Raw genomic sequence first — 55936 nt, 5'->3', positions numbered from 1 at the left:
GGCTTGCCGAGGGTGTTCTGCGGATAACGATGCCCAAAGGCAATGAAACCGGCGCTTGGCGCATGAAGTCTTGCTTCCTCCCAGACCTGCGCAGAATATTTTTTTGCAGGTGAGACCATGTTCTGCCCTTTGACCCGCCTTGCCAAAGGAAAACGCAAAACCGTTCCGAAACGCGCTGAAATCTGGACATTTTGATCCAGCCAAAGAGTCGCTTAATTTCCGTAAGGACAGAATGTCCACAAGCCGCAAAGACCCATAGAATCACTAGGATTTTTGCGCAGCATGCAACGCGCCCAAACAGCAGGCCTCGGGACTTTACGCCGCTGAGAATTCGTGCATTTCTGAAACACCTAAGCGTCAGAAACACAGCCACCCTCGGGAGCCAAATATGTCCAAGACACTGATTTTGTGTAATTGTTCCAATAGCATGAACTTGGACACAGCCCACCTAACCGCACATCCAACCGCACAGGGCGAGATCACCTGCTCCAAAATACACAGCGGGCTCTGCACCACGCAGACACAAGCGGCTGCGGATTTGATCACCGCCGCAGGTGGTGGGGAGAATGCCCTCATTGCCTGCCAGCAAGAACAGGACTTCTTTGTCGAACTCGCCGCAGAGCTTGAGACACAAACGCCCCAATTTGTCGATCTGAGAGACCGGGCTGGATGGTCAGATGAAGCCGCACAGGCTGGCCCTAAAATGGCGGCCCTGCTGGCAGATGCGTTACGCCCGCAAGCCCAGACCAAGACATTTGATATCACCTCTGAAGGCCAGTGCCTGATCCTGGGTGCGCCGGATGTCGCCTTGGCCGCCGCCGATCAATTGCAGGATTTTCTCAGTGTCACCGTGCTGTTGCCCTCCGGAACAACCGCCCCAGAAGAACGCCGTTATGATGTTGTCGCAGGCCACGTGAAACGCGTGACCGGCGCGCTTGGCAACTTCGCGGTCGAGATTGATGCGCTGCAACAGCTTGATCCAAGCGGGCGCGGCGCATTGCGCTTTGGAGAGGCGCGCGATGGCGCAAACACGATCTGTGACATCATTCTCGATCTGCGCGGCGCACCAGCTCTGGTTCCAGCACCGGAAAAGCGCGAAGGCTATCTGAAGGCAGATCCCAAGAGCCTGCCAGCGGTCGCTGCAGCCATCCTTGAAGCCTCCCATCTTGTTGGCACCTTTGAAAAACCGCTCTATCTCTCTCTGGAGCCAAGCATCTGTGCACATGCGCGCGCCGAACAAACCGGCTGCACCAAATGTCTCGATGTCTGCCCAACCTCCGCGATCCGACCTGCGGGCAACCACGTCGATATAGATCCCAATATCTGTGCCGGATGTGGCTCCTGCGCGGCGCTTTGCCCCTCAGGCGCGATCACCTATGACGACCCGCCCACCAGCGCGATCTTTGCGCGCCTGCACGCCCTTGCAGACGCCTACCGTGCCGCAGGGGGCATCGCCCCGCGCCTGCTCGTGCATGACCGTAACTTCGGGGCAGAAATGATCGCTTTGGCCGCACGGCATGAGAGGGGCCTGCCCGCTGCGGTGATCCCACTGGATCTCGAACGGATCAGCGGCTTTGGTCATGCAGAAACCTTGGCGGCATTGGCCAGCGGTTTTGCCAGCGTGGATATTCTGGTCGCCCCCACAACAGACCGAGGTGCCTTGGACAGCGAAATGCAGCTCGCACAGGCACTTTCGGGCGCGCCAGACAGGCTGCGCCTGATTGAACCGCAGGATCCCACGGCCCTGTGTGATCTGCTTTACACGGCACATCCCGTTGCCCTGCGCACCAACCCCGTCCTGCCGCTGGGCAATCGGCGTCAGGTCACACGTCTCGCCGTCAAAGCGTTGCGGGACGATAGCACTGCCTTTGCTCTACCTGAGAACGCACCATACGGCAGCGTACAGGTCAACAAAGACACCTGCACACTCTGCCTGTCCTGTGCCTCCCTCTGCCCCGCTGGCGCGTTGGGAGACAATCCTGACAAACCCCAACTACGGTTTCAGGAAGATGCCTGTCTGCAATGTGGTCTCTGCACACAGGTCTGTCCAGAAAACGCCATTTCATTGGTGCCGCAGTTTAATCCGTCTGACAGCGCGCTGTCACAGCAGATCGTGCATGAAGAAGAGCCTTTTGACTGTATCGAATGTGGCACTCCCTTTGGCGTGAAATCCACCATCGAGCGCATCATTGAAAAGCTGGAAGGCAAACACCCGATGTTTGCCACATCCGATGCCGCCAAGATGATACGCATGTGTGACGATTGCCGTGTGAACGCACAGTTCCATCAGGACAACAATCCCTTCGCTGCGGGACAACGCCCCGCCACCCGCACCAGCGACGATTACTTCAGCAAACGCCGGGATCACTGATGCGCAATGGGGGCGCCCAAATCCGCCGGAACAATCGTGGCGGTATAGGCCACGATGTTCTCCAACTCTTCCAAGGTCAGCCGCACCGGGCTGATCGGGGAGGGGCGTGTCTCGTCAAAGGGCAAGGTCACATCCGGAATAACCGTGAAAGCCGGATGTGGGTTCAAGGCATAAAAAGCGGTGAAACGTTCCATCCAATCTTCCAGACTGCGCAGCACAGCAAAGCTGGGCGTGGAACCGATGCCCGCCATCTGATTGATCTCGCCAACCACATGACACCGCCCACAGGCCTGCAATGCCAGCTGCGCACCACGATTGGCATCCCCCTCAATGACCACATCCTCAGAAGTGGACTGTGGCGCAACGGGCGGGGCAAAAAGCGCCTCACCGTCCGGTTTGAAGCTCACAACCGTGCGCAGCCCGACCTCACCAGTCAGCCATTGCGCAAAACGCGCCATATGCGGATCCGCCACATCCGTCACCGTCAAACCATAGGTGACATCCGCTTGGGAGAACACAGGTGTGCTCCCCTCGACATGCAACATCCCTGCGGCCTCAGCTGTGTCATCAACAATCGTGACCCGAACCCCATGTTTCAACGTAAACCGGGGCAAGATGTATGCAATCAACCCCGTGTCCCGCAGATCCTCTGCCACAAACAGCTCCGTGGCCTTGCCTTCGGCCCAGCCGGCCGAAGCAAGGGCACAGCTGATCCCGTAGGCAGACAGACTTTGGTACAGAATTCTCAAAAAACCCATCCCCCAAGCCTAGGCGCGGCGCTTGCCTTACGTCAACATGGGGCGATCGGCGCCCACTCCAGGAAAGGACTCCCCCCAGATGAGCGATGACTTCAACATGAGCATGCGCAAATTTCTCAAGCAGGTTGGCGTGACAAGCCAGCAGGCCATTGAGGACGCCATGCGCGCGGCCGGAAGCGACACCACTGCGGGACAGACATTTGAAGCCAAGATGACCCTGACGATTGATGGAATCGACATGGAACATGTGGTCACTGGCCAGATCAAAGGACGTGATTAAATGACGAACCGCGACGAAGTTCTCAGCATCCTCAAAGGCTTCACCGATCCCGCCACAGGCAGCGATCTGGTGGCCAGCGGCATGGTACGCGCTCTGTCCGTTGAGGCTGGCGAAGTGCGTTTCGTGATGGAAATCGATCCGGCCCGCGCCCAGGCCATGCAGCCGATCAAAGTGGAGATCGAAGACAGGCTCTCCGCCCTGGAGGGTGTCTCCAAAGTCTCCATCGTGATGACCGCACATGCCGCTACCAAACCGCCACCGGATCTTAAAGCTGCACGTCCAGCAGAGCCCAAGGGGCCACAGAAGATCCCCGGAATCGATCGCATTCTCGCCGTGGCCTCCGGCAAGGGCGGCGTTGGCAAATCTACGGTCTCCGCTAACCTTGCTGTTGCGCTGGCCGCCGAAGGGCGGCGCGTGGGCTTGCTGGATGCGGATGTTTACGGCCCGTCCCAGCCCCGCATGCTGGGCGTCTCCGGCCGTCCAGCCAGCCCGGATGGCAAAACCATCCTGCCACTGCGCAACCATGGCGTGACTATGATGTCCATGGGGTTGATGACCCGTGAAGAAGAGGCAGTGGTCTGGCGTGGCCCCATGCTGATGGGGGCGCTGCAACAGATGCTCACACAGGTGCAATGGGGCGCATTGGATGTGCTGATCGTGGATCTGCCTCCGGGCACAGGGGACGTGCAGATGACCCTCGCCCAAAAGGCAGAGCTAACCGGCGCGGTGGTGGTCTCCACCCCTCAGGACATTGCCCTGCTGGATGCGCGCAAAGGCATCAACATGTTCGAGAAACTCGGCACCCCCATCGTGGGCATGATCGAGAACATGAGCACACATGTCTGCTCCAACTGCGGGCACGAAGAACATGTGTTTGGCCATGGCGGCGTTGCGGCAGAGGCCGACAAGCTCGGCGTGCCTCTGCTGGCCGAAATTCCTTTGTCGCTCAACATTCGGGTCGCCGCAGACGGGGGCGCACCAATTGTGGTCTCTGAACCAGACTCTGCACAGGCACAGGCCTTCCGCACACTGGCGCGCCAATTGATCACCGACGGCAACGCATGAGCAACACAGTACACTTCCCGCCGCTGTTTCATGGCATGGCCCTCACGGGCACGGCGGATCCCTTTGCCAAAGCACAGGCACAGGCCATCATGGGCTGTGACGCGGGGCTTGTGGTGTACAACCTTGCGGCGGATCAGATCCGGGCGGCGATGGTGTTTGCCCCCGAGGTGCCCTTGCGCGCGGCCATGCCCGTTCTGATCAGCTGTGCCATCGGCTTTCAGAACGCGCTTGGCGCACTGGCGCCCCCGGAGGTCGGTGTCCATCTGGAATGGCCGGGCACCATCCGGGTCAATGGCGCGCGCTGCGGCCGCCTGCGCATCGCCGCCTCCCATCAAGATCCGGCGGCGGAACCGGATTGGATTGTGGTGGGACTGGAATTGCCCCTCGTTCCCGCCAATGCCGACACGCCGGGCATCACCCCGGATGATACAGCTCTCTATGAGGAGGGCTGTGTGGACATCCGCACCGATGATCTGCTCAGCGCATGGGTGCGCCACAGCCTCGTCTGGATCAATCGCATGGAGGAAGAGGGGCTCAAACCATTGGCCACAGAATGGCGCGGCCTTGCCCATGACCTAGGGGAAGAGGTGAACTGGCCGCTCTCTGACCCCCCTGAAACCGGCACTTTTCTAGGCACCGATGAACATTTCGGCGCACTCCTGCGCAGCGGCGAAACAACCCGCCTGCTGCCGCTCACCCATCTCTTGGAAGGAACGACATGATGCTGCTGGCGCGTGCCATTCACTTTGACGAAAGCGATCAACGCATCTTTTTCAATCCCGCGCGCACCGGCGAATGGGCTATCAGCGGCGGCTTTGAGTTCTCCAACTGGTCCGAGGCCGATCTGACCGGCAAAGCCCGCCAGGCGTTTTCAAATGGCTGGCTTGGGGTCGAGACCTTTGGCCGTGTGACATTTGTGGCCGTCACCAGCATTGAGCCTGCGGAACTGGAGGCGCTCACCACACAACTGGCGCAGCATTTCGTAGAGGTCTACGGCGCCCCCTCTGTTGAGGCCGCTCTCCCGGTCGCCGCAGAAGAACTGGCACATATGTCAGAGCTCTGCGCGGATCATGACCCAAACACGCTACTCACCGTCGCGCGCGAACTGACCGAAGCCGGGGTGAAAGAACAGTTCCGCTCCATCGCACCGGCGGACGCAGATCTGGAGCAATTCGCCATCCACGCCACACCAGACAGTTGACAAAAACGGCGCGCTCATTTGGCGCGCCGTTGTCATTTTACTCGGCGTTGAATGTGAAAAGCCGCCCGCCTTCCAGCGTGTAGCCATCAATCAGGGCCTGCGCGCGCGGGCTCACCAGCCAGGTTTCCAGCTTCTGTGCCAGATCCGACTTCACATGCGGGTGTTTGTCAGGGTTGACCGGCAAATAGGCATATTGATTGAACAGCGCCGGATCCCCGGCATAAAGCAGGGCCAAGGCCCCCTTATTGCCAAATTTAAGCCAGCTCGCACGGTCACTCATGATGTAAGCGTTCAGCCCCGATGCGGTATTGAGCGACGCGCCCATACCCGCGCCTGCTTCCTTGTACCACGCCACATCGCGCTGTTCCGCATCCACCCCCGCCGCGGCCCACAAAGAAAGCTCCTTCTTGTGCGTGCCACTGTCATCGCCCCGGCTGACAAAGGGGGCCTGCACCTCAGCAATCAGGCCCAAAGCCTGCGTTGCGGATTGCGCGTCTTTGATCTGTGCCGGATCCTCAGACGGTCCGATAAAGACAAAATCATTATACATGATTTCGCGACGATGCGTGCCATAGCCTGCGGCGACAAACTTTTCTTCGGAGGCTTTGGAATGCACCAGAATGGCATCCACATCTCCAGCCTCACCCAGTCGCAGAGCCTGACCGGTACCCACCACCAAAAGCTGAACCTCCAGCCCCAGATCTGCCTCGATCTCTGGCAAGAGCACATCAGCCAGCCCCGAGTTATGGAAAGACGTGGTCACGGCCATCTTCATGCTCTCTGCCTGCGCCGTCAAAGCACTACAGCACAAAAGCGTCGCCGCAATAATCGTTCCAAGTTTCATTCGACAATATCTCCCTTCAGGAATGCGCGCGCTTCCTTGGATGTTGGATTTTCAAAAAACTGATCGGCCGGCGTGGTTTCCAGAATGTGGCCGTGATGGATGAACCAGATGTCTTCTGCGAGGCGGCGGGCCTGTCCGACATCATGTGTGGACATGACAATGCGTGTCCCACCCGCGTGCGCGCCGCGCAGAATCTCTTCAAACTCGCGTGTGGCCTGCCCATCCAGATTGGCACAGGGTTCATCCAGAAACAGGATCTGCGGATCGCGGATCAACGCCCGTGCCAGCGCCATTTTCTGGCGCTCCCCCCCAGAGAGCACCGTGGCGCGTTTGTCGGCACTGTCGCTTAACCCAACCCGCGCCAGCCACTCTGCGGCCCGTGCCCGCGCCTGCGCGCGTGCCACGCCATGCACGATCAAGGGATAGACCACATTGTCCAGGGCACTGCGCCGCATCATGATCGGTGCCTGAAACACAAAAGCCTGCGCGGCGCGCGCCTGCGGCTCGGGCACCTGCCACGTCAACCGCCCGCCACGCGCCAGACGCTCCATGCCATGCAACATGCGCAGCAAGGTGGTTTTGCCCGCCCCGTTAGGCCCCATCACAATCGACAAGCCTTCTGTGGCAACCTGCGTGCTCACCGGCCCCAGCAAGACTTTGCCCCGACGGCGCACAACCGCGTTTTCCACCTTTAGGGGGAGAATAGACCCTACCATCGCCCACTCACCTCCGTGCGCGACAGCATGTGGATCACCAGATTGACAGCCACCGCCAGCCCAATCAGCACAAAGCCCAGCGCAAGAGCGAGGGCAAAGTTGCCCTTCCCTGTCTCCAGCGAAATCGCCGTGGTCAGCACCCGTGTGGCGTGGTCAATATTGCCCCCCACGATCATGATCGCCCCAACCTCACCAATGCCACGGCCAAACCCGGCCAGTGATGCGGTCAGCAGGGCCCGCCGCCCATCCCAAAGCAGCGTGAGAATGCGCTGGCGTCGTGTGGTATTCAGCGAAATCAACAGATCATGATACTCCGCCCAGAGATCCCGGATGGCCTGATGGCTGATCGAGGCAATCAACGGTGTGAGGATCACCACCTGCGCAATGATCATCGCCGTGGGCGTAAACAGCAGCCCAAAGACGCCAAATGGCCCGGACCGCGATAGCAGAATATAAACGATCAGCCCCACAACCACCGGCGGCAACCCCATAAGGGCATTGAGCATGGCAATCACAATCCGGCGGAATCGAAACCGGCGCACAGCCAACCAGCAGCCCAGAGGCAGGCCAATCAAAGAGGCCACAAACACCGCGCTCAACGTCACCTGCAATGACCGCAGGGAGATCTCGATGAGATCGGGATCCAATGTGAGTATCATTTGGCCTGCCTGCAGCAGACCGGACAGGATCTCATTCATAGATAGGTACTGTGGTGCCTCCCTCGCCGCCTCTTGTCACCCAACAGGCGTCTTCCCGTGATTGTTTTATTTCTAGGGCTTGGCAAGCCGTCACGGAAGAAAAATGCACCAGCCCAATCGCGCCCTCACAAAATGGCACAAATTGTCCTGCGTCTCAGCTTCATCCGCGTCATTCTGTCCGTCAGGACCGGCATGGGTGCAAGAACAGCAATCTCATGATCGCGCGCGGTGCCGCTGAAATGTTCCAATCCGACGCCGTGCACAGGACTGGATTGACCAAAATCTCCACGGCTCCAATCGCTGTTCTTAATTGCAGCCCCCTGTGCCCAACACCTACCCCCACCACGTCAGGGGTCTTAGGTTAAGATCAACCAACGCATTGATCGAGGAAACAAAAATGACCCGACAGACCGAAGGGCGCGGACGCCGTTACGACAGCATTCTGGACACAGTGGGCAACACACCCGTGGTGCGTCTCAACCGGATCGCCCCATCCCATGTGAACCTCTTTGTAAAATTCGAAGCCGCCAATCCCGCAGGTTCCGTCAAGGACCGTCTGGCGCTCAACATCATCGAAGCCGCCGAAAAAGACGGCCGCCTGAAACCGGGGCAAACCGTGGTTGAAGCCACCTCTGGCAACACCGGCATTGGTCTGGCCATGGTCTGCGCCGCCAAAGGCTATCCGCTTGTCATCACCATGTCTGAAGCCTTTTCTGTTGAGCGCCGCCGCCTGATGCGCTTTCTCGGCGCGCAGGTCGTGCTGACACCAAAGGCGCAGAAAGGCTTTGGCATGTACACCAAGGCCAAAGAGCTGGCAGAGGCCAACGGCTGGTTCCTCGCAAGCCAGTTTGAAACCGCAGACAATGCCGACATGCACGAAACCACCACCGCGCGCGAAATCCTCGCTGATTTTGCCGATACTTCGCTGGATTACTGGGTCACCGGCTACGGCACTGGGGGCACACTTTCCGGCGTGTCGCGCCTCTTGCGCCGCGAAAGCCCAGACACCAAGATCATCCTGTCAGAACCCGCCAATGCGGCGCTTGTGGATTCAGGCTACATCAACAGCCGCAACGAAGCGCATCAGGCCACCGAAAGCCATCCGAATTTTGAACCGCACCCCATTCAGGGTTGGACCCCGGATTTCATCCCATGGGTACTTCAGGAAGCGCTGGATAAAAAGGGCTATGACCGCCTGATCAAAACACCCGGACCAGACGGCATCGTATGGTCTCGTCGTCTTGCCGCAGAAGAAGGCATCTTCGTAGGCATTTCGGCCGGTGCTACATTGGCAGCCGCAATTGAAGTGGCACAGGATGCACCCGAAGGCAGCAACATTCTGGTCATGCTGCCCGACACCGGCGAGCGCTACCTGTCCACCCCGCTGTTTGAGGGTGTGGCCGAAGACATGAGCGACAAAGAACGCGCGCTCTCACATTCCACGCCCAGCGCCCAGCTGTAGCCCGCCCCCCTCTGCTGGGCCGGTCCCCTCACCGGTCCAGCACGCGCCACTCTCCCACGCGCCAAACCGGCAAGACTGGCACGGTGGCCACAAACCCGCTACAGAGTGAAGCCAATCCTGCGAAAAGAGGGCCGCACAGTGATCAGCTTAAAAGATCTCGAATTCCTGTCCTCTCTGGCGCGCCATGGCCATTTCGCACGCGCCGCCGAAGAATGCGGCGTATCCCAACCAGCCTTCAGCATGCGCATTCGCAAACTCGAAGAGCGGCTCGATGCGGCCATCGTCAAACGTGGCAACCGGTTTCAGGGCTTCACACCAGAAGGCGAAGCGCTGGTGCGGCACGCCCGCAAAATCATGGACAGTGTCAAACTGCTCGAAGAGGAATTCCGCTCTGCTGGCGGTGAGGTCACCGGGCAACTCTCGCTGGCGGTGATTCCCACCGCTGTGGGCTTTGCCGCACAGGCTATTGGCAAATTGCGTGCCGGCAATCCCGCCATCACCGTGCGTCTGCAAACCGCCTCGTCACTGACCATTCAGCAAGGGCTGGAAAAACGCGTTTTTGATGCAGGCATCACCTATGGCGAAGGCGTCTCCCCCGAAATGATGCGCGTCGAGCATCTTTATGAAGAACGCTACGTGCTGGTGGCCCCCAAAACACTCGCCCCCCGTCTCGCTGGCACCGCCAGTTGGGCAGAAGCCGCAGAACTGCCGCTCAGCCTGCTCGACCCAAGCATGCAGAACCGGCGCATTCTGGATCTGGTCTTTCGCGAGGCTGGCCTCCTGCCTTCCGTGATTGCCGAAACCAGCGAGTTTACCTCGTCGCTCCTGATGGCGGCCAACGGGGTGGCAGCGACGGTGATTCCCGAAAGCCTGCTCGAGGGGCTTGGGGACAGAAAAGGCATTGCGGCCCTCCCCCTTGGTGATCCGACGGTTGAAAAAGACGTCAGTCTGGTGACGCCACACCGGCTGCCAGGCCTCTCCACGGTTGAAGCTTTACGTCGCGTCCTCAATCTTGGAGGGTGATAACTTTTGCTTATCTAAAGATAAAATCTGCCTGATTGATCATCACCAATAGTGATGTCACCCTATGCCGATCTGGTAGGGAGAGCACTATGGTACCGCTGGACGACTCAAAAGGCGTTTGGAAAAAGAAGGGCACCGGCAAATCACGCCGTACGCCCAAAGGGCGGCAGGTTGATGATGCCGCCTTAAATGAGGTTCAGGCGCTGATCGGGGGCATGCCCCTGCGTCGCGATTTGCTGATCGAATATCTTCATCTGATTCAAGATGCTTATGGGCATCTCTCTGCGGCGCATATCCGCGCGCTGGCAGAAGAAATGCGCATTGCGCAGGCCGAAATCTATGAGGTCGCAACCTTCTACGCGCATTTTGATGTGGTGGCCGAAGATGACACGCCCCCACCCGCGCTCACGATCCGCGTCTGTGATTCGCTGTCCTGTGAACTGGCAGGTGCCGAACAGCTGCGCAAAGCGCTGGAAATCGGCATGGACCCCTCCGAAGTCCGCGTGTTGCGCGCGCCCTGCATGGGCCGCTGTGACACCGCTCCTGTGGTCGAAGTGGGCCACAACCACATCCAGCACGCCACCCATGAAAAGGTGAACGCCGCTATTCACGCGGGTGAGTTGCACCCGCAAATCGGCGACTATCAGCAATTTGTGGAATATATGGCCGATGGCGGCTACCAAACCCTGCATGCTCTGCGCGACAATGGCGATTGGGAAGCGGTGCAGGAGCAGATCAAAGAAGCTGGCCTGCGTGGTCTTGGTGGTGCGGGCTTCCCGTCTGGCACTAAATGGGGCTTTGTGCGCGCCAATCCCGGCCCCCGCTATCTGGCGGTGAACGGGGATGAGGGCGAGCCTGGCACCTTCAAGGACCGTCACCATCTGGAGCGCAACCCGCATATGTTCCTTGAGGGCATGCTGATTGCGGCCTGGGCTGTGGAAGCGGCGACCTGCTTTATCTACATGCGCGACGAGAACCCCGGTGTGATCAAGATCCTGAAAAAGGAGATCGCCAAGCTCGTCGATGCGGGCATTGTCGCCGAAGATTACATCGAAGTCCGCCGTGGTGCAGGTGCCTATATCTGCGGCGAAGAAAGCGCGATGATCGAATCGATCGAAGGCAAGCGCGGCCTACCCCGCCACCGTCCACCTTTTGTGGCCCAAGTCGGTATCTTCAACCAACCAACCCTCGTCCACAATGTGGAGACCCTTTACTGGGTGGCGCGAATTGCCCGTTTTGGCCCACAGGTGCTGAATGCGGTCGAAAAGAACGGTCGCAAGGGTCTGCGCAACTATTCGGTGTCCGGCCGTGTGGCGGAACCGGGCGTCTATCTGCTGCCCGCAGGTTCCACCATTGAGGACATCATCACAGCAGCAGGCGGCATGGCAGAGGGCCATGTTTTCAAAGCCTATCAGCCCGGTGGCCCCTCCTCCGGTCTGCTGCCCGCATCGCTGAATGACGTGCCGCTGGATTTTGACACGCTGCAACCGCATGGCACCTTTATCGGCTCCGCCGCTGTGGTCGTGCTGTCAGATCAGGACAGCGCCCGTGATGCGGCGCTCAACATGCTCAAGTTCTTTGAGGATGAGAGCTGTGGCCAATGCACCCCCTGCCGCACCGGCTGTGAAAAAGCGGTGAAGCTGATGCAGGCGGACAGCTGGGATCAGCCTCTTCTCGAAGATCTGTGTCAGGTGATGGGCGATGCCTCCATCTGTGGTCTTGGACAGGCGGCCCCCAACCCGATCCGCCTTGTGATGAAACACTTTGGGGAGGAGATCTGAGATGGCTGACGGCGCACAACTGAACATGGTGACCTTTTCCCTGAACGGCAAAGATGTGACCGTGCCGGAAGGCACAACAATCTGGGACGCGGCCAATGGCGACGGCTTTGTGATCCCTCACCTGTGCCACAAACCGGCCAAGGGCTATCGCCCCGATGGCAACTGCCGCGCCTGTGTGGTGGAAGTGGAAGGGGAGCGCACGCTTGTGGCCTCCTGTATCCGCCCCGCCAGCGACGGCATGGTGGTGCACACCGAGAGCATCCGCGCCAAGAAGGCCCGCGAGATGGTGATCGAGCTGCTGGCAGCGGATCAGCCGGAAGTGAAACACGATGCCTCCAGCCATTTCTCCAAAATGGCCGAGCAGGTGGGCGTGGAGGAGTCCCGTTTCCCCGCCAAAGCGCCAGAGGCGATCCCGCTTCTGGATGCCAGCCACGTGGCGATGAACGTCAATCTGGACGCCTGCATCAACTGTAACCTCTGTGTGCGCGCCTGCCGTGAGGTTCAGGTAAACGATGTGATTGGCGTCGGCGGACGCGGTGCGGCCTCCCAGATCATTTTTGACCAGAACGATCCGATGGGGAGCTCTTCCTGTGTGGCCTGTGGCGAATGTGTTCAGGCCTGCCCGACCGGCGCGCTGATGCCGGCGACGGTGCTGGATGAGAATCAGGCGGGCGACAGCGCGGATTATGACCGCGAAGTCGAAAGCGTCTGCCCCTATTGCGGCGTGGGCTGTCAGATCAAGTTCAAGGTCAAAGACAACAAAATCAAATATGTCGAAGGCATTGACGGTCCGGCCAATGAAAACCGGCTTTGCGTCAAAGGGCGCTTCGGGTTTGACTATATCCACCACCCGCACCGGCTAACCAAGCCGCTGATCCGGCGCGAGGATGCGCCGCCCAAGGGGCTTAATGTGGATCCGGGCAATCTGATGACCCATTTCCGTGAAGCAAGCTGGGAAGAGGCGCTGGATGCGGCAGCCGGTGGTCTGGCCAAACTGCGCGCCGAGAAAGGCACCAATGTGGCCGGGTTCGGCTCTGCCAAATGCTCCAACGAGGAAGCCTATCTGTTCCAGAAGCTGATCCGTCAGGGCTTTGGCCACAACAACGTCGACCACTGCACCCGCCTGTGCCACGCCTCCTCGGTGTCTGCGTTGCTGGAAAATGTCGGTTCCGGTGCGGTGACCGCCACTTTTAATGAGATCGAAAACGCGGATGTGGCGATCACCATCGGCTGTAACCCGATCGAGAACCACCCGGTTGCGGCGACCTACTTCAAGCAGTTCACCAAACGCGGCGGCAAGCTGATTGTCTGTGACCCGCGCGGCGTGGGGCTGGGGCGCTATGCCTCCCACAAGCTGCAGTTCAAGCCGGGCGCGGATGTTTCCATGCTGAACGCGATCATGCATGTGATCGTGGAAGAAGAGCTTTATGATGAGGCCTATATCTCGCAGTTCACCGAGAACTGGGAAGAGATGAAAGCCCATCTGAAGGACTTCAGCCCGGAAGCGATGGAGCCGATCTGCGGCATCGATCCCGAGCTGCTGCGCGATGCGGCACGCACCTTTGCCAACGGCAAGGCCGGCATGATCTTCTGGGGTATGGGTGTCAGCCAGCACATCCACGGCACCGACAATGCCCGCTGCCTGATCAGCCTTGCGCTGATGACCGGCAATGTGGGCAAGCCGGGCGCCGGTCTGCACCCGCTGCGCGGTCAGAACAACGTGCAGGGGGCCTCTGATGCGGGGCTGATCCCGATGTTCCTGCCGGACTATCAGTCGGTGATGGATGACGGTGTGCGGTCGGCCTTCACCAAGGTCTGGGACAGCGAGGATTTCTCTGCGCAGAAAGGCCTGACCGTGGTGGAGATCATGCATGCGATCCATGATGGCGACATCAAGGGCATGTATATCCTCGGGGAAAACCCGGCGATGTCCGACCCCGATGTGGATCACGCCCGCCAGGCGCTGGCGATGCTGGATCATCTGGTGGTGCAGGATATCTTCCTGACCGAGACTGCCAACTACGCCGATGTGATCCTGCCAAGCTCTGCCTGGTATGAGAAATCCGGCACGGTGACCAACACCAACCGTCAGGTCCAGATGGGCCGCCCTGTCACCCCGCCTCCGGGCGAGGCCAAGGAAGACTGGTGGATCGAGGTCGAGCTGGCCAAACGTCTGGGGCTGAACTGGTCTTACACGCACCCCAAAGAGGTGTTTGCGGAGATGAAGCTCAACATGGGCTCGCTCAACAACATCACCTGGGAGCGTCTGGAAGGCGAGGCGGTGACCTATCCGTCGCTGAGCCCGGAAGATCCCGGTCAGGCCATCGTGTTTGGCGACGGCTTCCCGCGCGAAAACAAGCGGGCCCGGTTCACCCCGGCCTCGGTGATTGCGCCGGATGATGTGCAGAATGACGAGTATCCGATGGTGCTGATCACCGGCCGTCAGCTGGAGCACTGGCACACCGGATCGATGACCCGCCGCGCCACCACGCTGGATGCGCTGGAGCCGGAGGCAAACTGTTCGCTGCACCCCTCGACCCTGCGCAAGCTGGGTGTGGAGCCAGGCGACTATGTGCGCCTGACCACGCGGCGGGGCTCTGTGACGGTGATGGCCCGTATGGACCGCGCCGTGGCACCGGACAATGTGTTCCTGCCCTTTGCCTATGTGGAAGCGGCGGCGAACATCCTGACCAATGCCGCGCTGGATCCTTACGGCAAGATCCCGGAGTTCAAATTCTCCGCACTCAAGGTGGAAAAGGCCGAAACGCCGACCATCGCCGCAGAGTGATAGATCCCTAAAAACAAAGGCCGCGTCCCAATCTGAGACGCGGCCTTTTCGGTGGTGTAATATCTTTGGTGCTCAATCGCTTGGCACTGTGGCCAGCATGCTGTCGCGTTTGGCAAACTCCGCATACCACCCCGCAAGCCCGTCACGGCCCTGTCTCCAGTTGCGATCTCCATGTCGGAAATCCAGATAGCCCAACGCACAGCCCACAGCGATCTGCCCCATATCCAGCGGCCCAAACAGATGGCTCATCCAGCGTTCATTCAGCGCATCAAGCGCGCCCGCAACCTTGCCCCATTGCGCCTCAATCCAGTCCTCAAACACCATATTCTCAGGGCGCAGCCGTTTTTCATAGACCATGAGCACCGCCGCCTCGAGCATGCCGTCCGCTGTCGCCTCCAAGGTCAAGACATCCCAAAGGCGCTCTTCAGGGTAGAGATCGGACTTGGCCCGGGCCACCAGATAGCGACAGATCACCCGGCTGTCATAAAGAGCCGGACCATCCGGGCGCACCAGCGCCGGAATTTTACCCAAAGGATTGGCTGCCGCCGCCGCATCCGCGGTCGAAAGCGCCGTGGTTTTCACCCCCTCAAGCGTAACGTCTGCGCTCTGCCCTGTTTCAGCAAGAGTCACGGAAACTTTGCGCACAAATGGCGAGGATGGAGAATGGATCAGTTTCAATTGGGACATATCATTCACTCTGTTTCTAATGTGTTTCAGGTAAAACCCGAAATGCTATACGTCAGCAAAAGGCGATTGCATCAGCGCTGCCAGTTCACGCGCCTCACTGCCAAAGCCATAGGCTGCCATATGCTGTGCAGCTGCCAGCCGAACCTCTGCAGGCTTATTCTGGCCCAGTTTCCAGGTGCTTTGCACATCTTCTATGATCAGCCGGAACGGCACAATCATACGCAGCATGCGCTCAAAACTGTCCCCCTGCATCTTCTCGCGAGTCCAAGGCGTCTTCGGCGTCAAAGCCGCTTCAAAATGGGCCGAGAGCCGATCCAGCAGCGCGGGCAGATCTTCCTGCGGCAATGCTTGCAAACGCCCCGTCAGATGCACCGCAACATAATTCCACGTCGGCACCTGGTCCGCGACCTCATACCAATCCGGAGACACATAACTGTCCGGCCCGCTGACCGCGAGCCGTGCCACCCCGCCTGTATGCAACGCACGCACCATCGGATTGGAGCGCACAAGGTGCAAATCCGCACTCTTGCCATCTTCCGCCAACAAAAAAGGCACATGGCTGATCAAAGGCGCCTGATCTGCAACGGAGGCCGCCAACATGCCAAAGCCACGCGCGCGCGCAAAGGTCAGACTCTCTTCTGTCTCGGTGCCTCGAAAGGCTGGATTGGGATGCATGATCTGCGCCTCGTCTCTGGGTAACCGCGATGTTGCAAAGCTCTGCGAAGATTGGCAAGGTGCCATCGTTCTCAGGGCGGGGTGAAATTCCCCACCGGCGGTATGCGGGCACGCCCCGTAAGCCCGCGAGCGGCGTCTTAGTGCAGATGCATCCACATCCCCAAAAGTGGGAACCGGTTTTGGGATCAGATGTGGAGCCAACAAAGACGTGTCAGCAGATCTGGTGAGAGGCCAGAGCCGACGGTGAAAGTCCGGATGGAAGAGAACGTGCGATGGGTGTGGCTGCGAGGCTGCGCCTTATGCGCGCGTAATCGCCTTGGGTGACGTGTCTGAACCAAAGGAGATTACGATGACACACACCCGATTTGCCTTCATCAAGGCACAATGGCATGCCGATATCGTCGATCAGGCGCTCAAAGGGTTTTGCGAGCTGATCCCAGAGGCGCAGGTGGATGTTTTTGATGTGCCCGGCGCGTTTGAAATGCCCCTGCTGGCGCGAGATCTGGCCGAAAGCGGCCGATATGGCGCGGTGGCCGCCGCCGCGCTGGTGGTGGATGGCGGGATCTACCGCCATGATTTTGTGGCGCAGGCCGTGGTGGATGGCCTGATGCGCGCCGGATTGGACAGCGGCGTGCCCGTACTGTCCGTCTCGCTCACGCCGCACCACTTTCAGGAAACCGAACACCACATGGCGATCTACAAAGCGCATTTTGTGGAAAAAGGCCGCGAAGCCGCCCGCGCCGCGCTTGGTATCTTGAAAACCCGCGAGTCGCTTCAGAAAGCCGCCTAAGGTTTTTCGATGTGCCCGCAGAACACTGTGGGCGCATCCCCCGCCTGCCAGACCGGCAGCTTGGGCATGATACTTGCAAAAGCATCAGACTCCAGAAACCGCGCCAGCCAAATGGCAAGGTTGGGCCCTGCCTCCGCATCAAAACGGGTTTTGTCGATAAAGGCGAACTGGCGCACAAAGGGCAGGATTGCCATATCCGCCAAGCGCGGTTTGTCTCCAAAGAGCCAGCCGTCGCCCAACTGATCTTCCAAACTGTTCAGAAACTGCATGGCTTCTGCGCGGCTCTCCTCGGGATCCGCATCTGCATATCGCGTGTGATACTTCGTGCGATCCAGCGCGCGTTTGAACGGGCCATCCGCCGTCTCAATCAGGGCAAAACCCGCCTCCGGCATCTCCAGCCAACTCTGCGGATCCTTCTGGCGCAGCGCCCAGAGCATCACATCAAGGCTTTCATCAATCACCTCTGCGCCGTCTTTCAGACAGGGCACAGTGCCGCTAGGCGAGGTTTCAAGAAAGGCCGGCGCCTTGTCGCGTAACAGGATTTCTCGCAGCTCCACAGAGACGCCAGAGACCGCCACCGCCAGCCGCGCGCGCATGGCGTAAGGACAGCGTCGGAAAGAATAGAGAATCGGGGCCTCTGTCATGGTCTCACGTTTCCTCTTGCCCAAAATATCCCGGGGGAATCGCGTCTGCGCAATGGGGGCTGGCCCCCTATCTTACGACGCCCGCAGCTGTGTCCCCTCGATGGCGGTGATCGCTGCAGTCACAATACTGCCTTCCTGCTGGGGCACATCAAACTTCACCTCGGTGAATTGTTCCGTGCGGCCCATATGGGCGTTTTCCATCAGGATGTGATGGGTTTTGCCCAGCTGCGCGGCCAAATGCCGGGCCACCTGCGCCTCCCCTGCGGCGCGCAGCTCTGCGGCGCGGGCTTTGATCACCTTACCATTCACCTGACTGGGGATCTTGGCCGCTGGCGTGCCTTCGCGCTTGGAATAAGGGAAGACATGCAACCATGTGAGATCACAGTCCTCCACCAGCTTCAGCGAATTGGCAAAATGCGCGTCGGTTTCGGTGGGGAAGCCTGCGATGATGTCCGCGCCAAAGGTCATGGCGGGGCGCAGCTTTTTGGCCTCTTCACAGAAACGGATCGCATCATCGCGCAGATGACGCCGCGCCATGCGTTTCAGAATCAGATCATCGCCATGTTGCAGGCTGAGATGCAGATGCGGCATCAGGCGCGGCTCGGTGGCGATCGCCATCATCAGGTTTTCATCCACCTCGATGCTGTCAATCGAGCTGATGCGCAGGCGCGGCAGATCCGGCACCAGTTTCAGAATGCGCATCACCAGATCGCCAAGCTTTGGCTGCATCGGCTGATCCGCGCCCCAACTGGTGAGATCCACACCGGTCAGCACCACCTCATTAAAGCCTTTGTCCACCAGCCGTTTGATCTGGTCCACCACCACACCGGCGGGGACAGAGCGCGAATTACCCCGGCCATAGGGAATGATGCAGAAGGTGCAGCGGTGGTCACAGCCGTTTTGCACCTGCACATAGGCGCGCGAGCGGGTGCCAAAACCATCAATCAGATGGCCAGCGGTTTCGGTGACCGACATGATGTCGTCCACCTGTACCTTTTCGGTCTCACCAATAAAATCCGGACCACGAGGGCGCGCCATATCCTGCCAGGTGCCGGGCTGCATCTTCTCGGTGTTGCCGACCACCTTATCGACCTCGCCCATGGCGGCAAAAGTCTCCGGCTCGGTCTGGGCAGCACAGCCCGTGACAATGATCTTGGCATCCGGATTTTCACGGCGCAGGCGGCGAATCTCCTGACGGCTTTTGCGCACAGCCTCAGCCGTCACAGCACAGGTGTTCACGATCACGGCGTTTTCCAGCCCGGCAGACTGCGCCATGTCTTTCATCGCCTCAGATTCGTAAGAATTCAGGCGACACCCAAGCGTGGTGAACTTTGGCGGGGCGACGCTCATTTTGCGCGCTCCAGAAAAGCGGTGGTGAACTCTCCACTAAACACATGTTCAGTGCCACCCGTCATCCAGACGCCATCTTCGGCCCACTCAATCCAGAGCGTGCCGCCATCCAGATCAATCTGTACCTTGCGGCCCGTGAGGCCCCGGCGCGCCGCCGCCACAGCAGTGGCACAGCTGGAAGAGCCAGAGGCCAGCGTGATGCCAACGCCGCGCTCCCACACCCGCATACGAATGTGGTTCTTCCCAACAATCTGCGCGACCTGTACATTGGTGCGCTCGGGATAAAGCGGATGGTGCTCATGGGCCGCACCAAAAGCGGCCAAATCCACCGCCGCCACATCCTCCACAAAGAAGGTGCAATGCGGGTTGCCCATGCCTGTGGCCGTTGGGCCCCCGTCAATGGGCAGTTCAAGCGTGTCCATCTCATGGGAGAGGGGAATCTCATCCCACGCCAACTGCGGATGGCCCATATTTACAGACACAAGCCCCGCACCGGCCTCACGGGCCAACAATGTGCCACGATCCGTGGTGAGCGTCAGCGACGCAGCCCCGCTTTCATCCATCAAATGCCGTGCAATACAGCGAGTCGCATTGCCACAGGCCGCTGAGGTCGACCCATCCGCATTGTAAAAAATCAAATGCGCATCGGCATTGCTGCCCGCCGCACCCGGCGCAATCACCGCAAGTTGGTCGAATCCAACACCTTTTTGGCGATCTGCGATGGCTGTGATTTGCGACTCGGTCAGCTCAAAAGCCCGCGCACGAGCGTCAACAACGACAAAATCGTTGCCAAGCCCATGCATTTTCATAAAGGGCAAAGGGGTGTTTGCGCGTGTATCCATTGGGCGGATATACGCCCGATCCAAATTAGTTTCCAGTGGCGCGATTTTTTTCTCAGAATCCGCTTGACCCCCCCGGCGCACAACACTAGAACCCGCCCTCACAGAGTGGGCCGTTAGCTCAGTTGGTAGAGCAACTGACTTTTAATCAGTGGGTCATAGGTTCGAATCCTATACGGCTCACCACTGAAATCAAATACAAGCTGATGCTTATAATGTGCCATGCAGGTACAGAGTAAGGATCGCTGTATTCGGTTTTTCTTCTCCTTGCTTACCGCTGACTTTCCGACCCTCTGGCGCGCCCTCCGCGCATTTGGCCGGCACATTCCCAGCCGCATAGATTGCAGCCCCGAAAGCAAAGGAGAGGCCGCAAACAAAAAGGGCCGCTCAAAAGAGCGACCCTTTCCGTAACTGCGATCAACGCGATCAGCCGTTCACGCTGTCTTTCAGCGCTTTGGCGATGGTCATTTTCACAACCTTGTCCGCTTCTTTCTTGATCTGCTCACCGGTGGCCGGGTTGCGAACCATACGCTCAGGACGCTCACGGCAGTAGATCTTGCCAACGCCTGGCAGAGTCACTGCACCACCAGCAGACACTTCGCGAGTGATCAGCGCGCATACGGCTTCCAGAGCTGCGCCTGCGGATTTCTTGTCAGAACCCATGTCCTCGGCCAGAGCGGCAACGAGTTGGGTCTTGGTCATCGGTTTCGCCATTTCAGGTCTCCATTAGTCTGCCCGAATATTGGGCCTCGTGGGCGGCATTTAACGGGATGTGGTGGGTGAACACAATAAATTGTGTTGCTAAAAACCAAGTTTTTATGGGTTTTCCACAAGTTTCCGTAGGGTCAGAGGAAAGCGGTCTCATCAAAAGAGCGCAATTTCCGCGAGTGCAAACGCTCCAGTGGCATTTCGCGCAACCGTTCCATGGCACGAATACCAATCAGCAGGTGTCGTGCGACCTGTGTCTTATAGAAGTCACTCGCCATGCCGGGAAGTTTCAATTCCCCATGCAGCGGTTTATCGCTCACACAAAGCAGCGTCCCATAGGGCACCCGAAAGCGATACCCATTGGCCGCGATTGTGGCACTCTCCATGTCCAGCGCCACGGCGCGCGACTGGCTCAACCGCTGCACAGGTCCGCTGTGCTCCCGAAGCTCCCAGTTGCGGTTGTCGATGGTCGCCACCGTCCCGGTGCGCATCACGCGTTTCAGCTCATAGCCGGACAGCTCCGTCACCTCGGCAACGGCCTCTTCCAAAGAGGTCTGCACCTCCGCAAGCGCCGGGATCGGCACCCAGACCGGAAGATCATCATCCAACACGTGATCCTCACGCAGATAGGCATGCGCCAGCACAAAATCCCCAAGGCTCTGAGAATTGCGCAGCCCCGCGCAATGCCCCACCATGATCCAGGCATGCGGCCGCAAGACGGCGATATGATCCGTCGCCGTTTTGGCATTCGATGGACCAACACCGATATTCACCAGCGTGATCCCTGATCCATCCGCACGTTTGAGGTGATAGGTCGGCATCTGTGGCTGTTTGTCCACCGGATCCAGCGGCGCATCCGCCTCGGTGATTTCCACATTTCCGGTGCTGACAAAGCTGGTGTAGCCACTCTTTTTGTCCGCCAGCATCTGACGGGCATAGGCCTCGAACTCTGTCACATAGAACTGATAGTTGGTGAACAGCACATGGTTCTGGAAATGCTCCGGATCCGTGGCCGTATAGTGGCTCAACCGCGCCAGCGAGTAATCCACCCGTTGCGCGGTGAAAGGCGCCAGCGGGCCAACACCATCCATCCCCACACTGGCGGTGCCATTCACAATGTCATCATTGGTGGTCGACAGATCGGGCACATCAAAGATGTCGCGCAGCGTGAAATCCGCCGCCCCCTCCTGCGGCACGCTCATATCGCTATGGGCGGCGACCGCAAAATGCACCGGAATCGGCGTGGTCGATGCGCGCACTGTCACCGGCACCTTATGATTCTCCAGCAGCAACCCAATCTGTTGCTCCAGATAATGCCGGAACAGATCTGGCCGCGTGATGGTTGCCGCATGCACACCGGGTTCTGCCACATGGCCAAAGCTCAACCGGCTGTCCACCTGGGCAAAACTCGTCGTAGCCACCCGAACCTCAGGGTAAAACGCACGAATGCGATGTCCGTCCGGCCCCTTGCGCAGTGCACGGCCAAACTGCTCACATAGGTAAGAAGTCGCAATGCGGTACAGCTCTTCCAGACGCGCCACCGCCGCCTTGGGATCGGTGAAAGTTTCAGGGGCAGGCACCGCTGGGGAATGCACGGGAATATTCTGTGGAGTCATTTCACCGCCTTAATCACGTCAGTCATTTCAAATTTTGTCACATCTACCAACCCCAGATCGCTGATCCGCAACTCCGGGATCACCACCAGCGCCAGAAGCGAATGCTGCATATAGGCGTTGTTGAGCGTGCAGCCGCAGGCCTCCATCGCCTCAACCATTTTCTGCGCCTTGGCCGCAACCTCCGTGGCAGGCGCATCTGACATCAGACCGGCAATCGGCAACTCCACCAGCGCAATCTCTTCGCCATCCTTGAAGACAGTCACGCCGCCGCCCACAGCGCCAAGCCGGTTGGCGGCCTGCGCCATGCTCGCACGATCCGTGCCCACCACAATCATATGGTGGCTGTCATGCGCCACTGTGGAGGCCATCGCCATTTTACCGGTGTAACCAAACCCGGACACAAAGCCATTGGTCACACCTCCGGTGCCCAAATGCCGCTCCACCAGCGCGATCTGGCACACATCCTGCGCGCCATCACCTTCCACCACGCCATCGACAACCGCCAGATCCGCCGTCAGAGCCTTGGTCGGGGCTTGGTTTTCAATCACGCCAATCACATTGGCCGTGACCGCCTGCGCCCCCTCTGGTGCGGCCACCTCAAAATCCGCCGCCGTGCGGTTGCGCCCAAGATTGACCGTCTGACGCGCATGCTCTGGCCAGTCATAATGCGGGCAATCCACCAGAACCGCGCCATCCTTGGCCACGGTTTTCCCACGCGCAATCACCTGCTCAATCGGCAGAGCTCTCAGATCACTGGTCAGAATCACATCCGCCCGCCGTCCCGGCGCAATGGAGCCCAGATCCCGCTCCAATCCAAAATGTGTTGCGGTGTTGATCGTCGCCATCTGCAAGGCCACTACCGGGTCACAGCCACAATCGATGGCATGGCGCACCACGCGGTTCATGTGACCATCGTTGACCAAAGTGCCGGAATGGCAATCATCCGTGCACAGGATAAACCCACGCGGATCCAGCCCCTTTTCCGTCACTGCCGTGATCTGGGTTTCCACATCATACCACGCAGATCCAAGCCGCATCATCATGCGCATGCCCTGACGCACCCGTGCAATCGCATCCGCCTCACAAGTGCCCTCATGATCATCCGCCGGTCCCCCTGCGGCATAGGCATGGAAGTCCTTGCCAAGATCCGGCGAGGCATAATGCCCGCCCACGGTCTTGCCAGCCTTCTGTGTGGCCGCGATTTCCGCCAGCATCTGCTGGCTGCCGTTGATCACACCCGGGAAATTCATCATCTCACCAAGGCCAATGATGCCGGGCCATTGCATCGCCGCCGCCACATCATCCGGCCCGATCTCATAGCCTGTGGTTTCAAGCCCCGGCGCAGAAGGCGCACAGCTGGGCATCTGCGTGAAGATATTGATGGGCTGCATCAGCGCCTCATCATGCATCATCCGCACGCCTTCCAAGCCCAGCACATTGGCAATCTCATGCGGATCGGTGAACATTGTGGTGGTGCCATGACCGATCACCGCTCGGGCAAATTCCGCCGGGGTCAGCATGCCACTTTCAATGTGCATATGCCCATCACACAGACCCGGGATCATAAAGCGCCCTTCGGCCTCGATGATCTCCGTGCTGGTGCCAATGCAATGGCTGGCATCCGGCCCGACATAGGCGATCCGCCCTGCGATCACGGCAATATCATGCCCCGGCAAGATCTCCCGGGTGTGCACATTCACCCATTGTCCGTTTTTGATGACAAGATCGGCCGGGCTGCGCCCCGCAGCCACTGCGACCAGTTGAGGGGCGACATCCGCCCAGCTCTGAAAATACGTCTGTTCCATGGCCCAAGGTGACACGCAGACTTCCGGGGTTCAAGCGCCTGTCGTTTGAAGATTTTGCGAAAGCACAGTTTGCAGGATTTCACACCCTCCACCACCTGACACTGCCCACCGTTTGCGCACCCCGGGGGAGGCCACCGCGCGCGGTGCCGGGGGCCGCGCCCCAGGCTTAGCTCCGCTGAGCCACCGAGATACGCACCAGGGAAACCTGTCTGTTTGCGACCCATTGCAAAGGTCGCAAATCGAACAGACCATCGGTTTTTCTTCGTGCTGAACTGCGCCATAAGACGGAGTTACGCCATGACAGTCAGCAGCCAACGCCCAAACATCGCCCATTGGCAGGATCGCGTGGATCTGGCCGCCGCCTTCCGCTGGACCGCGCGTCTCAACATGCATGAAGGCGTGGCAAACCACTTCAGCCTCGCCGTCGATCCCGATGGCACCCGCTTTCTGATGAACCCCAATCAGCGCCACTTTGCCCGCATCAAAGCCAGCGACCTTCTGGAGATCGACGCAAACGCCCCTGATACTCTCCAAGGCCCTGATGCGCCGGACCCCACGGCCTGGGGGTTGCATGGCGGCATCCACCGCGCCTGCCCCCACGCCCGCTGCGTCATGCATGTGCATTCGATCTTTGCCACCGTTCTGGCCAGCCTCGCAGACTCTCGCCTGCCCCCAATCGATCAGAATTGCGCCACCTTCTACAATCGTTACGTGATTGACGAAGGCTACGGCGGCCTTGCTTTTGAGGAAGAAGGCACAAGATGCGCTGCGCTGCTGACAGACCCAAAGAAAAAAGTCATGATCATGGGCAATCATGGTGTCCTAATCATAGGGCAGAGCGTCGCCGAGACATTCAATCGGCTCTATTACTTCGAACGCGCCGCAGAGACCTACATCCGCGCCCTGCAAACCGGCCAGCCTTTGCGCATCCTGTCCGATGAGATTGCCGAGAAAACCGCGCAGGAGCTTGAAGATTATCCCGAACAGGACGTCCGCCATCTGGCGGAATTGAAAGCCATCCTCGATGAGGAAGGGTCCAACTACGCCACTTGATGGCGGGACACGCGCATTTGGGAGGATTGCGTCATGCCGCACGACTTTGCAACTGACGCCGAAGCCGAGCGTTGGCACTATCGACCGCCAGAGCCGGTCCGCCTCAATCCGCTATTTGACTGGCCCCCACGTCCAGCTGCCATCCTGCATTGGTATCACGGGGCCTGGCTCATGCTCACAGCCCTCACGGTCCCGCTTCTGATCGCCCTTGCCATCTGGGCTTTTGTGCTGCCACCTCTGGAGCAGATGCAAAACTTCCATATCAGCTGGATCGCCACGGTCTGGTTGATGAACGTGATCCCTCAGACGCTTGTTGCAGGGGGGCTGCACTGGTGGCTCTATATGCGCAAAGGTCAGGGCATGCGTAAGAAGTTCGACAAACGGGACCTCACGCGCAAAAACGGAACCTTCACGTTCAACAATCAGGTCCTCGACAACATATGGTGGACATTGGGCAGCGCCATGACCGTCGCCACCCTATACCAATGCGTGATCTACTGGGTCATGGCCAATGGCTGGGTGCCCATGCTCAGCTTTGCACAGTCTCCGCTGGCCTGTCTGCTCTGGATGGCGCTCATCCCGATGTGGTCCGGCTTGCATTTTTACTGGGTTCACCGGCTCGAACATCACCCCAAGCTCTACAGACATGTGCATGCCGTCCATCACCGCAACGTCAATGTGGGCCCTTGGTCAGGCATCTCAAACCACTGGTATGAGAACTTTTTCTACTTCACGACTTACTTCATCCACCTGATCATTCCCTCCGCACCACTGCATCTGTTGTTTCACAGCTATTTTCAACAGATCAGCCCGGTGTTCTCCCATTGCGGCTTTGAGAAGCTGATCGCCAAAGACACAGAAATCGCCAAATCCGGTGATTTTTTCCATCAGCTGCACCACAGGTATTTCGAATGCAACTACGGCACCTCCGAGATCCCGTTTGATAAATGGTTTGGCACCTTTCATGACGGCTCCGCAGAAGGCACAACCCGTACCCGCGCGCACAAAAAACAGATGTATACGCGATAGATCTCAGTTCTGGCGCAGCGCGCGGGGCGTTGTGCCAAAGGCTGCCCTGAAGGCCCGCGTCATCGCCGCCGGGCTGGCGTAGCCCGCGCGCAAGGCAATCTCGGCAACCGACAGATCGGTCTCTTCCACCAGCTTGCGCACCAGGTTGAGCCGCAGCCGCCGATAGACCGTCGCAGGCACCGCGCCCAATTCGCGGCGCATGCGATGCTCCAGCGTTTTTTGCGTGGCGCCCGCCCGCGCCGCGACCTGCGCAATGGTCAGAGGATGCTCCAGATGCTCCTGCATCACGGCCAATGCCCGATTGACCAACCGTCCCGCCGGTGTTGCCCCCCCGCTGTGAGAGCGCGCGCTGTCTCGCATCATGAAAAGCTGCGCCACCTCCACTGCCAGCGCCTGCCCAAAATCCCGCCCAATCAGATGCAGAATCAAATCAAAGGCCGCCATCGCCCCGGAACAGGTGATCCTGTTGTGATCCATCACATAGCGTTCTCGCAAAACCTCCACCTCTGGGAAGCGTTCTGCAAATGCGGTCAACTCCTCCCAGTGAATGGTCGCCTGATAGCCATCAAGCAATCCCGCCTCCGCCAGCAGCCAACTGCCCGTGTCCATGCCGATCACCTGATCAAAGCGCTGCGCGGCCGCACGCAAGGCGCGATGCGTTCCCCCACCCCCATGCGCGCGAAACCCATAAGAGGGCATCACGATCAAACAATCGCCCTGCACCGCGCCAATGGCACTATGCGGTGTCACGGAGAGGCCCGACGAGCTGCTCACAACCGCGCCGTCCAGCGAAACAAACTGCCATTCAAACAACTGTCGACCGGTCAAACGATTGACCGCGCGCATCGGCTCCACCGTGTTGGCCAGACAATGGTTAGAGAAACCGTCAAACAAAAGCACAGCCACATTCTGCACCGCGGCGTGAGAATTTTCCCAATACTGCATGATTTAGTGATAATTCCGCATCTTCTCTTCGGTCAAGCGCCCTGATGCTTTCCCAAACACGCACATGGAGCCCCCGCATGCAGTTTGGTTTGAGCGCAGAACAGGAGATGATCGTCTCCACCGTCCGCAGCTTTGTGGAAAATGAAATCTACCCCCATGAGGCCGAGGTGGAGCGCAGCGGTCAGGTGCCGCTGGAGCTCGGCAATCAGATCAAACAGAAATGCATAGACCTGGGGTTCTATGCCTGTAACTTCCCAGAGAAGGTGGGCGGCGCCGGGCTGTCCCATCTGGACTTCACACTGGTGGAACGCGAACTTGGCCGTGGCTCCATGGCGCTCACCCATTTCTTTGGCCGCCCGCAAAACATCCTGATGGCCTGCAACGCCGATCAGCGCGAACGCTATCTGCTCCCGGCAGTGCGCGGTGAAAAAATGGACGCCCTCGCCATGACGGAACCCGATGCAGGATCGGACGTGCGCGGCATGAAATGCCAAGCCCAGCGCGACGGTGGTGATTGGGTTCTCAACGGCTCCAAACACTTCATCTCCGGCGCAGAGCATGCGGATTTCTTCATCGTCTTCATCGCCACCGGCGTCGATGACACCCCCAAAGGTCCCAAAAAACGCATCACCACCTTCCTCGTGGATCGTGGCACACAGGGGTTTGAGGTGCGCGAAGGCTACAATTCAGTCAGCCACAAAGGCTACAAGAACTATATCCTCACATTTGACGACTGCCGCCTGCCAGATGCACAGGTGCTGGGTGAGGTCGATGGGGGCTTTGCCGTGATGAACGAATGGCTCTACGCCACCCGTCTCACTGTTGCCGCGTTCTCCGTGGGCCGCGCGCGCCGCTGTTTTGACTACGCCTTAAATTATGCTGCCGAGCGCGAGCAATTCGGTCAACCCATCGGCAAATTCCAAGGGGTTGGCTTTCAAATTGCCGATATGATCACCGAAATAGATGCCGCAGACTGGCTCACCCTCGCGGCGGCTTGGCGACTGGACAACGCCCTGCCCGCCAACCGTGAAATTGCCTCCGCCAAACTCTATGCGTCTGAGGCTTTGGCACGGGTGACAGACACCACGCTGCAAATCTTTGGCGGTATGGGGCTGATGGATGATTTCCCCATCGAACGCTTCTGGCGCGACGCACGTGTCGAACGCATCTGGGACGGCACCAGCGAAATCCAACGTCACATCATCAGCCGCGACCTGCTGCGGCCTCTGGGGGCCTGATGGAAAGCATTGTGTTGCGCCCGCCCCTGCGGCACAACCTCCCAGACAGACGGAGGGAGACACCGCATGAAACCCGTTGTGACAATCACCTACTGTGTGGGCTGCAAATGGCTTTTGCGGGCCGGCTGGATGGCGCAGGAGCTCCTGCAAACCTTCGAAGACACATTGGGAGGCGTCACACTCGCCCCAGCAGAGCTGCCCGGTACATTCAAAATCACCGTGGATGGCAGCTTGCTGTGGGATCGCAAACGCGATGGCGGTTTTCCCGAAGCCAAAGAGCTGAAACAACGCCTGCGCGATGTGATCGACCCAGAGCGCAGCCTCGGCCACTCGGATCGCTAGCCGCATATTGCGTCGCGGGGGCCAGCCCCCGCACCCCCGGAGTATTTCTGGTCAGAAGAAGCCAAACGCGGTCCACCCCTCGCCATGGCACAGCACAACGAGGGGCTTCTCCTGACGCGGCCATCGGCGCTCCCGCCTGTACCGCCCCCACAGCCTTCGCAACCTTAGTTAACAAAAGGTTACTTCTTCTGGCCCAAAATACTCCCGCCGGAGGCATCAAATCTGTTGCGGAGCGCCAGACATGACGCGTGACCTCTCCCGTCTGATCCGCCCCAAATCCATCGCCGTAATTGGCGGCGGGGCCTGGTGTGCCGAGGTGATCCGACAGAGTGAAAAAATTGGTTTCACCGGTGACCTCTGGCCCGTGCACCCCAAGGCCGACACCGTTCTGGGTCATCAGACCTACCCCACACTCGCAGATCTGCCTGCCCCCCCCGACGCCAGCTTCATTGGCATCAACCGCCATGCAACCGTGCAGGCTGTTGGTGCGCTTGCACAGCAGGGTGCAGGCGGGGCCGTCTGCTTTGCCTCTGGCTTTTCCGAGGCCGCGTCCGAGGACGCCACGGGAGCCAACCTTCAGGATGCGCTGATCACGGCCGCTGGGGAAATGCCGATCCTTGGGCCCAATTGCTATGGGCTGATCAATGCGCTGGATGGGGCCGCGCTTTGGCCCGATCAGCATGGCTGCTCTTCAGTTGACAGCGGTGTGGCCATCCTCACGCAAAGCTCCAATATCGCCATCAATCTCACCAATCAGCGGCGGGGCCTGCCCATTGCCTATGTGGCGACCTGCGGAAACATGGCACAGCTCAATCAGGCGGAGATCGCGCAGGCCTTTCTGGAGGACCCCCGTGTCACCGCCATAGGCCTGCATATCGAGGGCTTCACCAACCTACGCGCATGGGAGGCTTTTGCCAGACGCGCCGCAGAAAAATCCATCCCGGTGGTGGTGCTCAAAGTCGGCGCAAGCGCAGAGGCACAGGCGGCTACCGTCTCCCACACGGCGTCTCTCGCAGGCAGTGACGCAGGCGCCGAAGCCCTGATCCGTCGGCTGGGCTTTGCCCGTGTGCATGAGCTGCCTGTTCTGCTGGAAACCCTCAAACTTCTGCACATGCAGGGCCCGCTCAAGAGCAACAAGATTGCCTCCATCAGTTGCTCTGGCGGCGAGGCCAGTCTGATGGCCGATACCGCGCTTGGCACCGGGCTCAGCTTTCCGCCGCTCAGCACCACACAGCATGCAGAGCTGCGTCAGGTGCTCGGCCCCATGGTCGCCTTGGCCAATCCGCTGGACTATCACACCTATATTTGGCGCGATGCCACCGCCATGGCGGCAGCGTGGACGGCCATGGCCACAGCAGACATCGCCATGACGTTCACGGTGGTGGATTACCCCCATGAAAATCGCAGCGATTGGGAGTGCGCCACACAAGCGGCCATCACCGCGCATGCCAACACAGAACGCCCCTTCGCCGTGGCCGCCAGCTTGCCAGAACTGATGCCAGAAGATGTCGCCAAAGAGCTGATCGCCGGCGGGGTTGTGCCGTTTTATGGGCTGCGCGAGGCCTTGGTCGCCACAGCCGCCGCCGCGCAGATCGCCCCTCCAGATCCCGCCCCCCTCCTTGTCCCCGGCGATCCGATGGCCCCAGTCGTGTTGGACGAAGCCCGCGCCAAAGCGGAGCTTCAGGCCCATGGGGTCGACGTACCCCATAGCCAAAGCGCCCGCGGCGCGCAGGCGCTTCAAAAGGCGGCCGAGGGATTGCGGCCTCCCTTGGTGCTCAAAGGGCTTGGCATCGCCCATAAAACCGAAGCTGGCGCCGTGCGGCTGAATCTCACCGCCGCAACGCTTGAGAGCGCCGCACAGCCCATGCCAACAAAGCAGTTTCTCATCGAGGAGATGGTCACCGATGCTGTGGCAGAAGTGCTGATTGGGATCACGCGGGATGCGGCGCATGGTTTTGTCATGACCCTTGCAGCCGGCGGCGTGCTCACCGAACTTCTGGAAGACAGCACCTCCTGTCTTGTTCCAGCCCGTCGCAAAGATCTCCACGAGGCGCTTCTGAGCCTGAAGATCGCCAAGCAGCTGACCGGGTATCGCGGCGCGCCACCTGCCAGCATCGAGGCCATTCTGGACGCAGCAGAGGCGCTTCAGGCCTATGTACTTGCCAACCGCACCACCTTGGAAGAGGTTGAAATCAACCCGCTGATCTGCACCCCCACCCGCGCGGTGGCCGCAGATGCGCTGATCCGAAAGGAACTCTCATGACCGACAACCCTGTCAAAACCCGCCGCGACGGCGCCATTCTCGAAGTCACGCTCGACCGCCCCAAAGCCAATGCGATTGATCTCGCCACCAGCCGTATCATGGGCGAGGTCTTTCGCGATTTTCGCGACGATCCGGGCCTGCGTGTGGCCATCGTCACCGGGGGCGGGGACAAGTTTTTCTGTCCGGGCTGGGATCTGAAGGCAGCAGCAGATGGCGATGCGGTGGATGGCGACTACGGCGTCGGCGGCTTTGGCGGTCTGCAAGAGTTGCGCGACATGAACAAACCGGTGATTGCCGCCATCAATGGCATCGCCTGCGGCGGCGGTCTCGAACTGGCGCTCTCTGCCGACATTCTGATCGCTGCCGACCACGCCTCTTTTGCGCTGCCAGAAATCCGCTCGGGCACCGTGGCCGACGCCGCCTCCGTCAAGCTGCCCAAGCGCATTCCCTATCACATTGCCATGGAGCTTCTGCTCACCGGCCGCTGGTTTGATGCAGAAGAGGCCCATCGCTGGGGCTTGATCAATGAAATCGTGCCCGCCGCCTCCTTGATGACGCGCGCATGGGAACAGGCCCGCCTGCTCGCCTCAGGCCCGCCGCTGGTCTATGCCGCGATCAAGGAAATCGTGCGTGACGCCGAAGATGCCAAATTCCAAGACGCCATGAACCGCATCACACAACGTCAGCTCCGCAGCGTCGATGTGCTTTATGACAGCGAGGATCAGCTCGAAGGCGCCCGCGCTTTTGCCGAAAAACGCGATCCTGTGTGGCAAGGCAAATAAGGCCGCCCCCTCGACGCTGAGAATATCAGCATCTGCATGGGCTTGCGAAACGCGCGCGATCACAAATCCACGATCCCCCTTGCCCCCGCTCATGGAGAGGGGCAGGGTGCCGCCATGACAAAGACACTGCTTTCCCTAGGTCACGGCTATTCGGCCCAGGCACTTGCGGCCCGACTGCTGCCTGAGGGCTGGACCATCCTTGGCACCCATCGCGACCCCGCTCAGGCGGAGGTGCTGCGCGCACAGGGCGTCACCCCCCTGCATTGGCCAATCGATTTTGAGGAGGCGTTGCCAAACGTCACCCATGTGCTGAGCTCCATTCGCCCGGATAAAGACGGGGATCCGGTGTTGCGTGCTGGCAAGCAGGCCCTGCAAGCCGCCGCCCCCAATCTCACATGGGTTGGCTATCTCTCCACCACCGGTGTCTATGGCGATATGGATGGCGGTTGGGTCGATGAAACCACGTCTCCAGATCCCGGTGGCATTCGCGGCAAGATGCGCGTCAAAGCCGAAGCCGAGTGGCATGACGTCACCGGCCTGCCGCTGCACATCTTCCGTATTGCAGGCATCTATGGGCCGGGGCGCGGCCCTTTTGCCAAGCTCCGTCGTGGCACCGCCCGCCGGGTCATCAAGAAAAATCAGGTCTTCTCCCGCGCCCATGTCGAAGACATCGCACAGGTGCTTGCGGCCTCCATGCACGCGCCCAATCCGGGACGTGTCTACAATGTCTGCGATGACAGCCCGGCCCCACCACAGGACATCCTGAGCTACGCCGCAGAGCTTCTGGGTATGGAACCACCGCCGGAAGTGCCCTTTGAAGAAGCCGACATGACCCCCATGGCGCGCAGTTTCTATTCAGACAGCAAACGGGTGCGCAATAACCGCATCAAGGAAGAGCTGGGCGTGGTGTTGAAATATCCCAACTACCGCGATGCGCTGAAAGCGATGCTGGAGGCAGAAGCGACTTAACCGCGTTATGCCTCCAGCAGGCCTCCCAAATAGGCAGGGCGATCTCTTCCTAGCGGGGATCGCCGCCCAGCACGTCCAGCACCTTGGCTTCAATCTGTTCCGCATTCATCGCGGCCACATCATACATCGCCTTAGGGCTCGCCTGATCAATAAAGACATCCGGCAGAACCATAGAGCGGTAGGCCAACCCCTGATCAAAGACCCCCTCCTCTGCCAAGAGCTGCGCCACATGGCTGCCAAAGCCGCCCACCGCGCCTTCCTCAAGGGTGATCAACACCTCATGCCGGGCGGCAAGATCCAAAATCATCTCCCGGTCCAGAGGTTTGGCAAACCGCGCATCCGCGATGGTTGGCCGGATTCCCCGCGCCGCAAGACGCTCCGCCGCCCGGCGCACCTCCTCAAGCCGTGCGCCCAATGACAAAAGCGCAACGCGCGCGCCTGCCTGCACCACACGCCCTTTGCCAATCTCAAGCACGCTGCCCCGCTCAGGCAGCTCCACACCCACCGCCTCGCCGCGCGGATAGCGGAAGGCAATCGGCCCCTCATCATAGGCCGCCGCAGTGGCCACCATATGTTTCAACTCCGCCTCATCGGCTGCGGCCATCACCACCATACCGGGCAGATTCGCCATAAAGGCAATGTCAAAGCTGCCCGCATGGGTGGCCCCATCCGCGCCCACCAGCCCGGCGCGATCAATGGCAAAACGCACCGGCAGGCGCTGAATGGCCACATCATGCACCACCTGATCATAGCCGCGCTGCAAAAACGTCGAGTAGATCGCACAGAAGGGCTTCATCCCCCCGGCCGCCAGCGCCGCTGAAAAGGTGACCCCATGCTGCTCGGCAATGGCCACATCAAAACAACGGCTCGGGAACCGCTCCGCAAACAGGTTGAGCCCTGTGCCATCTGGCATGGCGGCGGTGACCGCACAAATCCGGCTGTCCGCTTCGGCCTCCTGCAAAAGCGCCTGCGCAAAAACCGAAGTATAACTCGGCGCATTGGCCTGCGCCTTGTGCTGCTTGCCAGTGCTGACATCAAATTTCGCGGTCGCATGTGCCTTGTCCGGCGCGGCTTCAGCTGGCTTGTAGCCCTTGCCCTTCTGCGTCACAACATGCAGCAGAACCGGCCCGGTGGCCCGCTCTTTCAGCTCCCGCAGCAACGGCAGCATCTGCGCCAGATTGTGCCCATCAATCGGCCCCACATAGGTAAAGCCGAGATTCTCAAACACGGTGCCACCCGCCGCACGCCCGGCATCCAGCGACGGGGCCTGTGCCGCCGCGCCCTGCAAAGTGTCGCCTTCATACAGACCGGCCAGATAGTCGCGCATCGCGCCCACTGGCGGGGCGATCGACATGTCATTGTCATTGAGCACCACAAACAGCCGCTTCTTCAGGTGACCGGCATTGTTCATCGCCTCATAGGCCATGCCCGCCGTGATCGCGCCATCACCGATCACCGCCACAACATCCCCCAGCCCGCCCTCACAGGCCCCGCCCAGATCACGCGCCACAGCAAAGCCCAGCGCCGCCGAAATCGAGGTCGAAGAATGCGCCGCCCCAAAAGGATCAAACAGGCTTTCAGACCGTTTGGTAAACCCTGACAGCCCGTCCTGTTGCCGCAAAGAGCGCATGCGCGCCCGCCGCCCGGTCAGAATTTTATGGGGATAACTCTGATGCCCCACATCCCAGATGATCTTGTCACGCGGGGCCTCAAACACCGCATGCAGCGCCACGGTGAGCTCTACCACGCCCAGCCCGGCACCCAGATGCCCCCCGGTCTCACTGACCACAGAAATGGTCTCCGCTCTCAGCTCATCTGCAATCTGCGCAAGCTCCGGATCCGAAAACCGTTTCAGATCTTCTGGCAGTGTCACCTGATCAAGCAAGGGCGTCTGAGGTTTCAAAACTCTGTGTCTCCCTGACAGGGGCTGATGCCCTGATCAACTGTCCCGTGCCACAACAAACCGGGCCGCGTCCCGCAACGCATCCGCCTCATCTCCATAGGCTGACAGCGCCTCACAGGCCTGCGCCACCAGACGGGCCGCCTGCGCCTTAGCCCCCTCAAGGCCCAGCAGCGACACAAAAGTCGCCTTGCCCGCATCGGCATCTTTGCCCACAGCCTTGCCCACTGTGGCGGCATCGCCTTCCACGTCCAGAATGTCATCGGCAATCTGAAACGCCAGCCCCAGATCGGTGGCATAGCGTTGCAAGGGCGCGGTATCCGCCTGCGCCATCACCGCACCTGCGGTGGCAGACCAGACAATCAACGCACCGGTCTTACCTGCCTGAAGCGCCGTAATCTCTTCCAGTGTCAGGGGCGTAGATGCTGTTTCTGCGGCAATATCCAATGCCTGTCCCAGTACCATGCCCTGCGCCCCAGCCGCCCGTGCAAGTGAGACGGTCAGCGCCGCGCGCACCTCTGCATTGGGGTGACAGTCCGGGCGGCTCACACATTCAAATCCCAGCGTCTGCAAAGCATCGCCAGCCAACACCGCTGTGCACTCATCCCATTTGATGTGGGTCGTGGGCAGACCACGGCGCAGATCATCATCGTCCATACAGGGCAGATCATCATGCACCAGCGAATAGGCGTGGATCGCCTCAATCGCGGTCGCTGCCCAGATCGCATGCTCTGGTTTCACCCCATGCAAACGTGCCGTTTCCATCACCAGAAACGCCCGCAGCCGTTTGCCGCCCGCACTGGCATAGCGCATGGCTTCCACCACCGGCAGATCGCCCAAAGGGGCCATCACCTCAATGAGATGCGCCTCAACCTGCTGAGCCGCCTCTTTCAATCGTGCTTCAAACATCAGAGCAGGGCTTACATGCCCTCAACCGGTGTCAAACCGGTCGGAGCGCCACGCCCATCCAGCGTGATGGCGGCCACTTTCTCTTCGGCTTCCTTAAGCTTGGCCTCACAGCGCGCTTTCAACGCCGCGCCACGCTCATAAAGGGCGATGGATTTCTCCAGCTCTACATCACCGCGCTCCAGCTGGCCCACGACCTGCTCCAGCTCGCGCATCGCCGCCTCAAAGCTCATTTCTTCCACAGCTGTGTCGCTCATCCGGCTCTCTCCATCAAAACCCTGACATGTGCCGCCACCGAGGCCGCCAAGGCGTTCAGATCATATCCGCCTTCCAAAGTCGAGACCACGCGCCCGCCACAATACGTCGCCGCCAGATCACAGAGCTGTTCGGTCAGCCAGACAAAATCCGCCTCTGTCCATTCCAGCTGCGCCAAAGGGTCGTCGCGATGGGCATCAAACCCCGCCGACAGGATCACCAGCTCGGGCGCAAACCGTTTCAGCGCCGGAAAAACCTCCGCCTCATAGGTGGCGCGCATCAAGCGCCCATCACTGTGCGGGGGCAGAGGCAGGTTCATGACATTGTTGTGCCCACCGGTCTCCTCCGCTAGGCCCGTGCCCGGCCAAAGCGGGTTCTGATGGCTGCCGATGAACAGGCTGCGCGGCTCATCCCACAGCAGGGCCTGCGTGCCATTGCCATGGTGCACATCAAAATCCACCACCGCCACACGGCTCAGACCATGGCGCTCCATGGCATGGCGCGCCGCGATGGCCGCTGTGCCAAACAGACAAAACCCCATGGGTGTGCTTTGTTCTGCGTGATGTCCCGGCGGGCGACAGGCCACAAAAGCATTGCCCACCTCTCCGGCCATGACCGCATCCACCGCTGCCAGACAGCCGCCCACCGCATGGCGTGCGGCTTTCACAGAGCCCGGCGACATATGGGTGTCCGCATCCAGTGCCACAGAGCCGCTGGTTGGCTCGGCCCGGGTGATCGCTTCAAGATGGCTCTGCGGATGACACAGCAGGATGTCCGCATCCGAACATTCTGGCGCGCTGCGCCGCTCCAGTATTTGAAAGTCCGGCTGGCTCAGCGCCTCTTGGATATGCGCAATCCGCGCCACCTGCTCCGGATGGCCGGGAGGCGTCACATGTGTCAGAGAACTCTCATGACTGAACAAGGCTGTCGGCATGGCATTCCCCTGCTTCTTCTGACCAAAAATACTCTCGCCGAAGGCGAAATCCTTGCCAGCGGGATCAGTCCGGCGCCAGCATATAGCCCGCGCCGCGCACGGTCTGCAGATAACGCGGCTGTTTGGGATCTTCTTCAATCTTGCGCCGCAATCGCGTGATCTGCACATCCACCGCGCGTTCCTGCGCCTGCCCTTTGTCGCGGCCCAGCTCTTCCACCAGCGTGCCCCGGCTGACCGGCTCACCCGGCGTTTTGGAGAAAATCTTCATCAGCTGACTCTCCGTGGCCGTCAGACGCAGCGGGGTTTCCCCCTGCCACATCTCGCCGCGGTCGATGTCATAGCGAATGTCTCCCAGATGCAGCACCTTGGGCACCGTGGCCGCTTCATCCACCTCCGGCATCCGCCGCAAGATCGCATTGATGCGCAACAACAGCTCTTTGGGCTCAAACGGTTTGGCCAGATAATCATCCGCCCCTGCCTCAAGCCCGGCAATACGATCCTCGGTCTCGCCTTTGGCGGTCAGCAACAGGATCGGCGTCTGCGAAGTCTCGCGAATGCCCTGCGTCAACGACACGCCATCTTCGCCCGGCATCATCACATCCAACACGATCAGATCAAAATCCAAACCGGACAGCACCCGGCGTGCATGGGCCGCATCACGCGCAGCAGAGACAAGAAACCCATTGCGCATCAGAAACTTGCGCAACAGATCACGAATGCGCTCATCGTCATCCACAATCAACAGATGGGGGGCGATATCATTCATTACTCAGATCCTCTCCTGCCCGCAGCTTACTGACCAGCGTCCCGCAAGGACAGATACTGCCGATGCAACTCACCATCCATCATCGCTTCCAGCACGCGCCGGAAGCCAGACACCGCTTCAGGCCCCGCATCCCGAAAGGCGGTGCGCATCCGCACCCGCTGCGCATCCGACAGGCGATGCTCCAAGGCGGTACCCGCCTCAGTCAGATAGAGATTGCGCTCACGCCGGTCAGTGGTGCCCACACGACTTTCCACCAGCCCATCTTCAATCAAAGTCCGCAACACCCGGTTAAGCGATTGCTTGGTCACCCCCAGAATCGCCAGAAGATTGGTCACCGTGGTGCCCGGCGCACGGTTGATGAAATGGATCGCCCGGTGATGCGCGCGGCCATAGGCCATGCTCTCCAAAATGCGGTCGGGATCTGCGGTGAAGCCCCGATAGGCAAAATACATCGCCTCGATTCCCTGTCGCAGCTGCTCATCTGTCAGATACAACAGGCTTTCGCCCCTGATGCCTTCGCCCATACCGCCTCCAAAGATCACAATTGATCGCTTTCCCCGTCACAATACGTCAGCTTTGTTGACACTCCAAGAGCTAACTGGTAGCGAATCGCAGGATTTGCGCAACTTTGTGACCAGATCGGCCGCTTGCCGCGCAATAAATGAAAAATTTACCGCACTTTGAACGGCGAAAGGACATGCTATGGCTGGTGCATATGACGATCGTGACGGCGTCATCTGGATGGATGGCGAATTTGTTGACTGGCGCGAGGCCAAGGTGCACGTCCTGACCCACGCGCTGCATTATGCAAGCTCCGTGTTTGAAGGCGAACGTGCCTACAACGGCAAGATTTTCAAAAGCGTGGAACACAATGAGCGCCTGTTCAAAAGCGCCGAGGCGCTGGACATGCCCATGCCCATCACGCTGGAAGAGCTGGAAGCAGCCAAACAGGAAACCCTGAAGCGCTCCGGCCTGCAGGATGCCTATGTGCGCGTTGTGGTCTGGCGCGGCTCCGGCGATGACATGGGTGTCGCCTCTGCGGCAAACCCGGTCCGTGTCGCCATCGCCGTCTGGCCTTGGGGCGCTTACTATGGCGACGCCAAAATGCAGGGGGCCAAGCTCGACATCGCGGAGTGGAAACGCCCCAGCCCGGAAACCATCCCGGTTCATGCAAAGGCCGCAGGTCTTTATATGATCTGCACCATCTCCAAGCACAAAGCCGAAGCCAAGGGCTGTTCGGATGCGCTGTTCATGGATTATCGCGGCTATGTGGCAGAGGCGACAGGCGCCAACATCTTCTTTGTCAAAGATGGCGAGGTGCACACGCCCACACCGGATTGCTTCCTCAATGGCATCACCCGTCAGACCGTGATTGGCATGCTGAAAGAAAAAGGCATCACCGTGATTGAACGCCACATCATGCCCGAAGAACTCGCTGACTTTGAGCAATGCTGGCTGACCGGCACCGCCGCCGAAGTGACCCCGGTGGGCCAGATTGGGGACTACACCTTTGAAGTGGGCGACATCACCCGCGACATCGCAGAGTCTTATGAGGCGCTGGTGCGCGCATAAGCCTTCTCGCGAAGACTGGACCAGAACGGGGGCCCTCCAATAGGATGCGCCCCCGTTATTTTTAGGGGCGCTGCCCCTGCCACATCAGAGATGTGGCCACCCCGGGATATTTTTGGTCAAATGAAGGGCCATCCGTTCTGTCACCGCGCTATGTCGCCTTTGCAAACAGGCACGCGTATGTCTCCCGCAGCGCCTTTTTCTGCACTTTGCCCATCGTGTTGCGCGGCAGCTCGGGCAGGAAAATAATCTGCTTGGGCTGTTTGAACTTCGCCAGGCTCTGCGCCAGAGGCGCGCTGATCTCTGCCTCTGTCAGGGTGGGATCGCTGCGCACCACCACAGCCACCACCGCTTCGCCAAAGTCGGCATGCGGCACGCCAATGACCGCGCTTTCCAGCACGCCATCAAGATCATCTATCAAAGCCTCAAGCTCTTTGGGATAGACATTGAACCCGCCTGTGATGACCAGATCCTTGGCGCGTCCGACAATGGTGACATAGCCATCGCCATCGCGTTGTGCGAGATCCCCGGTGATAAACCAGCCATCGGGCAACAGTTCTTCGGCGGTCTTTTCGGGCATCTGCCAATAGCCCTGAAAGACATTGCGCCCGCGCACTTCCAGCACCCCGATCTCCCCCTCTGGCACCTCGATACCATCGGCGCGGATGCGCGCCTCCACACCGGGCAGAGGGAAGCCCACCGTGCCCGCACGCCGCTCCCCGTCATAGGGGTTGGACGTGCTCATATTGGTTTCGGTCATGCCATAGCGCTCCAGAATCCGGTGCCCTGTGCGGGCTTCCCATTGCTCATGGGTGTCCACCAGCAGAGGGGCGGAGCCAGAAATGAAGAGCCGCATATTGGCCGCGCGGTCGCGGGTCAGCCGCGCATCCTGCAAGAGCCTTGTGTAAAATGTTGGCACCCCCATCAGGCTGGTCGCCCTGGGCATGGCCTCCAGAATGACCTCCCCATCAAACCGCGCCAGAAAGATCACCGAGGCCCCAGCCAGAAGCGCCACATTGGTGGCCACAAAAAGCCCATGGGTGTGAAAGATTGGCAGCGCATGAATGAGCACATCCTCACGCGTGAACTGCCAATAGTCGCGCAGCATTTGGGAGTTGGAGAGCAGGTTGTCATGGCTGAGCATCGCCCCTTTGGAGCGCCCGGTGGTGCCAGAGGTATAGAGGATCGCCGCCAGATCCTGTGGCCCACGCGCCACCGGCACAAAGCCCTGCTGCGTTGCGGCCAGATCCACAAGCGTGCCCGCGCCTGCATCATCCAGCGTCAGCACCGCCGCGCCTTTGGCCACCTCAGAGAGCGCAGCGGCTTTGGCCGGATCACAGACCAGCACCCGGGGCGTGGCATCGGAGAGAAAATAGGCCACCTCCGCCGTGGTGTAGGCCGTGTTGAGCGGCAAAAACACGCCCCCCGCCATCACCGTGCCGAGATACAGCTGAATCGCCGCAACGGTCTTCTCTACCTTTACCGCAACGCGATCTCCCGGCATGACACCCTGCGCCACCAGCGCCGCCGCCACACGTTCTGCCCCGGCAAAAAGCGCGCCAAAGGTGACATCTGTTCCGCCGGGAACCTCGGCAAAAACCTCTCCCTCGCGCCCCGCCGCGGCACCACTCAGCCCGGCCATCAAATGGTTGTCCTGATACATCAAAGCCCTCCGATCTGCGCGCCGCACTGTCCCTGCTCCTCCCCCAAAGATCAAGCCTGCCCCGCTTGCCAATACCACGTCCCTGCGCCACAGTTGCCCCATCTCAAACGCTAGGTCCCCCATGCAGCCGCTCAAAGGCATTGCCTTCAAAGTCACCGCCATCGCCCTGTTTTCGCTTATGGCGGCGCTGATCAAAGCCACCAGCGATGAGATCCCCGCAGGTCAGGCCGTGTTCTTCCGATCGTTTTTTGCGCTTTTTGTGATCTTTGCATGGCTGGTGCAGCGCGGTGAGTTTCCTCAGGGTCTGCGGGTGAACAACGCCATGGGCCATGTCTGGCGTGGGGTGATTGGCACCACCTCTATGGCGATGAATTTCGCGGCCCTTGGCCTCTTGCCACTGCCGGAGGTGACCGCCATCGGCTTTGCCGCCCCCCTGATGACCGTGATCTTTGCCGCCATGTTTCTGGGCGAAGAAGTACGCGCCTTTCGCCTCTCTGCCGTCGCCCTTGGTCTTGTGGGGGTCTCTGTGGTGCTCTGGCCGCGCCTGACGCTCTTTGATCAGGATCAGGCCTCCGCACTGGCCACAGTAGGGGTGATGCTGGTACTCGGGTCCGCCATGTTTCGCGCCCTGGCACAGATCCACATCCGCAAACTGGTGCAGACCGATCAGACCTCCGCCATCGTGTTCTACTTCTCACTAACCGCCTCTGGCCTGTCCCTGCTGACAGTGCCATTTGGCTGGGTTGTGCCAAGCTGGGAGCAGGCCGGGCTGCTGATCACCGCCGGACTGATTGGCGGGGTGGCACAGATCATGCTGACCTCCTGCTACCGCTTTGCCCCCGCATCGGTGGTGGCACCCTTTGACTATGTGGCGATCCTCTTTGCCATCCTCATCGGCTATGTCTGGTTTTCAGAGATCCCCACCGCGCAGATGCTGATCGGGGCCTCCATCGTGATTTCCGCTGGCATTCTGATCATCTGGCGCGAACGCCAGCTCGGCCTGAAACGCGGCAAGGCCCGCCCCGGCGTCACACCACAGGGCTAAGCGCGCTGAGTCTAGACCCAGCTTTCCGGCAGCTCACGGCCCAGCTCAAACGCCAGTCGCTGTGCAAAAAGCCGCATGTCCGCCGCCCGCGCATGGGCCATGGCACAGCCCGCCTCTGTCAGCATGTCTTCTGGCAGACGAAACAGTTTAAGCGGCCAGTGATCCAGCGCAAAAGCCGTGTCATCCAGCGCACGGTTTTCGGCAAAAGGATCATCCTCATCATAGAGCGCACGGCCCAAGGCCCCGCCCACTGCAAAGGTGCGCGCAATGCCAATCGCGCCCAGCGCGTCCAGCCGGTCCGCATCCCGCAAAATCCGCGCTTCAGGCGATTTGGGCTGCAACCCAGCCGAAAAACTATGTGCAGCAATGGCATGCTGTGCTGCGGCCACCTGATGATTGTCAAAACCATGAGTGCGCAGGATGGGGGCCGCCGCCGCAGCGGCCATGGTGCTGGCTTTGGCGCGACGCGGCGAATCCTTGGGTAGGTTCACCAGATCATGCAGATAGGCCGCCCCCAGCAAAACCTTCAGATCCGCCCCAGCTTCAAGTTCCGCGAGCTTCTGTGCGGTCTGCCAGACACGGTCCAGATGTGCGAGATCATGAGCGCTGTCCTGCGCCATGTGTTCCGCTGCCTCCTTGCGCAGCGCGAGGCGCAGCGGCTCCAATTCCAGACCGTCCAGCATCAGCCGATCTTGCCCTGATTTTCCCCCACCTGACCGCGATGCAGCAGCAGATGATCCAAAATCACACAGGCCATCATGGCCTCACCAACAGGCACCGCACGAATGCCCACACAGGGGTCATGCCGCCCCTTGGTGATCACTTCGGTGGGGGTGCCGTCTTTGCGGATCGACTGGCGCGGCGTCAGGATCGAACTGGTTGGTTTCACGGCAAAGCGCACCACCACATCCTGCCCGGTGGAAATGCCGCCCAGAATGCCGCCCGCATGGTTGGAGGAAAACACCGGCTGGCCATCGTTGCCCATAAAGATTTCATCGGCATTCTCAGAGCCTTTCAGCCCCGCCGCCGCCATACCTTCGCCAATCTCCACGCCCTTGACCGCGTTGATCGACATCATCGCCGCCGCCAGATCTGTGTCGAGCTTGCCATAAATCGGCGCGCCAATCCCGGCAGGCACATTGCGTGCCACAACCTCGATCACGCCGCCCACGCTGTCATGCTCTTTGCGCAACGCCTGAAGATAATCTTCCCACTGCTGCGCCACATCCGCCCCCTGTGGGATCCAGAAGTCATTGTCCTCAATAGCATCCCAGTCAAACGCATCGCGATCAATCTCCAGATCGCCCATCTTGGTCATATAGCCTTTGATCTCAAGGCCGGGCACCAGCGCCTTGATGGCCTCGCGTGCAATGCCGCCTGCGGCCACACGCGCCGCCGTTTCGCGCGCAGAGCTGCGCCCGCCCCCGCGATAGTCACGGTTGCCGTATTTCAGATGATAGGTGATATCGGCATGCCCGGGCCGGAAGGTCTGGCTGATCTCGCCATAGTCGCGGCTGCGCTGATCGGTGTTTTCGATCATCAGCTGGATCGAGGTGCCGGTGGTCTTGCCCTCAAACACGCCAGACAGGATTTTCACCGCATCCGGCTCATTGCGCTGCGTGGTGTTTTTGTTCTGACCGGGGCGGCGTTTGTCCAGCCAATGCTGCAACATCGCCTCCGTAACCTCAACACCGGGAGGGCAGCCATCCACCGTCGCGCCCAACGCAGGGCCGTGGCTCTCGCCCCAGGTGGTGACGCGGAAAAGGTGTCCAAAACTGTTCATCGACATAGGCGCGGCTCCTCGTTTGAGGCACCTTTTAGCAGAATGCGCGCTATGGGGAAGTCGCCTCTCGCGTCCTTATCCTAAAGAAAACACTGCACCTCGATCTGATAGCCGTTCGGATCGGCGCAAAAGAAGCTATAGATGCCAAAACGCGCAATCTCTTCAGGTCCCGACAGCCCCCCTGCCCCGGCCTCTTTAAGACGCAGATAGGCAGCATCCACAGCCTCTGCATCCGCCACAACCAGCGTGATCATACTGCCTGCGGGCTGCACAACGCGCGCGCCAAACACCTCACAGAGCCCAATGCGCGCGCCCGGCGCGGTTTCAAAAATCATCGCCGTGCCCGCGTCCCGCACCACCGGAAGGCCCAGCACATCCCGGTAAAAGGCCACACAGGGCGCCAGCGTCTCGGTATAGACCCAGGTGATCTGGTTCAGGATGCCGCTCACTTTAACCGTCCGACAATACGACCAATGAAGATCGCCACAAACATGGTGCCCACAATCGCCTGCAATCCAGTAAGCATACGTGGCAGGCTCGCCGCCGGTGTGATCTCGCCATAGCCCACTGTGGTCATTGTGATCATGGAAAAATAGACAAAGGGCGCGCGCTGTTGTCCCACATCACCCGGCAGATTGAACGAGCCAGGATGCGCCACCTCAATCCGCCAGTAGATCAGCCCCCAGATCATCGCGATCAGCAAATAGCCAAAAATCCCGCTCGACAGCCGCTCATATTCGGAATGCACCGGCCCGATCAATTGCCGGAAACTGATCAGCATGGAGCCAAACAGCAGGATCGCAGCAACCACCGCAAGGCTGCCGTCCATTTTTGCGCCCCAAAGCTCGCTCACCAAAATCATCGCAAACCAGGCCACCACGGGCACCGCCATAATCAAGCGCAGCGTGGTCCGCCGTTCTGTTGCGCCCACGACCCCGAGAAACAGCAAACTCAGCCCCCAAAGCGCAATCGTATCAGCCCAGACAAAGTGGTCATCAAACCCGTCCAGCAGAATCAGCAGGGCCAAAAGCCCAAGCAAAATCGACCAGCGATGTGTCACAAAAAAACCGGCATTCTCCGGAAGCTCTCTGGTTACGCTCACTATTTTATCCTCGCATTCCCCGATAAGTGTACTAATAGAGCGACAATACCCGCAGACGCCAGCCACCTTGCTGCAAGCCTATGCGGATTTTTGCAAACAAGGAAAGTTGGTTACAATGGATGGCATGGACGAAAGACGCTTAATTGACCTTGGGGTACGGTTGCTGTTTCTGGGGCTGTTTGCTTTTGCGGCCTTCACCATCATCCTGCCTTTGTCCGGCATTGTGATCTGGGCCATCATCCTTGCGGTGGCAATTTATCCTCTGTTTGACTGGCTGCAATCCAAACTCGGCGAGCGCCGCGGACTTGCTGCGACACTGATCACCCTGCTCGGTCTTGGCCTCACCATCGGCCCGCTCTGGGCCTCCATCAGCGGGCTGGCAGAACACATCGCCACGCTGTCGGGCAAAGTGCAGAACGGCACGCTGGAAATCCCCGCCCCCCCAGAAGGGCTCAAGGATATTCCTGTGGTCGGCCCCAAGGCGACCGAGGCCTGGCATCTGTTCAACTCCAATATGGCGGTCGCGCTGGAACGCTACGGCTCGGTGATCTTGGAATTTGCCAGCACCATCGGCGGCGCAGTGGCAGGCATCGGCTTTCAACTGCTGGCCATGGCGCTCTCTGTCGTTGTCATGGGCATGATGCTGCCCCCCGGCCCCAAACTCGGCGCCATGACACAGACCTTCGGCAACCGCGTCTTTGCCCCAAAGGGCGGCGAATTTGTCAAAATGGCCACCGCCACCGTGCGCAACGTCTCCCGTGGGGTGCTGGGCGTGGCCGCGCTACAGGCCGGCGGCATGGGCATTGTCATGATGCTCTTTGGCATTGACGCCGCGGGCCCTCTGGCCGTGGTGATCCTGATCCTTGGCATTCTTCAAATCGGCCCGCTGCTGGTGGTGATCCCTCTGCTGATCTGGGCCTGGGGCGCCATGGGCTTTGGCGCCGCACTCGGTTTCACGGCGCTGATGATCCCGCTCACCCTGATGGACAACTTCCTGCGCCCGATCTTTATCGCCAAAGGTCTCGATACGCCCATCCTCGTGATCCTCGTCGGCGTGCTGGGCGGTGTGCTCTCTTCTGGCCTGATCGGCATTTTCATCGGCCCGGTGATCCTCTCGGTGTTCTATGAGCTTGTGCTCGCCTGGATGGAAACCGATCCCGCCAAAGCCAAAACGCAGGAAGGCGACGCCTGATGAAACGCACCTTCTGGACAACCGTGGGCCTGCTGCTGGTGATTATCGCTTGGTATCTCGCCGCCGACCGCACCACCCCCTTCACCTCCAACGCCCGCGTCAAAGCCATCATCACGCCCATCACCCCGCAGGTGTCCGGCACGATTGTGGAAATCAACGCAGGCAATGGTGAAATCGTCGAAGCAGGCACCGTGATTGCCCGCATCGACCCGCGCCAGTTTGAAATCGCCAAACAAAGCGCCGAAGCCGATCTGGCCCGCGCCACACAGGATGTGGGGGCCGACAGCGCCGATGTCAGCAGCGCCCAGACCCGCGTGACCCGGGCCCAGACCGATCTGGAAACAGAGCGTCTGCAAGCCGCACGGGTCTTTGAGCTGGAGGAAAAAGGCCTGATTGCCGTCGCCAAGGCGGACGAATCCCGCCGCCGTCTGGCCGATGCCGAATCCGAGCTGGAACAGGCGCAGGCAGATCTGGAAAGCGAAGAGAAAGCCCTCGGCAGCACCGGCAATGACAACCCGCGCATTCAGGCCGCCCTAGCCAAGCTCTCCGATGCCGAGCTCAAACTCAGCTGGACCGCGCTGGAGGCCCCCTCCCGTGGGGTGCTCTCCGATCTGGATGTCGCCACCGGCAACTACGCCAAAGCAGGTCAAAGCCTGATGACATTTGTCGATGCCTCCAATGTCTGGATCGAGGCCTATATGACCGAGAACAACCTTGGGAAGGTCAAGATCGGCGATCCGGTCGATGTGGTGCTGGATATGCACCCGGGCAAAGTCTGGCGCGGCGAAGTGGCCAGCCTGAGCATCGCAAGCTCTGACGGCACCAACGCCAAGCCCGGCGACCCCACCCCCATTCCCCGCACCGCAGGCTGGCTGCGTGACCCGCAGCGTTTTGCCCTGCGTATCATCCTGCCAGAGCACACATCCGGCGATGAAACCGATGACATCCGCTTTAATATGAACGGACAGGCAGATGTGATCGTCTACACCGGAGACAGCTTCTTTCTGAACACCGTGGGCCGCTTCTACATCAAGCTGGTCGCCCTGTTCTCCTATGCCTACTGAGGCCACCTCCGCACCGGACAATCGCGGTCTGCGGCTGGCGGTTGGCGTGGGGGGGCATTTTGCCCTCGCCATTTTGCTCGGCTGGCCCCTGGCCACGATCTGCACGGTGTTTGTGACCCTCTTCCTTCAGGCCCCCGGCCCCATGCCCCCCAAGGCCATCAAAGGCCTGTTCATGATGGCCGTTGTCTTCCTGACCGCGAGTTGGGTGATCTCCTCTGCGCTGTCACCCTACCCGGTTGCCTTTCTGCTGGGGCTGGCTCTGGCCGTGGCCAGCGCCTTTTACTGGTCCACCAAAGGCACTGGCATGCTCGCCGTGGTGCTGGCGCTGATGGCTGCGCTGATGCTGCCGACACTTGTGCTGACCTCACAGAAGCTGGCCCTGATCCTGGTGATCTGGGTGCCGCTCAATCTGGTGCTGGCGTGGCTCTGGACCGTGGCGATGTTTCACCTGTTTCCGCCAACGTCCTCTGGTGTCGCCGCAGCGCAAAAACCTCCGGCCCCACATCATGATCCGAGCCGTCTGGTCTGGCGCATGTCACTGGTGACCATTCCTTTTGCCTTCTATTTTTATCTGGTGGGCAGCGGCGCGCTTGTGACTTTGCTGTTTGTGGCCATCCTCTCCCAACAGCTCTCCGCAGCCACCGCCGCAGGCCCTACCGTGGCGCGCGGCATGCTCAAAGCCAATGTGCTGGGCGGCATCGCCGCCATGATCTGTTATGAGCTGACCGTCATTGCACCTCTGATGCTGGTGGCTTTGCTTGCCTTTGCCACCGCCGCATTCGTATTTGCCCGTTGGTTTGTCTCCGGTCGCGCCGACGCCTCGCTCGCCGGGTCTGGCCTCACCACCACCGTGATCCTCTTTGGCGGCTCTATCGCCCCCTTTGGCGATGATGCAGATGTGGCGCTGGTCGACCGGCTGCTGCAGATTGGCAATGCCTTGATGTTCGTGCTGATCGCCTATGTTGTTGTCGATGCCTTCTTCCCGCTGACCCCGGATCCCAAAGCAAAGACCAAACGCCGCCCACGCGCCCGTTTGCGCCGACGCACCGCGCCAAGCTGACAGGCCACCTTCAGGCCCCACTTGCAGACATCAAATTTCTGCGGTTACATCCGCCGATATCAAAAAACTGCACACGACGGGACAGCCTGATGGACATACGCGCGCTTGGCATGGGGCTGCTCTTTGCCCTGATCTGGTCATCAGCTTTCACCTCTGCACGCATCATCGTCGCAGACGCCCCACCACTGGCGATCTCCGCATTGCGCTTTGCCATCGCCGGAGTGATCGGCGTGGCCATTGCCCGCGCGCTCGGGCAAAGCTGGCATCTTACCAAAGCGCAATGGCGGGCCACGTTGATCTTTGGTCTCTGCCAAAATGCGCTCTATCTGGGGCTTAATTTCACCGCCATGACCACGGTCGAAGCCTCTCTGGCCTCCATCATTGCCTCCACCATGCCGTTGATCGTCGCGCTGCTGGGCTGGGCTGTGATGGGCGAAAAGCTCTCCCCTCTTGCAGCCATCGGGCTGATTGTCGGCTTCGGCGGCGTGGTGCTGATCATGGCGGGGCGCCTTGGTCAAGGCGTGGATCTCTTTGGCGTCATTCTCTGTGTGATCGGCGCCTTGGCGCTGGCCATTGCCACGCTGACCGTGCGCAATGCCTCTTCTGGCGGGAATGTTCTGATGATCGTCGGGCTGCAGATGTTTGTTGGCGCCGCCGTGCTGTGTGTGGCCTCTCTGATCTTTGAGACTTGGGAGGTGCACTGGAACCCGCGCATGCTCACGGCCTTTGCCTATACCATTGTCGCGCCGGGGCTGCTGGCAACGTGGATATGGTTTGCACTGGTGGCCCGCATCGGCGCGGTCAAAGCCGCCACCTTCCACTTCCTCAATCCGTTTTTTGGGGTGGCGATTGCCGCGCTCATTCTTGGGGAAAGCCTCACGCTCACCGACATCATCGGCGTGGCCGTGATCTGTGCCGGGATTCTTGCGGTGCAACTGTCGAAACAATCCCACACGACCACGTGATCATCCGTCACCACGGTTTGATATGACATATCCTGAATGTGTTGTCACAACGGGGCCATGGAATTTGTTTTTGCATATGGTGCGGGTCTGCTGACCCTGATTAACCCCTGTGTGGTGCCGGTTTTGCCCATCGTCATCGCCACCGCCCTTCAGGCCTCCAAACACGGCCCCGCAGTTCTGGCTCTGGGTATGAGCCTGAGCTTTGTGATGCTCGGCATGGCCGTGACGACCTTTGGCTATGCCATCGGCCTCACCCCTGAAACCCTGTCTCAGGCCGGGGCCGTCTTGATGATTGCCTTTGGAGCCATCCTTCTGATCCCCCGGTTCTCCACCGCGTTCTCCACGGCAACAGCTGGCGTCGCTGCCCGTGCAGACAGTGGGCTCGATGCTGTAGACCGCTCCACCCTTCAGGGCCAATTCCTCGGTGGGCTCCTGCTGGGCGCGGTCTGGTCCCCCTGTATCGGGCCCACGCTTGGCGGCGCCATTTCTCTGGCCAGTCAGGGAGAAAGCCTCGGGTTCGCCGCGCTGATCATGGTGGCCTTCGCCGCAGGCGTCTCCACACTCATCCTCGCGCTTGGCTATGGGGCACGCTCCGCCATGAGCCGCCATCAGGCCACCATGCGCGCCATCGCCGCCAAATCCCGCCCAATCATGGGCGTGGTTTTCCTCGCCACCGGCCTCGCGCTGTTTTTCAACCTCCACCACATGATCGAAGGCTGGCTGCTCACTGTCATGCCCGCCTGGCTGATTGACCTGTCTGTTTCCATTTAACCAAGGAGTTTCCCATGCACCGCCGCACCTTCCTCACCGCAGCCGCCGCCAGCCTTCTGGCACCGCTCGCGGCCCGCGCCGCCACCGACTACACCCCCGGCCTCGTCAAACAACACCTCGCCAAGGGCGACATCGTCTTCCTGGATTTCTCCGCCACATGGTGCGCCACCTGTGCCACCCAAGAACGGGTCGTCAACGAATTGATCGACGAAAACCCCGCCTACGGTGAGGCCATCACCTTCATCAAGGTCGATTGGGACACCTACCGCAAAGCCGAACTCACCAAGAGCCTCAAGATCCCGCGCCGCTCCACCCTTGTGGTGCTGAAAGGGGATCAGGAGCTTGGCCGTATTGTGGCCGGCACCTCAAAATCCCAGATCAAAGGCCTGCTGGACACCGCTCTGAAAGCCTATAGCGCCTGACCCCGCGACACCTCCACGCCAGCGCAACCACGACACGCTGGCGTGATCTCCCCTTTTCAAACGCCCGTATCCTCCCATATGCCTGAAGACAGAACACCGATCCCGCCCGACATCAGGGCCCATAGATCGGGGAAGGAGACGCGCATGACCAAATACACCCGCGACACCAATGTGATCGCCACGCTGAGCGATGAGCAATTCTGGGTCACTCAAGAAAACGGCACAGAGCGCCCCGGCTCCGGCAAGCTGCTCTACAACAAAGAGCCCGGCCTCTACGTGGATGTGGTCTCCGGTGAACCCCTCTTTGCCAGTGCTGACAAATACGAAAGCGGCTGCGGCTGGCCAAGCTTCACCAAGCCTGTTGAAACCGCCTATGTCACCGAACATCATGACGCCACCCACGGTATGATCCGCACCGAAGTGCGCTCCAAACACGGCGACAGCCACCTTGGCCATGTCTTCCCCGACGGCCCACAGGATCGCGGTGGCCTGCGCTATTGCATCAACTCCGCCTCATTGCGGTTCATTCACCGCGACGATATGGAAGCGGAAGGCTATGGCGCCTATCTCAACCAAATTGAGGAGATCGAGCAATGAGCGAACGTGCAGTTCTGGCCGGTGGCTGTTTCTGGGGCATGGAAGACCTGATCCGCAGAATGGAAGGCGTTCTGGACACTCGCGTGGGCTACACTGGCGGCGATGTGCCCAATGCCACCTACAAGAACCACGGCACCCATGCCGAAGCCATCGAGATCACCTTTGATCCGGCCAAAACTTCTTTCCGAAAACTGCTGGAATTCTTCTTTCAGATCCACGATCCAACAACCGTGAACCGTCAGGGCAACGACATCGGCACCTCTTATCGCTCCGCCATTTTCTATGTGGATGAGGCACAGAAAGAGGTCGCCATCGACACCATCAAAGATGTCGAAGCCTCCGGTCTCTGGCCCGGCAAAGTGGTGACAGAAGTCACCGCCGTCAGTGATTTCTGGGAAGCCGAAGATTATCATCAGGACTATCTGGAGAAGAACAAAGGCGGCTATACCTGCCACTTCGCCCGCCCGGATTGGGTCCTGCCCAAACGCAACGGCTGAAACACCCCCCTGCCAAAGGCACCCTGCCTTTGGCAGCATGCCTCAGCCGCTCAAAAGCGCGGTTTACGCCTCTGCAATCCGGGGCCGCCCGGAAGCTTCCACAGTAAAGCTCGCCTCCACAAAGACCTCCCGCGCTTCTGCCTGCGCGCGGCGGATGTCTTTGTGCACCGTCACCCGAATACCCTCGGCCCCGCTGCGCAAAGCATCCTCTTCTGCCTGCTGGGTGAGAGCCGTTTCAAGGCGAATTAGAGCCTCATTTTCGTCCGAATAATCCTCCGGCCCCGCATCCAGATGCACCCGAAACTTGCCTTCGCTGGGGGCCGTAACAGTACCGCTTTTACGGATGGTGATCCGCCCCACCACGGCACCAATGGCATTGGCCACGCCACCGTGCACTGGCAAAATCGTGTCACAGCGCACGCGCGCGCCCACCGCCGGATAATACTGGCGTGCCGACGCCCCAAGACCAATCACCGGCCCCACCAAACCGGTGTCAATGCGCACCAGTCCCTTATGCCCATCTGTCAAACCGCGCTGGGTCAGCACATGTCGCGCCAGTTGCGCGGGTGACAGGCCAAAATCACTGTCTTCTTCGGCAAAAGCAGTCTCTAACAAGGCCAAACTTGTCTGATGGGTCAGCTGCGCGACAATCATCTGCGCCAGAGCCTCTGGCCCTGCTGCCAGCGTCTGACCAGAGCCAATCCGATTGCGCGCCATCAGGCTCAGTGCCAAAGTGGCCGCCTCCTGATCCCAGAAATCCGCATTGCCCAGAACATGGCTGGCATCTGACGGCGTCACGCCCCCCTGTTGCACCAGACCACGGGCCACCAGACGGTCCAGCGCCTTCTTCTCCAGCTGATTTTTCAACACCTCACCCAGAGGTCGCACCCCCGCACCGATGCGCTCAAACAGCGTCGCCTCCCGTGCCGTCAGCCCCTGTGGTTCAAGATGGGTGACAGCGCGCACAAACCGCCCGTCGTGCTGCATGGGCACCGCCCGGCGCAGCTGTGTCTCAAGCGCCTCATGCACAACTTCAGGCGCCTCTGTCGCCAGAAGCGCCACCGGCAGCACCCTGCGCGGGCCCAGCGTCACACCACCCTGCAAGCCGCTGCTCTGCACCTGCACCTCGCTGTCGCCACCCAGCCCAAAGGTGTGCATCGCTACCGCTTCCACCATGGTCCGGAACGCGCCCACACGCGCGCCCTGTGGATCAATCGCTGGCTGGCCATTGCGCAGAACTGCCACATCCGTGGTGGTGCCGCCAATGTCACTCACCAGCGCCTCCTCTGCCCCCGTCAGCCAGCGCGCGCCCACAATGGAGGCCGCCGGACCGCTCAGAATGGTCTCAATCGGCTTCTCCCGCGCCAGTTCTGCCGAGATCAGCGCCCCATCCCCGCGCACCACCATCAAAGGCGCGGTGATGCCCAACCCGCGCAAACGATGATCCGCCCGCGAAATCAGTCGGTCGATCATCCCGATCAGCCGCGCATTCAACAGCGCCGTCAGCGCCCGCTTCGGCCCATTGAGCTTGGCAGACAGCTGATGAGAGGCGCTGATCGGGCGATTGAGCCGAGCGGCCACAAACTCTGCCGCACGCTGCTCATGGGCCGGATTACGGGTGGCAAATTTGCCCGCGATGGCAAAGCCTGACACATCCGAAACAGTCTCTAACCATGCACAAAGCGCCACCTCATCCAGATCTTTCTCCGCATGGCCCGCATGATTGTGGCCCCCTGCCACCACCACATGGGGATCCCCGGCAAGCGCCTCAGCCAATCCGTGTTTGTGCAGATCCTCTTCCTGAAAACCGATCAGAATAAGCCCAACCCGTTCGCCCTGCCCTTCCACCAGCGCATTGGTCGCAAGTGTCGTGGACAGAGAGGCCAGGGTGATCTCTTCAGGGCGTACAGCCGCCTGCTGCAAAACGGATTCCACTGCGGCCCCAATGCCCTTGGCAAGGTCGTCTCGCGTGGTCAGCGATTTCGCAGAAGCGATCACATCCTGTTCGTTCCGGATCAACACCGCATCCGTATAGGTGCCGCCCGTATCCACGCCCAAAGACAAACTCATGATGGCCTCTCCCTTACCCGTTTTTTTTGGAAACCTAAGCCGGGCCGCACCATGCCACTGCCCCAATTGCGTCACGGGGTGCCGCTTTCGCCACGCAACCGCGCAACCGCCCAACGCGCCGCATCCGCCACCGTCTCATCAGGATCCTCGCACAGCGGCACTGCCGCCGCCTCAAGCTCCGGCGCGCCGGAATTGCCAATGGCGTAAAGCACATTGCGTACAAAGCGATTGCGCCCGATCCGCTTGATCGGAGAGCCTGAGAAAAAGGCCCGAAAGCCGGGATCATCCAACCCAACCAGCTCCGCCAGTTTCGGCGCTTTCAGTTCCTCGCGCGCGTGATACTTCATCTCCCGCGCCTCTTGGGCAAACTTGTTCCACGGGCAGGCGGCAAGACAGTCATCGCAACCATAAATCCGATTGCCCAGCAACGGGCGCAGCTCGGGGTCCACCGGCCCGTGTGATTCAATGGTCAGATAAGAAATGCAACGCCGCGCATCAATTTTATGGGGCGCAGGAAACGCACCGGTCGGACAGGCCTCCAGACAGGCCCGGCAAGAGCCGCAGTGATCCACCTCTGCCGCATCAATATCCAGCTCCGCAGTGGTGAACACCGACCCAATAAAAAACCACGATCCCAGATCCCGGCTCACCAGATTAGTATGTTTGCCCTGCCAGCCAAGCCCCGCCGCCTGCCCCAGCGGTTTTTCAGGCACAGGTGCCGTGTCCACAAACACCTTCACCTGCACCTCGGGATCCGTCTGCGCAATCAGCCACCGCGCCAGCCGCTTGAGCCGCTTCTTGACCGTGTCGTGATAATCCTTGTTCTGCGCATAGACAGAAATCGCCGCGCGCTCCGGATGGGCATGCACCGCTGTGGGATCATGTTTGGGCGTATAGCTCTCCCCCAGCATGATCACAGAACGCGCCTCAGGCCACAGAACGCTGGGATCTGCGCGCCAGTGGGTACGCTCCCCCAGCCACTTCATCTGCCCGTGATAACCTTTGGCCAGAAACCCCGCCAGATCTGCGCCAACATGGCGCACCGCATCTGGCCGACACACCCGCGCCAGATCAAAGCCCATCTCCCGGGCCTCCGCTTTCATCCGCGCGGTCAGATCAGCAGACACCGGCCCACTCCTTCATTTGGCCCGAAATATCCTCGGGGGTGAGGCTGTCAGGCCGAGGGGGCAGACAGCCCCCTTCTCCCGAAAGATCAGAAATCCAGATCCGCATAATGCGCCGGTGGCGGGAACCCCGGCACCTGATCTGCCAGAATGGCGCGAAACGCCGGACGCGACTTGATGGTCGCATACCAGTCTTTCACCACCGCAGAGCGGTTCCAATCCACATCCGAAATATAATCCAGCGCACTCAGATGCGCCGCGGCGGCAAAATCAGCAAGGCTCATCACATCCCCCGCCAGCCACCGGCGGTGATCGAGCAGCCAATGCATGTAGTCGAGGTGATATTTGATCGCCTTCGCCCCCGCCTTCACATTGGAACTGTCCGGGTAACCCGTTCCCATCAGCTTGCGATTGACCCGCTCATAAAGCAGCTTGGCAGTGACCTCATGGTGAAACTTGTCATCAAACCACGCCACCAGCCGGCGCACCTCATAGCGCCCATCTGCATCCCGCGGCATCAGCGCCGGATCCGGATATTGCTCTTCCAGATACTCACAGATCGCACTGCTTTCCGCCATCATCTTGCCGTCCATCTTAAGAACCGGCACTTTGGCCGCCGGATTGCGGCGCAGGAAATCCGGATCCTGCTCCCAATAGCGCTCCTCCACCAGCTCCACTTCCAGCCGCTTTTCCCCCATCACGAGGCGCACCTTGCGGCAGAATGGGGACAGGGGCACATGGAACAAACGGTTCATCAGGACAGTCACAGCCTTGTTGGAATTTCAGAGATAGACTCTCAATGCCTTGCCAAGGGCCATTTTTCAATCCGCAAAACAGGCCGCGCGCGCATCTCCGCGTATGGTCGCCGCCCCATCCAGGATCGCCGCCGCCCGCCGCCGCAACCCGGCGGTTGGCTTGCTGGCATCCCGCACCTTGGGGTTGGGCAGCACCGCCGCCAGCCGCGCCGCCTGCACCGCGGTCAAGGCCTCAGGCCCGACATCGAAGTAGTGCCGCGCCGCCGCTTCCACCCCAAAGATCCCCTCATCAAACTCCGCCACATTGATATAGACCTCAAGAATGCGCTTCTTGCTCCAGGCCATCTCCACCAGCGGTGTCATAAGGGTTTCCATCACCTTGCGCGGCCAGCTGCGCCCTTGCCAGAAATAGACATTCTTCACCGTCTGCTGGGTGAGCGTGCTTGCCCCGCGCCCCGCCCCTTCGGCAATCGCGCGGCGAATTTCACGCACGTCAAATCCCCAATGCAGACAGAAATTGGCATCTTCAGCCGCCACCACCGATCGCAACATCACCGGCGCCACGTCTTCGATCGGCACCCAGGCGCGGTCAATCGCCCCAAGTCGGCGCTTCTCCCCCACCATGGTCCATGTGATCGGTGGGTTCACCACTGCGTAAAGCAGGACGGAAAGGATCACCAGAGAGACAGACCATAGCGCCACACGCCGCAGCCAATAGCGCAGGCGCAGCCATTGACGCCTGACCACGCCATGCTTTTGTTGTTTGGCTTTTGT

Annotated in this window: 56 protein-coding genes, 1 tRNA gene and 1 riboswitch (2 of these 58 only partly in view); of the genes, 28 read left to right on the top strand and 29 right to left on the bottom strand. The window is 60.1% G+C overall.

What is annotated here, in order from left to right:
* Positions 1-64, bottom strand: the 5' portion of a protein-coding gene (locus J7382_RS02350) for a DUF3305 domain-containing protein (RefSeq protein WP_209066837.1). The gene continues 494 nt to the left of window position 1, outside the view; the window shows 64 of its 558 coding nt (coding positions 1-64); the start codon lies at positions 62-64; its stop codon lies off the left edge, out of view.
* Positions 65-388: 324 nt separating this feature from the next.
* Between J7382_RS02350 and J7382_RS02345 the strand changes: the two genes are divergently transcribed.
* Positions 389-2371 carry a 4Fe-4S binding protein gene (locus tag J7382_RS02345; RefSeq protein WP_209066836.1) on the top strand — a complete coding sequence of 661 codons (1983 nt, stop codon included), beginning with the start codon at positions 389-391 and terminating at the stop codon, positions 2369-2371.
* On the opposite strand, the gene J7382_RS02340 is transcribed toward J7382_RS02345, so the two are convergent.
* Positions 2365-3120: a hypothetical protein gene (locus J7382_RS02340; protein ID WP_209066835.1), complete on the bottom strand. Its 756-nt coding sequence runs from the start codon at positions 3118-3120 to the stop codon at positions 2365-2367. The genes J7382_RS02345 and J7382_RS02340 overlap by 7 nt on opposite strands.
* A gap of 88 nt (positions 3121-3208) precedes the next feature.
* On the opposite strand from J7382_RS02340, the gene J7382_RS02335 reads away from it, so the two are divergent.
* The 4 genes from J7382_RS02335 to J7382_RS02320 are packed head-to-tail and all read left to right on the top strand — an operon-like array spanning position 3209 to position 5675.
* Positions 3209-3409, top strand: a complete 201-nt coding sequence (locus J7382_RS02335) for a DUF6494 family protein (protein WP_058238604.1) — start codon at positions 3209-3211, stop codon at positions 3407-3409.
* Positions 3410-4474, top strand: a complete 1065-nt coding sequence (apbC, locus tag J7382_RS02330; protein WP_209066834.1) for an iron-sulfur cluster carrier protein ApbC — start codon at positions 3410-3412, stop codon at positions 4472-4474.
* Entirely contained in the window at positions 4471-5196 is a 726-nt protein-coding gene (locus J7382_RS02325) for a biotin/lipoate--protein ligase family protein (protein ID WP_209066832.1), read from the top strand. The genes apbC and J7382_RS02325 overlap by 4 nt, the downstream gene beginning before the upstream one ends.
* Complete coding sequence (locus J7382_RS02320; protein WP_058238984.1) at positions 5196-5675, top strand: DUF6505 family protein; 480 nt, start codon at positions 5196-5198, stop codon at positions 5673-5675. The genes J7382_RS02325 and J7382_RS02320 overlap by 1 nt, the downstream gene beginning before the upstream one ends.
* A gap of 37 nt (positions 5676-5712) precedes the next feature.
* Here J7382_RS02320 and J7382_RS02315 read toward each other — a convergent pair whose 3' ends face one another.
* Genes J7382_RS02315 through J7382_RS02305 form a run of 3 tightly spaced genes read right to left on the bottom strand, consistent with a single transcriptional unit; the run spans position 5713 to position 7933 of the window.
* Positions 5713-6519 carry a substrate-binding domain-containing protein gene (locus J7382_RS02315; RefSeq protein ID WP_209066830.1) on the bottom strand — a complete coding sequence of 269 codons (807 nt, stop codon included), beginning with the start codon at positions 6517-6519 and terminating at the stop codon, positions 5713-5715.
* Entirely contained in the window at positions 6516-7235 is a 720-nt protein-coding gene (locus tag J7382_RS02310) for an ATP-binding cassette domain-containing protein (protein ID WP_209066828.1), read from the bottom strand. Before J7382_RS02310 ends, J7382_RS02315 begins: the two co-directional genes overlap by 4 nt.
* Positions 7229-7933 (bottom strand): ABC transporter permease, encoded by a 705-nt coding sequence (locus tag J7382_RS02305; RefSeq protein WP_058238609.1) that lies wholly within the window; start codon positions 7931-7933, stop codon positions 7229-7231. The genes J7382_RS02310 and J7382_RS02305 overlap by 7 nt, the downstream gene beginning before the upstream one ends.
* A 397-nt stretch (positions 7934-8330) precedes the next feature.
* On the opposite strand from J7382_RS02305, the gene J7382_RS02300 reads away from it, so the two are divergent.
* The 4 genes from J7382_RS02300 (at position 8331) to fdhF (ending at position 14987) form a co-directional block, all read left to right on the top strand.
* The gene (locus J7382_RS02300; RefSeq protein WP_209066826.1) at positions 8331-9395 is read left to right on the top strand and encodes a pyridoxal-phosphate dependent enzyme; all 1065 of its coding nucleotides are present in this window, start codon (positions 8331-8333) and stop codon (positions 9393-9395) included.
* A gap of 138 nt (positions 9396-9533) precedes the next feature.
* Positions 9534-10418 (top strand): LysR family transcriptional regulator, encoded by an 885-nt coding sequence (locus J7382_RS02295; protein ID WP_209066824.1) that lies wholly within the window; start codon positions 9534-9536, stop codon positions 10416-10418.
* Positions 10419-10507: 89 nt separating this feature from the next.
* Entirely contained in the window at positions 10508-12199 is a 1692-nt protein-coding gene (locus J7382_RS02290; RefSeq protein WP_209066822.1) for an NAD(P)H-dependent oxidoreductase subunit E, read from the top strand.
* Between the two features lies 1 nt (position 12200).
* Positions 12201-14987 (top strand): formate dehydrogenase subunit alpha, encoded by a 2787-nt coding sequence (fdhF, locus tag J7382_RS02285; protein WP_209066820.1) that lies wholly within the window; start codon positions 12201-12203, stop codon positions 14985-14987.
* Between the two features lie 72 nt (positions 14988-15059).
* Here fdhF and J7382_RS02280 read toward each other — a convergent pair whose 3' ends face one another.
* Complete coding sequence (locus J7382_RS02280; RefSeq protein WP_209067560.1) at positions 15060-15665, bottom strand: glutathione S-transferase family protein; 606 nt, start codon at positions 15663-15665, stop codon at positions 15060-15062.
* A gap of 54 nt (positions 15666-15719) precedes the next feature.
* Positions 15720-16349, bottom strand: a complete 630-nt coding sequence (locus J7382_RS02275; protein WP_209066819.1) for an FMN-binding negative transcriptional regulator — start codon at positions 16347-16349, stop codon at positions 15720-15722.
* A gap of 63 nt (positions 16350-16412) precedes the next feature.
* Positions 16413-16620, top strand: a riboswitch (FMN riboswitch).
* A gap of 78 nt (positions 16621-16698) precedes the next feature.
* On the opposite strand from J7382_RS02275, the gene J7382_RS02270 reads away from it, so the two are divergent.
* Positions 16699-17139 carry a 6,7-dimethyl-8-ribityllumazine synthase gene (locus J7382_RS02270; RefSeq protein ID WP_209066817.1) on the top strand — a complete coding sequence of 147 codons (441 nt, stop codon included), beginning with the start codon at positions 16699-16701 and terminating at the stop codon, positions 17137-17139.
* On the opposite strand, the gene J7382_RS02265 is transcribed toward J7382_RS02270, so the two are convergent.
* From J7382_RS02265 to dapF, 3 genes are all read right to left on the bottom strand, one after another.
* Positions 17136-17783, bottom strand: a complete 648-nt coding sequence (locus tag J7382_RS02265) for a glutathione S-transferase (protein ID WP_209066816.1) — start codon at positions 17781-17783, stop codon at positions 17136-17138. The two genes, J7382_RS02270 and J7382_RS02265, sit on opposite strands and share 4 nt — an antisense overlap.
* A 72-nt stretch (positions 17784-17855) precedes the next feature.
* Positions 17856-19133, bottom strand: coding sequence for a tRNA (N(6)-L-threonylcarbamoyladenosine(37)-C(2))-methylthiotransferase MtaB (gene mtaB / locus J7382_RS02260; protein WP_209066815.1), 1278 nt, complete (start codon positions 19131-19133; stop codon positions 17856-17858).
* Complete coding sequence (gene dapF / locus J7382_RS02255) at positions 19130-19975, bottom strand: diaminopimelate epimerase (protein WP_209066814.1); 846 nt, start codon at positions 19973-19975, stop codon at positions 19130-19132. The genes mtaB and dapF overlap by 4 nt, the downstream gene beginning before the upstream one ends.
* Before the next feature lie 107 nt (positions 19976-20082).
* On the opposite strand from dapF, the gene J7382_RS02250 reads away from it, so the two are divergent.
* Positions 20083-20158, top strand: a tRNA-Lys gene (locus J7382_RS02250).
* 240 nt (positions 20159-20398) lie between these two features.
* Here J7382_RS02250 and J7382_RS02245 read toward each other — a convergent pair.
* The 3 genes from J7382_RS02245 to ade all read right to left on the bottom strand — a co-directional run bounded on the left by J7382_RS02245 (position 20399) and on the right by ade (position 24101).
* Positions 20399-20686, bottom strand: coding sequence for an HU family DNA-binding protein (locus J7382_RS02245; protein ID WP_209058508.1), 288 nt, complete (start codon positions 20684-20686; stop codon positions 20399-20401).
* A 131-nt stretch (positions 20687-20817) separates the two neighbouring features.
* A complete protein-coding gene (locus tag J7382_RS02240; RefSeq protein WP_209066813.1) occupies positions 20818-22296 on the bottom strand; it encodes an AMP nucleosidase in 1479 nt (492 codons plus the stop codon).
* Positions 22293-24101, bottom strand: coding sequence for an adenine deaminase (gene ade, locus J7382_RS02235; protein WP_209067558.1), 1809 nt, complete (start codon positions 24099-24101; stop codon positions 22293-22295). The genes J7382_RS02240 and ade overlap by 4 nt, the downstream gene beginning before the upstream one ends.
* A gap of 297 nt (positions 24102-24398) precedes the next feature.
* Here ade and J7382_RS02230 point away from each other — a divergent pair, with 297 nt between their 5' ends.
* Both J7382_RS02230 and J7382_RS02225 read left to right on the top strand, forming a co-directional pair.
* Positions 24399-25154, top strand: coding sequence for a class II aldolase and adducin N-terminal domain-containing protein (locus J7382_RS02230; RefSeq protein WP_209066812.1), 756 nt, complete (start codon positions 24399-24401; stop codon positions 25152-25154).
* A 33-nt stretch (positions 25155-25187) separates the two neighbouring features.
* Positions 25188-26183: a sterol desaturase family protein gene (locus J7382_RS02225; protein ID WP_209066810.1), complete on the top strand. Its 996-nt coding sequence runs from the start codon at positions 25188-25190 to the stop codon at positions 26181-26183.
* Positions 26184-26186: 3 nt separating this feature from the next.
* On the opposite strand, the gene J7382_RS02220 is transcribed toward J7382_RS02225, so the two are convergent.
* The gene (locus J7382_RS02220) at positions 26187-27128 is read right to left on the bottom strand and encodes a helix-turn-helix domain-containing protein (RefSeq protein WP_209066807.1); all 942 of its coding nucleotides are present in this window, start codon (positions 27126-27128) and stop codon (positions 26187-26189) included.
* 77 nt (positions 27129-27205) lie between these two features.
* On the opposite strand from J7382_RS02220, the gene J7382_RS02215 reads away from it, so the two are divergent.
* The 5 genes from J7382_RS02215 (at position 27206) to J7382_RS02195 (ending at position 32722) form a co-directional block, all read left to right on the top strand.
* A complete protein-coding gene (locus tag J7382_RS02215; protein WP_209066805.1) occupies positions 27206-28366 on the top strand; it encodes an acyl-CoA dehydrogenase family protein in 1161 nt (386 codons plus the stop codon).
* Positions 28367-28432: 66 nt separating this feature from the next.
* The gene (locus tag J7382_RS02210) at positions 28433-28708 is read left to right on the top strand and encodes a SelT/SelW/SelH family protein (protein ID WP_209066803.1); all 276 of its coding nucleotides are present in this window, start codon (positions 28433-28435) and stop codon (positions 28706-28708) included.
* Positions 28709-28949: 241 nt separating this feature from the next.
* Complete coding sequence (locus tag J7382_RS02205; RefSeq protein ID WP_209066801.1) at positions 28950-30971, top strand: acetate--CoA ligase family protein; 2022 nt, start codon at positions 28950-28952, stop codon at positions 30969-30971.
* Positions 30968-31753, top strand: coding sequence for a carnitinyl-CoA dehydratase (locus J7382_RS02200; protein WP_209066799.1), 786 nt, complete (start codon positions 30968-30970; stop codon positions 31751-31753). Before J7382_RS02205 ends, J7382_RS02200 begins: the two co-directional genes overlap by 4 nt.
* Positions 31754-31867: 114 nt before the next feature.
* Positions 31868-32722, top strand: a complete 855-nt coding sequence (locus J7382_RS02195) for an SDR family oxidoreductase (RefSeq protein ID WP_209066797.1) — start codon at positions 31868-31870, stop codon at positions 32720-32722.
* A gap of 49 nt (positions 32723-32771) precedes the next feature.
* On the opposite strand, the gene dxs is transcribed toward J7382_RS02195, so the two are convergent.
* From dxs to J7382_RS02165, 6 genes are all read right to left on the bottom strand, one after another.
* A complete protein-coding gene (dxs, locus tag J7382_RS02190) occupies positions 32772-34625 on the bottom strand; it encodes a 1-deoxy-D-xylulose-5-phosphate synthase (protein ID WP_247744780.1) in 1854 nt (617 codons plus the stop codon).
* 36 nt (positions 34626-34661) lie between these two features.
* On the bottom strand, positions 34662-35531 hold the full coding sequence (locus J7382_RS02185) for a polyprenyl synthetase family protein (protein WP_209066795.1): 870 nt from the start codon (positions 35529-35531) through the stop codon (positions 34662-34664).
* A gap of 11 nt (positions 35532-35542) precedes the next feature.
* Entirely contained in the window at positions 35543-35785 is a 243-nt protein-coding gene (locus tag J7382_RS02180) for an exodeoxyribonuclease VII small subunit (RefSeq protein ID WP_058238630.1), read from the bottom strand.
* Complete coding sequence (locus J7382_RS02175) at positions 35782-36717, bottom strand: histone deacetylase family protein (protein ID WP_209066793.1); 936 nt, start codon at positions 36715-36717, stop codon at positions 35782-35784. Before J7382_RS02175 ends, J7382_RS02180 begins: the two co-directional genes overlap by 4 nt.
* A gap of 64 nt (positions 36718-36781) precedes the next feature.
* Positions 36782-37483 carry a response regulator gene (locus tag J7382_RS02170; protein WP_209066791.1) on the bottom strand — a complete coding sequence of 234 codons (702 nt, stop codon included), beginning with the start codon at positions 37481-37483 and terminating at the stop codon, positions 36782-36784.
* A 26-nt stretch (positions 37484-37509) separates the two neighbouring features.
* On the bottom strand, positions 37510-38007 hold the full coding sequence (locus J7382_RS02165; protein ID WP_058238633.1) for a MarR family transcriptional regulator: 498 nt from the start codon (positions 38005-38007) through the stop codon (positions 37510-37512).
* A 178-nt stretch (positions 38008-38185) separates the two neighbouring features.
* Here J7382_RS02165 and J7382_RS02160 point away from each other — a divergent pair, with 178 nt between their 5' ends.
* Positions 38186-39055 carry a branched-chain amino acid aminotransferase gene (locus tag J7382_RS02160; RefSeq protein WP_209066789.1) on the top strand — a complete coding sequence of 290 codons (870 nt, stop codon included), beginning with the start codon at positions 38186-38188 and terminating at the stop codon, positions 39053-39055.
* 148 nt (positions 39056-39203) lie between these two features.
* On the opposite strand, the gene J7382_RS02155 is transcribed toward J7382_RS02160, so the two are convergent.
* Entirely contained in the window at positions 39204-40715 is a 1512-nt protein-coding gene (locus J7382_RS02155; protein WP_209066788.1) for a malonyl-CoA synthase, read from the bottom strand.
* Between the two features lie 121 nt (positions 40716-40836).
* Between J7382_RS02155 and J7382_RS02150 the strand changes: the two genes are divergently transcribed.
* The gene (locus J7382_RS02150) at positions 40837-41760 is read left to right on the top strand and encodes a DMT family transporter (protein WP_058238636.1); all 924 of its coding nucleotides are present in this window, start codon (positions 40837-40839) and stop codon (positions 41758-41760) included.
* A gap of 11 nt (positions 41761-41771) precedes the next feature.
* Here the strand turns inward: J7382_RS02150 and J7382_RS02145 are convergent, their stop codons facing one another.
* From J7382_RS02145 to J7382_RS20200, 4 genes are all read right to left on the bottom strand, one after another.
* A complete protein-coding gene (locus J7382_RS02145) occupies positions 41772-42443 on the bottom strand; it encodes an HD domain-containing protein (protein WP_209066787.1) in 672 nt (223 codons plus the stop codon).
* On the bottom strand, positions 42443-43549 hold the full coding sequence (gene aroC, locus J7382_RS02140) for a chorismate synthase (protein WP_058238638.1): 1107 nt from the start codon (positions 43547-43549) through the stop codon (positions 42443-42445). Before aroC ends, J7382_RS02145 begins: the two co-directional genes overlap by 1 nt.
* Positions 43550-43623: 74 nt before the next feature.
* Positions 43624-43992 carry a VOC family protein gene (locus J7382_RS02135; RefSeq protein ID WP_209066786.1) on the bottom strand — a complete coding sequence of 123 codons (369 nt, stop codon included), beginning with the start codon at positions 43990-43992 and terminating at the stop codon, positions 43624-43626.
* Positions 43989-44645: a potassium channel family protein gene (locus J7382_RS20200; protein WP_209066785.1), complete on the bottom strand. Its 657-nt coding sequence runs from the start codon at positions 44643-44645 to the stop codon at positions 43989-43991. Before J7382_RS20200 ends, J7382_RS02135 begins: the two co-directional genes overlap by 4 nt.
* 115 nt (positions 44646-44760) lie before the next feature.
* Here J7382_RS20200 and J7382_RS02125 point away from each other — a divergent pair, with 115 nt between their 5' ends.
* The 8 genes from J7382_RS02125 (at position 44761) to msrA (ending at position 51213) form a co-directional block, all read left to right on the top strand.
* Positions 44761-45837 (top strand): AI-2E family transporter, encoded by a 1077-nt coding sequence (locus tag J7382_RS02125; RefSeq protein ID WP_209066784.1) that lies wholly within the window; start codon positions 44761-44763, stop codon positions 45835-45837.
* Positions 45837-46901: an HlyD family secretion protein gene (locus J7382_RS02120; RefSeq protein ID WP_209066783.1), complete on the top strand. Its 1065-nt coding sequence runs from the start codon at positions 45837-45839 to the stop codon at positions 46899-46901. The genes J7382_RS02125 and J7382_RS02120 overlap by 1 nt, the downstream gene beginning before the upstream one ends.
* Positions 46891-47961 (top strand): DUF2955 domain-containing protein, encoded by a 1071-nt coding sequence (locus tag J7382_RS02115; protein ID WP_209066781.1) that lies wholly within the window; start codon positions 46891-46893, stop codon positions 47959-47961. The genes J7382_RS02120 and J7382_RS02115 overlap by 11 nt, the downstream gene beginning before the upstream one ends.
* A gap of 89 nt (positions 47962-48050) precedes the next feature.
* Entirely contained in the window at positions 48051-48926 is an 876-nt protein-coding gene (locus tag J7382_RS02110) for a DMT family transporter (RefSeq protein WP_209066779.1), read from the top strand.
* Between the two features lie 57 nt (positions 48927-48983).
* Positions 48984-49697 (top strand): cytochrome c biogenesis CcdA family protein, encoded by a 714-nt coding sequence (locus tag J7382_RS02105; RefSeq protein ID WP_209066777.1) that lies wholly within the window; start codon positions 48984-48986, stop codon positions 49695-49697.
* Positions 49698-49711: 14 nt separating this feature from the next.
* The gene (locus J7382_RS02100) at positions 49712-50119 is read left to right on the top strand and encodes a thioredoxin family protein (RefSeq protein WP_209066775.1); all 408 of its coding nucleotides are present in this window, start codon (positions 49712-49714) and stop codon (positions 50117-50119) included.
* Between the two features lie 144 nt (positions 50120-50263).
* On the top strand, positions 50264-50716 hold the full coding sequence (gene msrB / locus J7382_RS02095; protein WP_209066773.1) for a peptide-methionine (R)-S-oxide reductase MsrB: 453 nt from the start codon (positions 50264-50266) through the stop codon (positions 50714-50716).
* Complete coding sequence (gene msrA / locus J7382_RS02090) at positions 50713-51213, top strand: peptide-methionine (S)-S-oxide reductase MsrA (protein ID WP_209066771.1); 501 nt, start codon at positions 50713-50715, stop codon at positions 51211-51213. The genes msrB and msrA overlap by 4 nt, the downstream gene beginning before the upstream one ends.
* 63 nt (positions 51214-51276) lie before the next feature.
* Here msrA and J7382_RS02085 read toward each other — a convergent pair whose 3' ends face one another.
* From J7382_RS02085 to mtgA, 4 genes are all read right to left on the bottom strand, one after another.
* Positions 51277-53283 carry a hydantoinase/oxoprolinase family protein gene (locus tag J7382_RS02085; protein WP_209066769.1) on the bottom strand — a complete coding sequence of 669 codons (2007 nt, stop codon included), beginning with the start codon at positions 53281-53283 and terminating at the stop codon, positions 51277-51279.
* Positions 53284-53354: 71 nt separating this feature from the next.
* The gene (gene queG, locus J7382_RS02080; protein ID WP_209067556.1) at positions 53355-54386 is read right to left on the bottom strand and encodes a tRNA epoxyqueuosine(34) reductase QueG; all 1032 of its coding nucleotides are present in this window, start codon (positions 54384-54386) and stop codon (positions 53355-53357) included.
* A 110-nt stretch (positions 54387-54496) separates the two neighbouring features.
* Positions 54497-55162, bottom strand: a complete 666-nt coding sequence (locus J7382_RS02075) for a glutathione S-transferase family protein (protein ID WP_058238650.1) — start codon at positions 55160-55162, stop codon at positions 54497-54499.
* Positions 55163-55228: 66 nt separating this feature from the next.
* Positions 55229-55936, bottom strand: partial view of a monofunctional biosynthetic peptidoglycan transglycosylase gene (gene mtgA, locus J7382_RS02070; protein WP_209066767.1) — the 3' portion only. It continues 9 nt past the right edge of the window; 708 of the gene's 717 nt are visible here — the last part of the coding sequence; its start codon lies off the right edge, out of view; the stop codon is at positions 55229-55231.

Origin of the sequence: Shimia sp. R11_0, assembly GCF_017744035.1 — a bacterium.
GTDB classification, from domain to species: domain Bacteria; phylum Pseudomonadota; class Alphaproteobacteria; order Rhodobacterales; family Rhodobacteraceae; genus Shimia; species Shimia marina.
The sequence above is the reverse complement of the archived record's forward strand: the minus strand, read 5'-3'. Positions and strand labels throughout refer to the sequence as shown.

What these genes read in the sequence shown, in the direction of transcription:
- ade (WP_209067558.1), bottom strand. Translation starts at nt 24,101, where the DNA reads ATGGAACAGACGTATTTTCAGAGCTGGGCGGATGTCGCCCCTCAACTG.
- J7382_RS02180 (WP_058238630.1), bottom strand. Translation starts at nt 35,785, where the DNA reads ATGAGCGACACAGCTGTGGAAGAAATGAGCTTTGAGGCGGCGATGCGC.
- J7382_RS02265 (WP_209066816.1), bottom strand. Translation starts at nt 17,783, where the DNA reads ATGACAGAGGCCCCGATTCTCTATTCTTTCCGACGCTGTCCTTACGCC.
- msrA (WP_209066771.1), top strand. Translation starts at nt 50,713, where the DNA reads ATGAGCGAACGTGCAGTTCTGGCCGGTGGCTGTTTCTGGGGCATGGAA.
- J7382_RS02165 (WP_058238633.1), bottom strand. Translation starts at nt 38,007, where the DNA reads ATGGGCGAAGGCATCAGGGGCGAAAGCCTGTTGTATCTGACAGATGAG.
- J7382_RS02085 (WP_209066769.1), bottom strand. Translation starts at nt 53,283, where the DNA reads ATGAGTTTGTCTTTGGGCGTGGATACGGGCGGCACCTATACGGATGCG.
- J7382_RS02345 (WP_209066836.1), top strand. Translation starts at nt 389, where the DNA reads ATGTCCAAGACACTGATTTTGTGTAATTGTTCCAATAGCATGAACTTG.
- J7382_RS02210 (WP_209066803.1), top strand. Translation starts at nt 28,433, where the DNA reads ATGAAACCCGTTGTGACAATCACCTACTGTGTGGGCTGCAAATGGCTT.
- J7382_RS02240 (WP_209066813.1), bottom strand. Translation starts at nt 22,296, where the DNA reads ATGACTCCACAGAATATTCCCGTGCATTCCCCAGCGGTGCCTGCCCCT.
- J7382_RS02310 (WP_209066828.1), bottom strand. Translation starts at nt 7,235, where the DNA reads ATGGTAGGGTCTATTCTCCCCCTAAAGGTGGAAAACGCGGTTGTGCGC.
- J7382_RS02195 (WP_209066797.1), top strand. Translation starts at nt 31,868, where the DNA reads ATGACAAAGACACTGCTTTCCCTAGGTCACGGCTATTCGGCCCAGGCA.
- J7382_RS02275 (WP_209066819.1), bottom strand. Translation starts at nt 16,349, where the DNA reads ATGCATCCCAATCCAGCCTTTCGAGGCACCGAGACAGAAGAGAGTCTG.
- J7382_RS02175 (WP_209066793.1), bottom strand. Translation starts at nt 36,717, where the DNA reads ATGCCGACAGCCTTGTTCAGTCATGAGAGTTCTCTGACACATGTGACG.
- J7382_RS02075 (WP_058238650.1), bottom strand. Translation starts at nt 55,162, where the DNA reads ATGAACCGTTTGTTCCATGTGCCCCTGTCCCCATTCTGCCGCAAGGTG.
- J7382_RS02220 (WP_209066807.1), bottom strand. Translation starts at nt 27,128, where the DNA reads ATGCAGTATTGGGAAAATTCTCACGCCGCGGTGCAGAATGTGGCTGTG.
- J7382_RS02300 (WP_209066826.1), top strand. Translation starts at nt 8,331, where the DNA reads ATGACCCGACAGACCGAAGGGCGCGGACGCCGTTACGACAGCATTCTG.
- J7382_RS02115 (WP_209066781.1), top strand. Translation starts at nt 46,891, where the DNA reads ATGCCTACTGAGGCCACCTCCGCACCGGACAATCGCGGTCTGCGGCTG.
- fdhF (WP_209066820.1), top strand. Translation starts at nt 12,201, where the DNA reads ATGGCTGACGGCGCACAACTGAACATGGTGACCTTTTCCCTGAACGGC.
- mtaB (WP_209066815.1), bottom strand. Translation starts at nt 19,133, where the DNA reads ATGAGCGTCGCCCCGCCAAAGTTCACCACGCTTGGGTGTCGCCTGAAT.
- J7382_RS02335 (WP_058238604.1), top strand. Translation starts at nt 3,209, where the DNA reads ATGAGCGATGACTTCAACATGAGCATGCGCAAATTTCTCAAGCAGGTT.
- J7382_RS02290 (WP_209066822.1), top strand. Translation starts at nt 10,508, where the DNA reads ATGGTACCGCTGGACGACTCAAAAGGCGTTTGGAAAAAGAAGGGCACC.
- J7382_RS02150 (WP_058238636.1), top strand. Translation starts at nt 40,837, where the DNA reads ATGCAGCCGCTCAAAGGCATTGCCTTCAAAGTCACCGCCATCGCCCTG.
- J7382_RS02215 (WP_209066805.1), top strand. Translation starts at nt 27,206, where the DNA reads ATGCAGTTTGGTTTGAGCGCAGAACAGGAGATGATCGTCTCCACCGTC.
- dapF (WP_209066814.1), bottom strand. Translation starts at nt 19,975, where the DNA reads ATGGATACACGCGCAAACACCCCTTTGCCCTTTATGAAAATGCATGGG.
- J7382_RS02110 (WP_209066779.1), top strand. Translation starts at nt 48,051, where the DNA reads ATGGACATACGCGCGCTTGGCATGGGGCTGCTCTTTGCCCTGATCTGG.
- J7382_RS02185 (WP_209066795.1), bottom strand. Translation starts at nt 35,531, where the DNA reads ATGTTTGAAGCACGATTGAAAGAGGCGGCTCAGCAGGTTGAGGCGCAT.
- J7382_RS02305 (WP_058238609.1), bottom strand. Translation starts at nt 7,933, where the DNA reads ATGAATGAGATCCTGTCCGGTCTGCTGCAGGCAGGCCAAATGATACTC.
- J7382_RS02145 (WP_209066787.1), bottom strand. Translation starts at nt 42,443, where the DNA reads ATGCTGGACGGTCTGGAATTGGAGCCGCTGCGCCTCGCGCTGCGCAAG.
- J7382_RS02155 (WP_209066788.1), bottom strand. Translation starts at nt 40,715, where the DNA reads ATGTATCAGGACAACCATTTGATGGCCGGGCTGAGTGGTGCCGCGGCG.
- J7382_RS02230 (WP_209066812.1), top strand. Translation starts at nt 24,399, where the DNA reads ATGACAGTCAGCAGCCAACGCCCAAACATCGCCCATTGGCAGGATCGC.
- J7382_RS02200 (WP_209066799.1), top strand. Translation starts at nt 30,968, where the DNA reads ATGACCGACAACCCTGTCAAAACCCGCCGCGACGGCGCCATTCTCGAA.
- J7382_RS02245 (WP_209058508.1), bottom strand. Translation starts at nt 20,686, where the DNA reads ATGGCGAAACCGATGACCAAGACCCAACTCGTTGCCGCTCTGGCCGAG.
- J7382_RS02170 (WP_209066791.1), bottom strand. Translation starts at nt 37,483, where the DNA reads ATGAATGATATCGCCCCCCATCTGTTGATTGTGGATGACGATGAGCGC.
- J7382_RS02325 (WP_209066832.1), top strand. Translation starts at nt 4,471, where the DNA reads ATGAGCAACACAGTACACTTCCCGCCGCTGTTTCATGGCATGGCCCTC.
- J7382_RS02320 (WP_058238984.1), top strand. Translation starts at nt 5,196, where the DNA reads ATGCTGCTGGCGCGTGCCATTCACTTTGACGAAAGCGATCAACGCATC.
- apbC (WP_209066834.1), top strand. Translation starts at nt 3,410, where the DNA reads ATGACGAACCGCGACGAAGTTCTCAGCATCCTCAAAGGCTTCACCGAT.
- J7382_RS02270 (WP_209066817.1), top strand. Translation starts at nt 16,699, where the DNA reads ATGACACACACCCGATTTGCCTTCATCAAGGCACAATGGCATGCCGAT.
- J7382_RS02315 (WP_209066830.1), bottom strand. Translation starts at nt 6,519, where the DNA reads ATGAAACTTGGAACGATTATTGCGGCGACGCTTTTGTGCTGTAGTGCT.
- aroC (WP_058238638.1), bottom strand. Translation starts at nt 43,549, where the DNA reads ATGTCGATGAACAGTTTTGGACACCTTTTCCGCGTCACCACCTGGGGC.
- queG (WP_209067556.1), bottom strand. Translation starts at nt 54,386, where the DNA reads ATGAAAGCGGAGGCCCGGGAGATGGGCTTTGATCTGGCGCGGGTGTGT.
- J7382_RS02205 (WP_209066801.1), top strand. Translation starts at nt 28,950, where the DNA reads ATGACGCGTGACCTCTCCCGTCTGATCCGCCCCAAATCCATCGCCGTA.
- J7382_RS02225 (WP_209066810.1), top strand. Translation starts at nt 25,188, where the DNA reads ATGCCGCACGACTTTGCAACTGACGCCGAAGCCGAGCGTTGGCACTAT.
- J7382_RS02105 (WP_209066777.1), top strand. Translation starts at nt 48,984, where the DNA reads ATGGAATTTGTTTTTGCATATGGTGCGGGTCTGCTGACCCTGATTAAC.
- J7382_RS02120 (WP_209066783.1), top strand. Translation starts at nt 45,837, where the DNA reads ATGAAACGCACCTTCTGGACAACCGTGGGCCTGCTGCTGGTGATTATC.
- msrB (WP_209066773.1), top strand. Translation starts at nt 50,264, where the DNA reads ATGACCAAATACACCCGCGACACCAATGTGATCGCCACGCTGAGCGAT.
- J7382_RS02100 (WP_209066775.1), top strand. Translation starts at nt 49,712, where the DNA reads ATGCACCGCCGCACCTTCCTCACCGCAGCCGCCGCCAGCCTTCTGGCA.
- J7382_RS02125 (WP_209066784.1), top strand. Translation starts at nt 44,761, where the DNA reads ATGGATGGCATGGACGAAAGACGCTTAATTGACCTTGGGGTACGGTTG.
- J7382_RS02160 (WP_209066789.1), top strand. Translation starts at nt 38,186, where the DNA reads ATGGCTGGTGCATATGACGATCGTGACGGCGTCATCTGGATGGATGGC.